We start from the raw sequence: 57,671 nt of genomic DNA, 5'->3' as shown, positions 1-57,671 counted from the left end.
TATGGATGGCGTCGCCAAAGAAAGATGAGGATCATCCGCAAGTATAGGCATTCCAGATGCGCTTTTTTCTCCACTTACAACCCAATTATTGCTCCCATTAGATTCTGGCGGAATAATCGCTTTCGCAAAGCTGCTGGCCACATTCACATTCAGATCTTGTAACTGCGCTAATAGCCTAGGCGCATCCTTTGGATAAGTTGGAAACAGCTCATATGCCTGCTCTTTTGAAAGATGTTGAAGTGCCCAAAAACGAAATGCTTGTCCATGCCAATGACCACCTAAATCAAAAGCCATATACTTGCCAATTGTTAAAGAATCAACCGGAGTCCATTCAGCAGGTTCATATCCGAGTAAATGAAACTCTACTGGCAATCTCCCTTCTTTTTTCGCTTCCTTTATAAATGCATTTACTCCATCGGCAAACGACTGCAATGCATCTTTTGCTTCGCCAGTATATTGATTCTCGGATGCTTTTGCTGCCCGTCTAAGCCCAAGTGTTCGAAATAATTTATCCTTATCTAGCGCTGCCTTCCCAACTACTTCGCTTAATGTTCCGGATGCTTGTCTTCTACTTAAGTCCATTTGAAACAACCGATCTTGCGCCTGAACATACCCTTGTGAAAAATATAAATCATGCGCATTTTCAGCTTTAATATGAGGTACCCCTCTTTCATCTCGTGTTACTTGAACCGATTTTTGCAACCCACCAACATGAACCGTCCCTTCTACCTTTGGCATGGACTTCATCACGAATACGTTTGCAAAAACTGCCGCGGCAACAAATATAAAAAGAATGATACTACCAGACCAAATGAAAATTCTTTTTCCCTTACCTCTTTTCTTCCGCTGCTTCACAACCACTTCTATACAAGCTTCCCTCCTTTTTCAATGTATTCGCTCATCTTAGGAGAGAACCCTTTCAGATTGTAGAGAACCTCTCATCTTTCATATGTAGCGCATTTTTTACTTTTTCACATCCTTATCTTGAGCTGTCATACATAAAAAAGTCCCAGTAACGTTCGATTTACTGAGATTCTTTTTTATATTTTTATCTTAAAAAGCATGTCCAACAAAGGAATTTTAAACGCACCAAAAAATCTCGGAATGACAAATGCAATAATAAGAAAAAGCACTTCCACAGCCACCTTTTTCCACTTAGAATTCGGTACGTACTTCTGATAGAAATAACAGCTGACAAAAGCTAAAAATATAAATATCCCTCCGATGAGAACTGGATATAAATATGGCATAACCATTGGAACATATTCCGTACTCATATCAGCATTCGGATCGTCCCAAAACAAAGCTACCGTAACTGCAATAAAGAAAAAAATACAAAATTCATCATATGGAAAACTGTTAGTAAAATAAACATGATTAATATAATTTTATCCTTAACAACATGAAATAAACTGTCTTTATAAGCCAAGAATGTTCCTCCCTAAGTAATTGCTCCATTATGTAATTAGGCTTATCCTACCTCAATTCGATTCTACGATATTACTGAAGTACTGACTTTAACAAATTACTAGCTCTTTTTCTCTACTAGATTATAAATCGTTGACTCTATCCAAAATGTTCACATTATTTTCATCTACCACTGCTGTCACTACATCTTTTTCAAAGATTACAAGATATCCAGAAGGCAATGTTAACACTTGAAGAAGAGAAGGCCTTAATTTTAGTAATTCATATGCATAAAACGCTTCATACTCTTCTATGTCATGCTCATCATGAATAGGACCAATATACCAACCAGAGTCACCATCTTCACAACCCTTTGTTCTTTCTAAGTAAATATCATCTAATTTCAATACATTTTTAGCAGCTACAATTTTGTCACAAAAGCGTAGTAATTCCCCTTCAATTGTTAATGACTTTACAAAGCTCACTTGATTTAATAATATCCATAAAGATATCGTCAAATCATCTGTCATATCTTGAAATGGATTCTTCGTATAATCATGTACGATAATATGATAGCCATCTTCTCTTTTATCAAGAAAGTAAATCGACCAACCAACTTGTATAGAAAAACCATCTATTAATCGATCATTTTCTACTTCAGTTAAAAAATGAAATAATCCTTCTACCTGCATCGCAAAGATTTTTTCTGCCTGAGCAATGAAAGTCTTATCCCCTATCTTCTTCATAAACTTTTCCACTAATTTCCCTCCACTTTTCCTAAGTACTTCGTTTTCACTCTAAATAACTCCATTTCCCCTCACTTCTCATCAAAATTTTATCAATAAGTAAATGATCTCCATCTTCCCAAACTTTTTCTATAATACTTTTCATTTTTTCAATTCCGTTACTAGCATTACAATCACAAAAGACAAGAATATCTCTCGCTGGTATCGCAACCGCATATCCATTTGATACGAATTCTTTTAGTGAGTAATCCCATAAATCGTCTAAAACAATTAAGCTAGCTTCGAAACTTCCGTCAAGAATTAAAGCAAAACACCCTTCCGATAGTGTGTGAACCCGTAGTTCTTTTTCATCTGCTAATTTATAAAGATTATCTACCCCAATCTCTAATAGCTGCTCCTCATCCAATCCTTCTTCTAATATATGCCTATTTTGAACATAATGAAAATAATTGTTCTGATGGTCATCAACTAAAAAAGTAATGATTAAATCTTTATTAAAAAATGTATGGACAAAACTATTTTCTTCGGATAGGGTAAAACACTCTTCATCTAGATCCTCTTTTATTACTGGTTTTAAGTATGCAACTGCTTCCTTACAAAACCGGATTGTCATATAAATACGCCCCTTTACTTGCTATAACACTACACACCAATTAACAGATATAAAGCCAACAAAACACTACCAAATTCATCGGAAGCTTAATCGAGAAATGAGTTTCTTTAAACTTGCACTAAGATGCCGATACTCTTCCGTTTCAAAATCTTCTATAACAATTTCTCCAGTACGATTGTTCATAAGGATTAACATCCCACCACTTTCAAATCCTATAGGAATATATATTTCATCTTTCTGTCTAAGAGATAAATAATCTTGGACACGCTCTATAAATAAATGCGGTTCAACACCTGGTGTTACAGAGAATAAGCTAATATTGTAATTATCAATCCAACCAATCATCTCGAGAAACCAATAGGAATTATAATATTCTTTCATATCAGAATGAAGGGTAGCATTTAGTTCTGTTTCAAATTCTTGAAAATCATCATATTTATCTTTCTCCTTTGGCTTCCAAAATATATAGCCTTCCTCATCCTTTTCACCAATATATAAGCGATGATCAATCTCTGCATCAAATGGAATCTGCGGGTGTGTTCCGTTCCAATCGCTCCATTTCAATAAGTAACTTTCAAAATAACGTTGCATAATCGCTTTCAACGCCGTTCACCTCTTCAAACGTAAATTTGAAATCAATTCTTGTATACTTTCTGAAATCGTTTCAAATGAATCTCTCTCAAAATCTTCTAATTTAACTTTCCCATTTTCATTGTCAATCACAACTAACATTCCGTTGCCTTCAATACCTATTGGGATATGTTTTAATCTCTCTTGGTGGTTCTCCTTATAACCCTTTAACTGTTCTTCGAATGAATTCAATTCAATATTCGGCAATACCGTTTCTAATTCAATATAATAATTTTTATAAAAACCATTTAATTCAGCGAACCAATAGGAATTAAAATACATAATAACTGTTTGATGAAATTGAACATCCATTTCTTGTTCTAAGTGAATAAAATCATGTACGATATTTTTTTCTATTGGTTTCCATAGAATATAACCTTCCTCATCTATTTCTCCTTCATAAAGAATAGGATTCACTTCTTCAAGAACTGGTGTTTTTAATAGAAAATCTAAGCCTTCGTGTGCTAATTTTATTCTTAACCTAAAGTATTGTTGCATTGCATTCTGAATAGACACACATATCTCCCTCTACTTCACTTAATTTTCCCCCTACAAATCTTTCATCAAAAATGGATTTGTATCTCTTCAATAAATGCCTCTGTAAATATGCCCCTAAATTAGAAGCACTCCATTCTTATTCACCTGTATCCATACCAACTCTCATCATTTCTACAGTTAGTTATTTACAACAAATCGGATTTCCTACACCATCTATTCCTATCACAATAAATTCCGCATCCTTTAACCTTAAAATAACTGCCTCACCAACTACTCCAAATCCATTACATTAAAAGAAATCTTTTATAACTACCTGGGAGCTTTATTTATAAAGCCTCTTCAGCTTGTGCAACTTCCTCAACCGTAATTGCCAAATGCTTCAGGACATTTTTTATATTCCCTATAAATCGCTTTAACAAGTTCTACACTCATTTATCTCGAATTCACGGAAAATTTTTATACTAGTCCTTCTTTACTAAAGCCCAAATACCATACTGATTATAAAACAATTCATCTTCTAAAAAATGTTTACACTCCGTATGTTGCAATATGAAATGAGGATTTTCTTCATCTAAGCTGAACGTAGAATAGTCCGTTAAGCTAGGATTTTCAATGAGATTATACAGACAAAAAACGTTCATTAATTCTTGAGCATATTGCGGAGTTACTTGATCTTTAAAAGTAATTACATCCGGGAGTCCAAAGCAATGCATACCACACGTATAGTAAAAATCATCTTCTTCTGCCACTGTAACAAAAGCTTGAAATAATTCTACTGCATCATCTGTATGATACATATCATTCCAGCTTTCAATTGTATTTGCAGTACCTGAAGATTCAACTTTCACGCCAAGTCCTCCAGCTTTTACAAGTGCATTTGCAGTATTAACTAATTTCCTTATCTTTTCAATGGAACCTCCGTCCCCAATTAAATACAAAGTTAAGGAATGCCCTCTAATAAGATCAAGTTCTTCCTCAGTAAATGAATTGTATCCAGCAATTTCAAAAGCTTCCGCTACTCGCTCGTCATGTTCATATATATCAACTTCAAAAAAAATACTCGAATCCCCTAGTTTACTAATATAATTCCCAGCAAATATATATCCCTCACTTTTTCTTACAATTGCTTCAATAAGTTCACTTCTATTCTTCCATAAACCAGGTATACATAATACAACTTTTGAGCTTTCCATCTAACCCTCTCCTTATCTACAACATTTCTCTATGTAAATACAAATACAATCCCCTTCTAAACCCTCTCAGCTACTTATTTAAATTATTCCTTCTCTTTCTTATAGCTTAATGCAATCTCAACTACTTCTTCGATTGTTAATTCTATATCATTCCAAAATATTAGGTCACTAGGTGCTGGATGGGGAACATTTGCTTCTAAAATATTAATATATTTACTACCTAACTCATCCAGCAATTTAGGGTCACATATCATTTTCACAAGTTCAATAAGTTCCTCTCTACTCATTTGGCTTTTCACATCACTCAATCCCTTAAAGCTATTCATAATAAGGTACAGCACCAACAAATATAAATTCTAAACCTTCATATGCATCTTTCACTTTCTCTCCATCGTATTGAAAATCATAAAGCACGATAACAGAATTTATATTGTCTTCTACATCTACTCTTTTCATTAAATCTTTAAATCTCGGAATGATAATTTCACTATAAGAGAAATCCTGCAAAACCTCTTCTATATGTATTTTAGCTTCCTCATAAAACATAATTTCGATTTGATATTCATCATAATAACCAAAACCGAAATTCACTCCAAATTTCGAATCTATACTATCTCCATCTTCTGTATATTCCATATCCACATATTTTTGAAGCTGATTAAGTGATTGACTCGTTCCAAGCCACAACGAAGCCATCCCTTTATATTCCATATTGTCTCTCCTTATTATACTATCGTATAAAGGTCCATACCCGCACAGCAAACACCCTTATCTTGCAAAACTTTATTAATATGTATGTTTTCTCGTTCTATAGTTTAAATATCTTGATAATCAACTTCTACAATTCGTTAAAAATTACGCCAAAATACATGATCTACTGTTTGTTGGAAAACAGGTGCTTTCATAAAGTTTAATAGAATATCTTTCTCATTTGTCCCAACATATTCATCGTTATCTACATTATAAAATTGAAGGACTTCCACTTTATATACTCCATTTTCAATGTTAATTTTATAATTAGAGCAGTTTTCATCAGGTACTTTCTCATCTTCAAATTGTGCAGCCATTGTAAGGTAGTCATAATCAACTAAATATAATTGGTTCTCAGTTACTCTTATATAACCCTCTGCTTTTCTGAAGCACTCTTGCTTTATTGGTTCTTCTCCAACTTTCACTTCTGCATTCCACGAATGCTCAATACCTTCTTCAGTCATCTGGAATACTAAAGCATTACCGTTTTTCATTTCATCAGTAAAATGCTGTAGCAACATTTCTAATTCCCAATCCTCATCCACAAATGACTTGTATTGCTCCGCATTTACAACCCCAATAAAATTCGTATCGCCAAATCCCATACAAAACTTCATCTTTGACCTCCTGGATATAAAAATCCACTCTGTTATTCAGTTAGATTTTCAATTTCCTCAAACCAAAACGTATTCTTTTCCACAGCCTTTGGATCGATACGCCTTAATTCATTTTCAAACCATATACATACTGATTCCGGAATTTCATTATCTAAAAAAGCAAATTCACCATTTAAGTGAATCGCTTCATCAATTAACTTAGAAAACAATAGAAGGCTGTCTGCAAATTGATGAATGGAAGAATTCATGAAGATTTCTTCATAGTTGTTTCCATGATGTAAATAGACTACCTTATTTGTTCTTTCATCAATACAAAGAGGATCTCCAGAACCGGTCGTACCTATCAACCAATAAAACTCAAAATCTTTTGGCATGCCAAATTTTTGAGTTACATTCTGCATTGGTTCAGTTGCATGATTAAACTCTATAAACGGAGCAGCTGATGCTGGAAGACCCGCTTCACTTAAAAACCTTCTCGTATCGATAGATAAATTTGTACGCTGCAACATATCTCGATCTAATTTGTTTAATGGCCCGTCTCTTTTTTCATTCCATTGATCATAAAATTCTCTAGGTGAAATCATCTATATACCTCTTTCCTTTTTCATTCCCATAATTTTCTCCTACATATTCCTCTTCATCTTTATAAGTTCTAATCTTTATGAAAAAGATTTATTTCTTCATTCCAAAAGGTATTATGATTCAGACAATCCTTATCAATTCCAATGAATGTTTCAATAATAACTTCTAACTCTTCTTTCTTACATTCTCTATTCAAATATGCATGTCTACCATTCGCTTCTTTGATTCTTTTTATAAACTCACTATATTCCAAAATACATGCAGCTAATTGTGGTATAGATTGATTTACATATACTTCTTCCATTGTTTCATGGTCTACACATACGACTATTCCTGAAGGTTCTTTCATAGATAAAATATTTCCTACACCTGTAAATCCTAAATATATATTCTTTTCATAACTTGCATCTAAATTATATTTTTCCTTTAGGCTTAATAAGCTGCCATTTTTTGTTGATTCAAAATTCAAAAATGGTGCCGCAGATTCAGGTAATCCAGCTTTTAATAAAAAATGTTTGCATACTACAGGGATAGCTAAATTTTTGAGTTTATCTTCTTCGTAATGAACGAATGGATATACTTTTGGGTTCCATCTTTTTCGAAATTCATTGGGATTCATCAATTTTAACATTTCCTTCCATGCAAATATAGCTTTTCTACTACTCATTTACCTTCAAATACTTCCTCTTTAGCATGAAAGAGAATACATCGCGTTATTCTGCTGAAGGATTATAATCAATCTCTACTTTTCCAAGACCTTCCAATACTTTATGTATTCTACTAGTTAAATCTCTTATTTCTTCTTGTGTTAATTCCCCCACTGCGTCTAGTGGATGAAACTTGCTTAATCTCTTTGTTATACCTTTTATATACCCAATAAAAACTTTGTCATGAGTTAGCAATATTTCACCTATAGCTGTATCAGCAATAACGTCTTCTATTTCTCCTAGATTTATATACTCATCAGAAGCTCTTGCTATTGCATATCTATATCCCCTATTTAATATTAAAAAATCATTATAGGCCTCTTTGATGTCTTCAAACAATTCATTGTATTCCCAGTTTTCCATTTCAGATCCCTCCATTAGACATTCATTATCATGGTAAATTTGAAGTAATTATTTAGACATAGATATTCACTAGTTACTAAAATACAAAACACCATTTAAACAATTATGATGTAAAAAAACAGCAGAGTTTTTAAAATCTCTGCTGTTTCCTATTATTTAATTTCTAACGTGAACCAATTATTGATTGAATAAACAAGCGTTACTAAGCAGCCGATTACACCAAACAAAATAACATTAGGACCAATCATGGAACCAAATAACACCGCTATTAACGATGCCATAAACAATAGCATTGCTAGACCATTAATCTTAATTTCGACTATATCGCCACTTTTTACTTGCTTTTCTTTACTTCCGAAAAACAATTGATTTACTTTTATCTTTGCTTCTTTTACATCAGAAGGAAGCATGTACTCTTCATTATTTTCTAATTTCATTACAACTTCATTATCCACTTTTAAAGCTACTCTTGTAGCTCCGCCCATCATTCCTGTTGCCCTTATTACTTTTATACTCATTTTAAACTCCCCTTAAACTTTTGTTCATCTAATAAAAAGATTCCCACTTTTTCGTTTAATATATTTTCTACAATTTTCCATCTTTTTTCCACAATATACATATTATCATATTTGAGATTCATTTATTAATAGGAAGATGAGTATTTTTACCTTTTACTTTACAGTCTATAACAAAGAACCTTTTGCAATCCCGATGTAGATACTGTTTATTTCAAACAAAATTTTCTTTTACATCTTCTATTCTTATTTAATCGGTTTCTCTGTTTTCAAAACAAATGAACTTAATGCAGGAACCTTCATCTTATTATCATGAGAAACATACAGTACTTTACTTCCTGCACGTTCACCATCTACTAGTACTTTCCAAGGGCCTTTTGATGGAAGAGTTATTTCTACCGCTTCTCTATTCGCATTGTGAGCTACAACGAAATATTCGTTTTTATTACCATTTGTTTTGCCATCTATTGTATACGCTACAACATTTTTTGGCGCATCCATGAACGTTACATGTTTTTTAATTTGTTCAGCAGTTGTCATACGAAAAGCTGAATACTTGTTACGCAGCTCTATTAAGCCTTTCATATACTCTACTTCTTTATCAAATGCCACGCGGCGCACCCAATCCATCTGGTTAATCGAATCAGGAGATTTGTAGCTATTATGGTCACCATATTTTGTACGCATGAACTCTTGCCCTGCATGCAAGAATGAAACCCCTTGCGATGTCAATATGATAGAAGAAGACAACTTGTGCATTTGTTTACGTACTTCTTCACTGTCGCCAGGATTCGTCAAAGCAAGTTTATCCCATAATGTATGGTTATCATGTGCTTCAACATACGTTAGAACTTGCTCAGGATCCTGATAAGTAGCCACCTTTTTATCATAGTCGATACCAGCCGTAATTCCTTTTTTCATGCGCTCTTCCATGTTTTGCATTCCGTTCACAAAACCATTATCCTGATCCCCAAATACGCTTCCTTTCAATCCATCACGTATATCATCATTAAAATGAGCGATTCCGTTCATTTTCTCCGCATTTTTTTGATTTGCTTTTAAATCAGATGCTAGAGGAGTATTTAAATCCCATCCTTCTCCATGAAGAATAATAGAAGGATCAATTTGATGAACCGCTTTACGGATCGCATTCATTGTTTCGACATCATGAATACCCATCAAATCAAAACGGAATCCATCTAAATTATACTCTTTCGTCCAATACACGACGGAATCTATCATAAATTTCCTCATCATCTTTCGTTCAGAGGCCGTATCATTCCCTACACCTGTTCCATTTGCGAGTGAGCCATCCTCATTGTAACGATAATAATACCCTGGAACTAACTTGTGAAAATTAGATTCAGCCGCATTATACATATGATTATATACAACGTCCATTACAACGCGAAGTTTATTATCATGTAGTGTTTGAATCATCTGCTTTAATTCAGTAATTCGAACAGTCGGCTCATAAGGATTTGTAGAATAGGAGCCTTCTGGTACATTGTAATTTTCCGGATCATATCCCCAGTTATATTGTGGTTCATTTAATTTTTCTTCATTTACTGAAGCATAATCAAATATCGGTAAAAACTGGACATGAGTAACACCGAGATCTTTAATATGATCAAGACCTGTTTTTACGCCACCTGGTCCTCTCGTTCCTTTTTCCGTAACACCAAGATATTTTCCTTTTTGTTTAATACCACTTTCAGATTGAATGGAAAGATCACGGACTTGCAACTCATAAATAATAGCATCTTCCGGATTTTTAAATTTCGGCTTTTTATTCCCCTTCCAATTTTTCGGATTCGTTTCTTTTAAATCAACGACTGCACCTTTATCACCGTTAACAGAAGCAGCACGCACATATGGATCAACGGCCTCAGTCCATTTGTTTCCAACCTTCACCTTATATGTATAAAATAGGCCTTTTTGATCACCTGTAAGTTTTGCAGTCCAAGTTCCTTTTTCAGCTTGATCCATGCTTATTTCAGTACCTTTTTCATCATTCCATTTTTTGTAAGCGACCAACTTTGCCTCGCTCGCAGTGGGAGCCCATAAACGAAACTTGGTTTCCCTCGGTGTATATATATTCCCTAGATCATTACCATCATAATAAAATAAATGATCAAATTCCTCGCTACGAATCACTTTACCAATTTCAGTATGAGCTTCAACCGAATTTCCCATTTTAATTTTGTATGTTTGTTTTACATCAAGATTCTTTTCTGTACTGATTTTGACCTTATTGGTAATATCTCCATTCTTCGTATCATATGGACTAACTTTCTCAATGTTAACGCCCTCAACTTCAATTTTTTGCTCCTTAATATTGAACGGAGCATTGGTAGTTACAGTAATCTCATTGAAGCTATCAACAGTGGCCTTCTGAATAGAAAGTTCAGAAGAAGGCTTTGAATCATATACTTTATCATCGCCAGAAAGAACCCATACTTCAGCACGGCCATCCTTAATATTTTCGATCCAACGATCCTCACCGTCTTTTTCCCAGTCATTCGTACGCACGATAAATCCAACGCGATTATAATCACCATCTATTTTCACCTTAGCATACTTACCAAACTCATCTTCCCCAGTAAATTCATAGGACCTACCACTCGCATTTTCAGTCCACATCCAAAGATTCCAGTCTTTTGTATTTCCAGCCTTCTCCTTATAATGAACGATAATTTCAGTTGTTTTCATATTTGATTCTGCTTGTGCACTCTGAAAAGAAAAACCAGATAATAGCAAAGCAATTACAGTAAGTAATAAAAACGTCTTGTTTATTATATTTTTTGTCATATACACTCCATCCACCCTTTCTAAAAATATTACGAACCATTCATTTTGAATAACTCTGCATAGATTAATCTAGAAATTGCTTTTATAACACCTCCATATGGAATTTTACTTATTTATTTCAATGATCTTTTAATAGAAAAATCAAAGATAGAAAGGAATAAGAAAATAACGAAAACGTTTGCATTAAACATCAAAAAAAAGACTTACTTATTCCTTGTTATATCTCTAAACATCAAAAGATCACGGAAAACATTTTTAAGAAAACGTTTGTTATCGCTTTCAATTTTATAGTATGAACTATAAAAAGGTCAATATATTATTAATTTTCTGTTTTTATACCGTACACATATTTCAAGAAATAAATCTATTGTACTAAATATACCTATAAGCGCTACAGTATTTTCACCTGTCCGTCCAATATAAATCCCTACCCTATAATATCATTCCGAAATTATAATAAATCCTACAATATTTCAAAGCAACAATTTGATCAGACGTTGAGATATGGTGACTTTGTTTCTTAGTTAATTTCTGCATTTAACATCATTCACCAATCATATAAAGTAAAGAGGATTACCGATTATAGTTAATAACGATGAAAATGGAATCTCTTATTCATTTTTTGATAGATAAGAGAAAGGAGAGAGTTTACAAATGACTATAGTGAAGAATGGAACATTGCAAGTGCCTGGAGCGAGCATCTACTACGACGTTCGCGGAAAAGGACCTGTACTTCTAATGATTCATGGCGGTGGTGGTGACGCTGATAAATTTCTTAAAGTCGCTGACCATCTTGCTGATTGGTATACAGTTGTTACCTACGACCGTCGGGGTCATTCCCGCAGTCATCTTACCAATCAAACTGAGGATTACCGCGTAGAAACACATAGTGACGACGCACACCGTCTGCTAGCTAAACTGACCGATGAACCGGCATACGTATTTGGAAGTAGCTCCGGTGCTGTTATCGGACTCGACCTATGTATACGCCATCCGGCGCAGGTAAAGCTACTAATCCCTCACGAACCCGTCTTATTGCAACTTTTATTCGGTGATGAGCAGATGCAGGCTAGAAAATTCATGGAAGACCTTAAGAAAAATCATCAAAATGAAGTCATAAAGTTATTATCAAATGTAGGAGCGGACACTAGCAATCAAAAACAACCGAAAGATGGGCAAACAGAGCGGATGCTTAGTAATTCAACGTATTTCGTTCAGTATGAAATCCCAGGAATTCTTGGTTATTCACTAGATATCGATGCTTTGAAAACCACATTAAAATCTTCATCAATGCAGGTGCTTCCAGCCGGGGGAATTGATTCACGGGATTTTTTCGCTTACCGCTGCGCAGTCGCATTATCCGAACAACTATGAACAGAAATCGTGGAGTTTTCAGGGCATCATGGAGGCTATAACACAAGTCATTATAAAGAGTTTACTGAAAAGTTGCACGAGATTTGTTGTTCACATTCATAAAGACAAATAAAAACTAGCAAAATGAAATTTGCTAGTTTTTATTTGTTTTGGGACTACTATTCATCGAAATCATCCCCAAATATTACATTATCAATTGCTTCCCTGTCTTTTGCAACTCCTTCTATTGTCCCAATTAAGTTTCTTACCATCTCAAGTGTAATCCATTCTCCATCTTCATAAACTTTTATACTTGCTCCCATTGAAAGTAATTCCTCAGCAAATTTCACTAACGATTTCAATTAATCTGCATCACTATAGTTACATTCCATTACAGGTCGTTCTGTTTTCATATTTTGTTTGATTTCACTTATCGATTTAGATGTTTTCTTTCTAATCAAAGGAAGATATTTATTAGAATTCGAATCATGAAGCACTACTAGATTTACAGTAACCAAATCTACTTCCCTCCTTCAATTAAGATTCTATTATTCCATCATTTCAACCACTATGCTAACGTAAACCCATAAAAATATTTTTGCCCTCTTTCCCAATCTCTTTTCGAGATAGCATCTATATAAGCTACAAAATCTTTATAGTTATCATTACGAATTATCGTATGATAATCAGCAGGTACTTTCTCTCCTGTCCAAATTGATAATAAGGATGGTATCAACTCCATTTTTAATGGTTCTTCATGATTTGCTGCTCTTATTACTCTTTCAAACAGTTTTTTTGTTAAATCTCCAGGAAACACCGGACTCTGATAGAAATAATATTTTTCCATATCACAGTTTTTCGTGTAATTAAGATAAAATTCCCCAATCTCTTCTACACTTGCTTCTTCTCCAATCACCTCTTGATAGTTTATAAAAAAGTCAATAGAATCTCTTATGATCATCGACGTATCTGTTATTTCATCCTACTTTTCAAGTAACACTAATAAATACGGAATAATCTCCATTAATTATTTAACATAAAACAATCATATATTATGATGTTCATAATTTTAATACTTCTTAATTTTTTTATATTACAAATACTCTAGAATATTGGTTTAGCATAGAGTTTAATTATTAAATAGCTACAAATACTGATTGTACAATAAAAAGAAACGCTCAACTTGAAAAAAGGTTGATCAAAATGAGCGCTTTATATTTCAGTTACATATAAGTTTTTATAACGTTACTTTGATACACTATACAGTTCCTTTTTTAGATAGCCTTCACCATATTTATATTTGTAATTTCATAACCTAACTGTTCATATAACCTACGTGCAACTTTGTTATGTCCAAAAACATGAAGACCAATTTTATTCATTCCTAATTCTTTAGCAATAATTTCAATTTCTTTCATTGCTTGCTTACCATACCCTTGTCCTTGGTGTGGCTTATAGATTATAAAATCAAAAATATAGCCTTGATCTGGATTTGTAGTTGATGTTTTTGCAATCCAAATCATTCCGACTAGTTGTTGGTCTTGAAAAATAGAGTATAGGTAATTCAGCTCAGATTTCTCATCTTTAGGTAAAAGTCTAGAAAATTCTTTTTTAGATAGATTCATTGCTTCATCTTCACTCCAGTTTCCTGAAGTCACTTTGTTTTTCGCATAGTTCTCAATTGCACTAGAAATGTATAGTTGAAATTCTTCTCTATTCATCGGTCTTAATGTAATCACTTAATCCCCTCCTACTTTAACGTGATTGAGCTAGTTTATATAAACAACAAGTCCTCTTTCAATAAAAAATCATTTTTCTCTATTCTGTGATACCCTAAATCTGTTAATGAAACTTTATTATCTGCTACTCTCTTAAAACAAATACTTCTTCCCGGTTATAATCAATCATCTTTAAAAAGTACTCTTCGAAATTTTCAAATCGATCTATTTCCTCTCCAGCAAACCAAACGACCGCTCCAGGCGTAGAAGAATTTGGCAAACATAATGTAAATAAATCTCTGTCAAATTCAGTGACTGCGATTGGCAGTAATTGATTTCTAAAAACACCACTTTCCTTTAAGATATCTTCCTCAATTGCATTTAATAATTTCTCTGCATAATGCATTGTTGTTTTAAGTTGTTCTGTCCCAAATAAATCAACTGTTTGATAAAACCCTTTCCAGCCATTCGCATATTTCAGAAAATTTCTATACTTTTGATTAAGTTTGTATCCTATTTTTTTCTCAACAAGGCAGATCTCTGCCTCATTTGCTCCAACCTCCGGAAAGTGATGTGGCCATATTTGCTCCACATCCTGTTTCACCGCTACCATTGCCGATATATGAACCTTCCAGTTTATCATCGTTTAAATCCCCTTTTATAACCAAAAATATTGTATAGCATAATGAATATCAATTGTAAAATCCGTATTCTAGATAGACTCTATATGTATACTACTTATCATTCACTAGACAACTTTGCCGATTATTGTTTTGGTGAATAGCAACCTAAGATTTATTAATGAAGCATGTCCAGAAACTGTTGAAAAGTATCTGTAACATGATAAACTACTGGCTCAAGCTCAGCAGAATTTTCATGATCCCACACACAAACTGTAGGACTATTTCTTGATTCGCGAAAATCTAAACATAAAACATCACCAGCAAACAAAACAGCAATTGGCAATAAAGCTACTCCTAGTAAATCCCCATCATCTGTAAGCCTTTCATCAAATCGAGACCATATTACATCAATATCAAACATGCCACTTTCAATATGTTCTGGAGCTTCAAGGATACATAAGAACCGAATAACTGCGTAACTATGATTATTACAAATAAAAGAGTTCTCTTCTGGAAGCCCACCATTATGCAGTTTTATAAAATTCTTATAATCTAGCGGTAATTCAACTCTCCAAGCCTTTTCTTTCTTAAATATTAAGTCTTCAGAAGGTAACGGAAAAATCACTGAATCTTTTTTTATTCTCATTAAAAATACGCCTTTATCTTCTGAGTTTTAATCCCACCACTTTTCCTCATCAGAAACCCATATATTTTTCTGTAAGTCAAATGATTGATTAGCATCATGAAAACCACAATAGGCGGGGAATTTTATACTTCCTCCATCTGCTTTATTCCAGCAATCAACAAACCATTCCACGATGATTTTTTCCTCATCTGCCGATATGATCTCATCGTTTTCTTCATAAAACTCCCAGAACTCGTCTGATTGATCATCAGAAAGGTTATAGTATGATATACGTTCGAGTAATTCATGACTTCCTGCAAAAACACTACTATCATTTCCTTCATAAAAAACTTCACCTGCTTCTCTATTCATAGAAAACATCATGATAGAAAGATCAAATGATCCAATAAAAATCATAAAATCTAGCAACTCTATTTTAATGTAATAATTAAAACTACGAATTTTTCTTATATTTTTAATCAACCTTTCTGAATTTTTTTCAAGATTTTCTTTTACCGAGCTAATATATGTATCTTTTGTAAACAATTCATTCACCTCATGCTTTATTCAAATTTCAATATAAATTAAAACTCTTTATACATAATATAATTGAGTGCCTTCTTTTCTTCATCAATTTCATATTTTAAAAGAAAACGCTAAGCTATCTTTATATCACTCCACCCTATTCAAATCGCAACATCTTGATAGTCTACTTCGTTTACTTTTTCATTGATAAGAAGTTTTGTTTGTAATACTCTAAAATCGGTTACCAAAGGCTTTGTTGCACTTGTTCCGCCTAGACTCACGGCTTCCACCCTTCTTCCTGCAAGAACTTCTGTAATTCTTCCTCAGATGGTACATTCTTCTCCCACTCTTCACATTCCTTCAAAAACTCCTCCGTTTCATTAAGAAGAGACGGCTCTTTCTTTCGAAATTTCACTACTGCTTCCTCTACTTCACTGAGCTTCGTATATCCTTTCCCATGCCAATCTCGTAAAATCCCCTTCACATAAGCAAGCATTCGCTTATTATTTTCATATGCAATCTGGAGTGCTTTTAATACGAGCTCTTCTGATAATTTCCCCATCCATTCACTTAATATTTCCACTGCATAAGATGACAAACTACCGAAGTTTTGTTCATAAAATGCGAATACATTGCTACCGGAATTTACTTCTTCCTTAACCTCTACTTCTTCTACTTTCTCCTCCCGCCCACAATCTTGAACAACTTCTTGCGTAATCACATCAGATGCTCCAATCGGCATTCCGAAATACTCTAGCAATAGCGGAATATTCAATTCTTCCTCTAGGCATCTTTGAATAAACATATGTACAAACTCTATATTTTTCACAGTCTTTAATTCACGTAACACACACTTTTCTATATTCGTATTCGTAATAGGATTATAACGCAACCAATTTAGAACATATAATTCCTTCGTTTTCGCGTCATATAATATCTTTCCATACGTAACAAACCGCTGCAACAACTTCTCAACTGTTTCACGATTATACCCCGTTTCCATCTCTACCAAACGTAGTGGCAGTGGGTAAATTCCGCATTGTCTCGTCTTCGAACATGTTAACAAGTATATATAAAAGTAACGTTCCTCTGGCGTTAAATCTAGTACAAACTCATCTTGCCAAAAATTTATCTGTACACTCCGATATACTCCCATGTTTCTTCCTCCCGCCCTTTTAGTGATAAATATAGAGTTGGTGACTCCTTACTATATATAGGATTACAAGAAGGAATTTGGTGAATTTATTTTATATTTTTTTACTAATACGAGAATGTTACTTTTTTATTTTCTTGTAGTTGTTTTTTTGTAATTCTTTTTGTTCTTGTAGTTGTTTTTCTTTTATTTATTTAATTGATTTATTACTTGGTAGTGGTTTATAAGAGGCTTGGAATGGGCTTATATGGGGCTTCTTTTATTACATGCATGGGTTTGTCATCTGCTGAAGAACTTATAATATGATCACTTCTTTATGAGCGACTAAATCATAAAGAAGTGACTAAAAATACGTCTTGTCCGAAGCTAAATCATATATGTAGCATTTCAGCTTTTACAACTTGAATATATTCCTGCAACTTACAAAATGCTTCTGTCAATTTGCTTGTTTCTTCTTTATGAAGAAAGCGGGCCTTGTTTCTCTCTTCTTCTATAATAAGCAACTGCGCGGCAGCATAGGAAAGACCGTACTTTTCGCATTCTCGTTTTATATCATGGAACAAAGAAAGTGGTATACTCCCCGCTCCTGAAATAAGCATCTCATCTAGAAGTTGTTCTAATTCATCGATTATTTGTACTAACTTTATCATAGAACGTTTCTCCTTCATTGAGTGTAATATTTATAATTTCACCTGCTTCTGTATACAAGATGACAGGTGTAACAACGAGCTTTGTTCCTTCTTGATAAGAATGGACTAGCATTTTCTTTACATGTAACGAGTCCAAATATATTTTTACAATTCGAATCATCCGCTCATTTTCTGGTCGTTTCATCATTTGCATTTGCAATACTTTACCATTCTTATCGATAAGAGGTAGGATCCATTTTTGTTCTTGCTTCTGAAATTCCCATTCTCCTATTTCAGCAACTTCGATACAAAAGACTCCTTGTTTATTTGCCTCTAACCTGTTCTCTTTTACTTTTTTTAGTAGTTCTTCCCATGAGGTTAAAAAGAGAGATTTCCACTCTGCCACATTTGTTTTTCCTTCCACTTCTCCTACTGTCTGTGAGCTAGATGACAATTGAAAATCAGCGTTAAGTTTTGCCTGCTTCAACCCGAAAGATGAACGAGATAGTTCGTATCCTTTCCCTGCAATCGCCCATGGTGCTTGCCTTTCATGGAGTTCTTCAGGAGTTGTGCTACTCCCTTCATAAAACATAGGGCGCGACTGCGTGTATGTGATCCACTTTTCCTGTTCTCGGTTATAGAAATAATACGTCACACCAACATAACGGGACTTCGTTTGCCAGCCGGATGCACCAAAAGCATGCAAAGTAAGTGGTGGAACTTCATAATATTCCGAACGAAACGGACTCTCTTGCAGATGGTGGCGCCCTAGCAACAAAATGTATTCATAAATCGCGGACAGCGTTTGCCGATAGGATGCCATTTGAAAAGATGCATGTTTCATCCGGTATAGCCTAATATCGGCCCCAAGCTTACGAAATAAATTTTCTAGCTTTGCTAGTTTCAAAGAACGGGCTTTTACAGAAAGTTGTTCTATTTCATAGATTGTATTTTCAGTAAGCCGCGTTAATCCAAAGTGAACAACTTGCTCAATCATCTCTTTGAAAATAGATAGCTTATCCGTCGCAATGATAAGAGGTTGCATCTGTTTCGTTTCATGCGAAATTCCTTTCTCTTTTTGATACCAGTATACCGCTTCTGCCTTATGCCGTCATATTCCCTCTGCTTTACACGTACAGATCGCATCCGCTACCGATTCAGCTGTCAGAAAGCGAACCGTTATATTCTCTTCTGGGAAGGACGCAATTAAAGCACCCTCTTCTTCTAAAACAAACTTTTGCTGAAATGTTTCGCGGAACATTATTTCAGCCCACATTTTTTCGGAGACAATATTGCGAACGTCCACATTCAAAAGAGCAGAGAAATCAACTTTTATATTCTCTTCACCTTGGTACATCTTCTTTGCTTCTAATAGAGCCATAATGACATGCTTACAAATCGAACGGGCTTCACACGTGCAAGAGTAACTGCGTATATCACCCGTAAACGTTACAGTAATTCCATCACCAAGATGTATTTGCGCTGCCCCCTCTTCTACGTCCATTTTGACATTTGTTGCGGCAGCCAAATCCTTCATTGCTCTCTTATATGTTCCTTTGTTGAACATGGCGATTAAGTATGTTTCATCAATAGAGGAAAGAACATTTAAGAAATGATTGTTGCGATCCATTGTGCCAACCTCCCTGGTGTTAATGCTGCTACATGAGCACCGAGCGCCGCCATTTTTTTAGCTGCCTGTTTATCATAAAAAGGCTGTGCAGTCGGATCAAGAGAAGTAAGCACAATCAATTTTGCTCCTGATTCTACAATCTTCATCGCTTCTCTGTACATTTCATTGTAACTGCCACCTTCATATAAATCCGTTACAAGCACGACAATTGTTTTATGAGGCATCTCGATTTTATTCGTTGCGTAGCGCAGTGCCTGAGCAATATATGTTCCTCCCCCAAGCTGTACACTCATAAGTGTTTCCACCGGGTCATCAATACGATCCGTTAAATCAACAACAGCTGTATCAAAGATGAACAAATCTGTCTTAATCGTCGGTAAGCTTGCAAAAATGCCAGCCATAACTGCACTATGAATAACAGAATCAATCATACTTCCACTCTCGTCTACTGCGAGAATCACACGCCATGGGCTAACATACTTCGTCGCAGCATAGAAGTACGGTTTTTCAATATGTATGGTGTTTGTTTCCTTGTCAAAATGCTTCAAGTTCTTTCGAATCGTTTTCTTAAAATCAAAGTTGCGCATCGTGCGCACGCGACTAGAGCGATTTCGATCCGGTCTACCGCTTAAAGCATGCTTCACTTCTTGCTCTAAATTACGACGTAACTCCTCGGCAACTTTCGCTACAATACGCTTAGCTGTATCCAATACATCCGGTTTTACATAATCTTTAAATTGTAAAATGCATTTTAATAAATTCATATTCGGCTCCATTTTTTCAAGCGTTTGTTTCTCTTGTAATAGAGCCGTTAATTCATACTTCTCTAGCGCATGATTTTCCATAATTTCAATTGTTTCTTGCGGAAATAACTCCCGCACTTTCGAAACCCAAGTAGGCATTGTTAACTGAGAGGGATCCAGCGACCCGCCACGTTCCTCTCCGCGTTCCCGTTCGTATAAAAATTCCAGCACCTCATCCATTTCTCTGTATGCACGGTTTTCTTCCTGAAATGTAATTTGGTCATCCGCATATTTTCCAAGGACAAGACGCCAGCGATTTAAAGAAATGTTATTCTCCATCTTCTAGCCCCCGTCTCATTAAAATCTCACGTGCCTTCCGATCTAACTGCATTGCATACGCCAGCACATCTTCTGAAATCGCTTCTTCTTTTATCACTTCTTCTGTGGCACCATATAACCCGGCAACCTGTCTAGCAATCGTACCAACCTCAAGCGGCGTGAATTGGCTGAACAAGAGGCGTAAATGCGGCAACACTTGTAAAAATGTCTCTTCATCAAGTACTTCTAGAACATGGGACATTCCATCAAGCAGTGACTCGTTATATAAAAAGATATCTTTTGCGCCAGCAAACAAACCACTCAAAAATATCGGGGCTTGTTTTTGCATATCGCCACTTCCATAAAAATATCCTTCTGCCACTTGCATGACCTCATCGATTTTCCGCTTCCCTAAAGAAGTTAACAGCCCAAATACCGCTCCCTCTACTTGGCTTTCTCGTTTTTCCTTTTGCAAATAAAGCTCCAGCGCTTCAATAAATTGCTGGTCTGCAGGCTGCATTGTGTACAAATCGATAAGCTTTTCCGCAATAATTGCTGGTTCGCCTCCATCTAAAACAGAAAATAACGAAAGTGCTTTATGTCTAGCATGATTCGCTTGCTGATTTGCTTTTTCTATTTGTGATAAATAGTAAGCACAATCTGCCATTGAAGCAAAATCTCCATCCGCCTGTATTGCTTCATCTATAAACGGGTTGTACAAGGTGAAATCAGAAAATAAACCACTTAAGTAGGCTTCTAGCAATAAAAGGGCCACCTCTCCAGCCCGTCCCTTTGCCTTGTGCAGCTTTGCTCTTAGCATTTCCTGTGCGGCTTCCCTCACAGTTCCACCATACACAGATAAATCAATCAGAGCACTTTCCACTTGTGCTGAAAAACGATATTTCCAAGTTTCACGCATAAGATTGATGTTCTGCTTTCTCGCAAGATTAGGACCGCGCAACTTCTCACAAAACGGAACTCCTAAAAAAGTGAGGCAATGAAAGAATTGACTTAAACGCTGGTGTCGTTCTTTCTTATATATGTCAAGAATCGTCTCATGTGGTACAGTAGAACGCGCTGGAAGGCGAAATGAACGAACAGAAGCACGAAAATCATGTACGAGCGGCGGTACATCCGCTTCTTTTGACAATTTTCCGCGCTTTGTCCCTTGCAAACTCTTCTGAAGCACCGTTAAAGGCTTATCTACCGAGAATATCTCACCTTTCACGAATGTACTGCTCACTGCATCCATCAGTTCATACAATCCAGGTTGCATCTTTCCCCGAAGCAGTGCAAGTTCACGTATCATTCGCGCAGCCTCAATCTCATCTGCCATTGATATTCCTTCTGCCTTTAGCTGCCGAGCAATTCGTATCATAAATTGCTCAGCTACCGCTTCATCCCTGTTCTCCCAAATATGTTGGTAGAAAGCAGGTGCAGGCATACCACTCTCATAACCATGCGTCTGATCACTTTCCAAAAAGGAATACGGCATAAGATAGTTTTTTGCATATGTTTTAGACAATGGACTTTTGGGCAGTTTTTTCTGTTTTCCTTCCAATTCGAGAAGCCCTTTCACATGAAAGCCTCCAGTAATAACGAGCACCTTGTCATATACTTTACGTGCTTTTTCAATTTCCTTTGCCATATGTATCTCTCTGGCTGCGCATCCGTCTTCTATCAACATCTCCTGCGTGTAATCCACGCGCGTATAATAACAATAATGAAAGAGCTGACGGACAAACTCCTCGCTTGTCATATGAAAGCCTTGCAACTCAAAATATTTCTCCCAAAATTCATGAAAGTTTCGGCACCCCGTTTTTTCCGAAAGCATGCGAACGTATTGACTATGCTGAAAATATTGTTCGTCATACTTCCCATGCTCTTCCTCATTTTTCTCTAAAAATAAATATTCTTTATAAGGAAGATCAATAAATGAAACAGGAATGCTTTTTGCAGCTCCTTCCCGCAGCGCAACAAGTTCCGGTGAATAGTTGAGAAAGGGATAGTACGCACGGTACTTTCCACTCTCTCCTCTTTCAAGCACATCCGTTTTATCATCATAACTGCAATATATACAAATCGGAGCCTCACTTTCTGCACTCACAATATGCGGAATAAGAGGGTTGCAATCTATCGGTCCTTCTATAAGAATCGCATCCGGTTTATATAATGCAACGATTTTTTGTACATGAAAAGAGCACGCAGGACTATGATGGCGAATCGGCACATATACGACGTTGTGATCTAAATTGTAAGCTCTTTGAAACCATGCATTTACTTCAGCTGATTGCGAGCTTCGAAAAACGACTTCCATACCTCTCCTCCTACTTGCCCTCGCGCCCTAACGATGCTTGTAAAGTAACTGCGCAGCTTTTCTAAATCATCCTTGTTTTCTTTCGCAATTGTGCCCGACAAATACCGAACAAGTGCATCCATTTTCACTTGTCCGCTTCCATAATAGTACGCATCCATTGCACTTTGATAATATACAGATACGGCTTCTGCAGTACTCATTACAGAAGATGGCTGATCAATTCGTTTCCCTTCAGCAGTTACGCCTTCACGTAGTTCATGAAAAACAGTCGCTAACAGCTGAACAACCGCCCTATCCACTTCTGGCGTGATGCCCGACGCTCCTAATAACCGTGTTACTTGTGACTCTATTATTTTTGCTTCAAGCTTTACATCCTTAATTGGATGCACCGTTTCAAAATTAAAACGACGCTTCAATGCACTACTCATTTCATTCACACCGCGATCGCGCGTGTTGGCCGTGGCAATAATATTGAACCCAGGCTTTGCCGTAAGAATTCCTTGTTCTCCAAACTCCGGAATATTCAGCACCTTATCGCTCAGAACACTGATTAATGAATCCTGCACTTCCTGCGGGCAGCGCGTCAATTCTTCAAATCTAGTTAATATCCCTTGTTCCATCCCAACGAAGAGAGGCCCTGGCACAAGTGCCTCTCTTACAGGTCCTTTCGCAAGTAGAAGTGCATAGTTCCACGAATACTTAATCGTATCTTCCATCGTAGCAGCTGTTCCTTGAACAGTGTTGCGACTATTTCTGCATATTGCGGCAGAAAGTAGCTCACTCAGCATCGTCTTTGCTGTTCCTGGCTCTCCAATTAACATAAGCCCGCGATTCCCTGCTAATGTAACAATCGCACGTTCCACAAGCGCATCATTCCCATAAAACTTACGACTAATCTCCGCTTCTTTTCCTTCCCAAAGAAGCGGTTCCTCTTGTCCGATAATAAACGTACGAACGGCACGCGGTGACAATCGCCAGTTAGGTGGTTTGGGAAACGAATCATTCGCTTCTAACGCATTCAATTCTATTTCATATAATTCTTCCATTAATGGTTTAATAGACTGCATATGTCATTTCCTTTCTTATCGCTTACTGCGCCAGTTTTCATCACGGCCAAGGTTCGATTCTGTTGCCCGTTTTATATCATATAAAATTTCACTGAAAAAGCGTTCCGATACTTGTTTTGGTAAAACGCGTCTCTCATGATCAATTTCGTCGTAATCATATGAACCGCGGCTCACCGTTCCTGCTTTGTAAAATTGAATTTCAAATACGCACACATCCTCCTCGCCTTCATATCCAACCGGTGTCCCTTCAAACGCAAGCTCCGCTCCTAATCCAGCGCGAGTATCTTCTTTATAGAATGTATAATATACACCGGCATCTTGAACTGATCCACGACTCCATCCGTACTTCGTCATCTTACCAAACAGTGAACGGCCATTGATCTGAGTACCAGCAAACCTCTCCACAGTAACTTCCTCATTTTCCTCAACCTGAAATACTTCACGGTCAATTTGCGGAAATGGCTGAGTCACCTCATAATCATCTAGCTGTTCCTTCCATAATTCCCGTTCCTCTTCGGACAATTCTAGTGGATGAATTAAACCAATAACGGTATCTGGTGTAAGCTCATGCTCTTCTTCATCAATTGTATTAAACGTGCCATCCTCCATATAACGGAACATCGCAAGCAACTTTCCTTTCTTATATTCACCCCAAATAAGCGAGATAGCAAATTGCTGCATAATTGGATTTTCCACAAACAGAGACTGCCATGTATGTTGTGACCAATAGCGATTAAGAGAAAGCGCTGTTTCAAGACGCTGCGTTTGCATCGTAATCATAGTCCGGAGCTGTTTCTTTATAGAGGATAACTCCGCCTTAGCCTCCTCTGCTTTTTCCGCATCATCTTTTGCATTTGGTTTCGAAAGCGACTTCAGTCGTTTTCCTTCTTCCGTCTTTAACTCAATCTTCAAATTTGGAGTTAAATAAGCAATAAACGTTCTATTGCCATAATCAATTGTTTTTTCACCGCGTTTATTAAAACCAAGGTCTGGAACAAGCTGATCTTCTAATTCTTCTTCTGTTATACCACGCGTTTTAGCAGCGAGACTCAGCGCTTCTTTCGCAGCATTACGCACTTGCTTATGTTTATACTTAAATGCCATCGCATGAATAGACATAAGCCCAATGTGCGACTTAGACAATGCTAGCGCCTGAACGGCCGCAGCAGCAATAGCTCCGCGCATACCAAGTGCCCACTCATCAATCTGCTTTTTAAGCTGCATCACCATCTCATCATCACTGTAAATGCCATACAGCGAAAGAATGCCGCGTTTCTTCGATTCCGCACCTTGAGAAATCCAAAGTTGGTAAATTGCTTGTATATTTTCTTTCAAGTCTTGTTCGTTAAGAGCGGCGCTTATCACTTCTGCCACTTCCTTCTTCTCAATAACAGAATCTGATACGTACTGCTGGAAATATGCAAGAGGAATCATTGCATCTGCAATTGCTTCAGAATCACGAAGGCGAATTTGTGGTTCAAACCCGAGCCACTGCACAAGTGCATTCCTTTTTTGCGGCGTTAAAATACGCGCGCAAAGCGCTTCAATATTACCTGATGCTCCTTCTAAGTCCCCCTCATCAAGCAATGGAGCAAATTTCTCCATCAAAGAAGCATTTTTCTTTTCTTGTAATGCTTCCTGTACAAGTTTTGTATATTTGTCAGTTTTATAATATAAAAGTGTTTGCATTACATGTTCGCGTACAACTTTCTTTCTATGATTTAATTCCTTTGCTACATCCTCTGCAGCTTCTATATCTTTTGTAAGAAGTTCAACTGCAGCGGTACGTACTTTTTTAGAAGAATCCCCAAGGCTTTGAATGAGAAGATCACGCGTCTGAACGGCGTTATCCTTTGCCAACTCATCCAAAATAAAAATTCGTTCATCTGCAGAATACTCCGCGAATTTCTCCGTTACATATGTCCGTTCTTTTACAAACAAACGAACGAGTGCCTCCGTCGCCTTATCTCGCTTCTCACTATGCCCGAAAGCTTGTTCAATAGAATAAGAAACGAGTTTCTCCATCGATAAACCGTAGGAAAGCAGATCTTCTAGCACCTGTTCTGGTGAGTTCTCCATCGCAGCATACCGCTGCAGAAGTTCGTATAAACTATAGTGATAGCTGTAATTTCTCCCAAGTTGAAGCGTAAGAGCTGCTTCTCTCTTTGCCGCTTCCTCTATATCCCAAAGTAATGCAATTTCTAAAACCGGCATTCTCCAGTAATTATTTCTAAACTTCGAACTTTCGAACCATCGCTTCATATCCTCAAATGATACATTTCCTAATAAATAGTTACGATATGTACCACGTATGTCAGATGATTTCGTTTGAAGGACAACCGTTAAAAACTCTTCACGTACTCTATTTTTATGTAGCTCGTACCCTTTTTCCGCTAAAAGCATTGATACAAAAAGGTAATGACTTTGCCTTAAATATTGCAGTGTACGTTGTACAAATTCTGATTGTTCTTCCACCATTTGAAGCAACAATTGGTATTCATATACGCGATCAAAATCAACAACACCTAACTGATGCTGCGCAAGGCGATATGCGAAAAATCTTTCCTCTAGAATACCGAATTGCTCACACAAATCTCGGGTTGTTTCATATAATTGTGCATAAAAACTTTTTGTTTTTTTGTAATTTCCAGACTGTTCAAGAGTATGGCTGACATGCGAAATTGCATAATTCATAAAATTTTTAACAGAGCATTTCACTAACAATTCCATATATCTTCTTGCAACATCCGAATGCGTATACAAACGAAAAATTTGCTGCCAAGTAAAATCAGGTAAAGACCCACCAGCAAACACCTTACTAACAGATTCACCTCGAACGTACCTTTTGGCTGCTTCAACCTTCTCTTCTGCTCCGCTTAACCTCAATATATACTCCGCTTGCTCTTGCAATTCATCTTCCAGTAAAGAACGATAAGGTAGAAATCTCTCATAATCTGCATCTAACATAACTAGAAGTAAAAGTAATTTTTGTTGTCCTGTTATAACTTGTAACTGCTCTTCTATATACCTCGGATTCTCCCTTATTAATTCTCTAAGAAAAACATCCGCTTCATTTACAGAACGCGAAAGATTCGTTAAATATTTACAAGCAAATGCTACAAGTCTATCAAATGAAAGATCGCTTTTTTCGAAATAAACCTTTATATCTGGAAAACTCATATATGAAAAGCGCACGAGAAGAACATTCAACAGTTGATCCTCAAGCAAATGATAGAATAACCGAAAATAACCTGAATCTTGCTTATACGTTTTCCTAAAATCATTCATAAACTGCCAAGCAAAATCACTACGCTTATTTTCGCGAATCGTCGTTTGTTCTATATGTTTTAAAACTTCTTCATCCCTCGTCTGCAAGTAACGTAACGCTAATTCTTCTTGTTCCCCTGTCATATTAAGGTGTTGAAACAACTGAAATGTACTGACTGCCATCCTCTCTGCCTCCCTGTTCATCACTACAACTTGTAGGTAGTTACATCATATAATTATGATAACACTCATTTTTGCATATATCTGAAATTTCCGTTTTGAAAATACGGAATATATTTACATTATTAGTATATCATACCACTCCAAAAAACGAACATACGTTTCTTTTAAAACTTTATATTTACTTAAAACAATTATTGAAGATTTGGTTTAGAGATAAAGTGAAACTTTAATCAGCAGGGATTTTCTTCATCCCTCACTAATTACTAGCTCTCACCAATCGGGCTTTTACGGACAATTTATCTCCCGCCTAACTTCTTTGCTTTCGTCGAATTTCGAGGTGGGTATATTACTACTTCCCCGTTAATACGGGGTAAACAAAGTAAGTAATGAATGTTTTCATGATATGATATATAAATACCAATTTTTGAGAAAGTCAATTGAAGCCTCAATTGACAAGTACCAACTAATATATTTGAAAGAAAAGTTATTGGTGGTGTTTGCAAATGTATTAGTTGTGCCAAGACATGAAAAAGCATTACCGGTAGATTGTTAGAAAATGGAGGAATCGTATGAGAAGATATGATATTTATGAATCAAAGAGAAAAGTAGTTGGATTATTTTTTTTGACTTTGGTAATTGAAGTGATGTTTCTCTTTTTTGTTATGTATGCATTTTCATCTGAGGAGCCTAATTTCATAGTTGGATTTTTATTTGGAGCTCTTGCATTCGTTGTACTAATTGCGCTTTGGAAATTTATCCAAAAAATGATTACGAAAAAACCAGCTATCATTTTAGAGCAAGAATACATTACAATTATTAACAACCCAAAATATCCTGTAAAAATTGCTTTGGAGGATGTATACGGTGTTTTACCTTATGCAATCCAAGGGCAAAAGTATTTAGGAATTGTGATGGAAGATGATGTTGAAGATCGATATATCGCCTCTATACCTTCAAAAGGACAACGGCTGTATCGAGTTAATAAACGTGCTGGATTTATACCATTTAATATTCATATGAATTTATTGAAAATCGATGGAGAAGCATTACTTGAGAAGTTAGATGAGTATGATATAAGCTTTTTAATTCCTGAAGATGAAGCGCAATAATATAACGAAAGAATTAATTTAGGTATAAGGAAGAAAGAACATCTCGATAAAAAAGATGTTCTTCTATATTTATTTTGTTCTGCTGCTTCCATTAAATAGTTATAATTTTAGTCAACAACCCGCCACTTAACACCCTTACGGGTCGTTTGAAGTGGGGGCTTGCGTCTGTCGGAGTTCGACAGTGCTTCTCCCCTCATAGAGAGCAACTACGCTTATTCCTACCCAGTAGTACGAACGAGCAATGCTCTCCTACCTTAGTATGGTGGAGCATAAGGACGGTTGACTTCGCCCCTACCACAAGAGCTATACTCCTGTGGTAACTACACCGATATGCTCAATTCCCTTACGGTGTAGATTCATCGCACCAATACGGTCATCATTTGATTGGTATTGGCAATTTTTACACTTAAAAGTGTGTAGCTTTTTATTACGATTCGCTTTTTCAATGTTTCCGCACTTAGGGCAAGTTTGGGAAATATATTTGGGGTCTACCACAATTACCTTTTGTCCATTCAATTCAGCTTTATACTCAAGCATTTGACGGAACTGATAGAAAGCCCAAGACACAGAAACATAGCGGTTTTTCACTCGCACTTTTTCTGTCGCAGAACGAACACCTGTTAAGTCTTCTAAAACAAACATAGTACCTCTAGGGTATTCATCAACGAGTGCCTTTGTAATTTGATGGTTTACATCAGTTACATAACGGTTTTCTCTTGAGCCAATTTGTTTTAATTTCTTACGAGAAGATGGTGTTTGTCGTGTTTGTAATTGCTTACGAGTAGCTTTAAATTTACCACGCTTATGTTTAACAATATTTCCGTTGTAGAAAGTTGTTTTGCCTTGACTATCATAAGTGGTTGCAAGGAAGTTGATTCTTAAATCAACACCAACGATGTTGTTTACATCTGCGAAATCTAATGTTTGGTACTCTTTTGTCATCGGAATATGTAAGAACCACTTTTTGTACTTATGCACTAATTTAGCAGTACCAAATTTCCAAGTGCTGTTGAAGTATTTCTTCATAGCCTTACGCTCATAATTTAGTTTTAGGCGACCTTCAAGCGTGTTTACACTAAATTGGTTTTTGGTTAGTGAGTAATCTCGATTCCAGACTAAATCATATTCTGCAAGTTTGAAGCCAATCAAAGACCATTCATGTCCATTTGATTTAGCCGACTTGTAACGAGCAATTACAGTTTTCATCACAGATTGAGCCATTTGACTTTTTAACCTAAATTGATTTCGCAAATCAGAATAATATAAGTTATTGAGATTTACTTGATTAAGGTTCTTTGTTTCAAATATGTGTTTTGATAACCAATTACAAGCCTTGCGGTAAGCGTTCGTTGTTATCTTTAGACTTTCAGCTTGATTATCGGAAACATGGATTTTTATTTTTGCAGTAATTGTAGGCATTATTTTCACCGCCTTTTACTAATTAAATTGTAACAGATTTTTAGTGAAAGCAAACAACTTAAATAGAGAAAGGAGGAAGCAAGGTGGAAGTTTCAGATACTTGTTATGGTACAGAATCTTACGATTTTCAACGTATCATACCGTATCTGCCGGCAATTCTTCCCCCACTTATCGTTGGGCTATCGCCCTTCACACGATTGAAGTAGGGGTATCCTTGCCGATTTTAGATGAATGAGTATATTTATAACCCCCATTCTTTATCGATTTGCAATTATACTATGAAAGAATGGGGGGTACATTATGGTTTTAATTGCTTTAAATCTATTATCTTTTCTTTCTAGAATAGAAAACTAGTATTGGTCAACTCATTTATTTTGCCGTTAAACTTCGCTAATAAGAAGCATTAATTATGAATAACAAAATTTAATTAGGTAGGTGTGAATGTTGTTATACAAAGTAGACAATTTTAAGTTTTCCGAAGAACACGACTGTTGGGATGGATCTATAAACGTAAATTGTTCTGTTTCGTTTTTTAAACAAAAAAACATTGAGATAGATGGGTATTTAGAAAGTAATCAACCTTTAACAAAAGAAGCTTACAATACGCTATGTTATTTAAAGGAACACTTTGATATTATTTATGAAAATATACTAAATGCTCTATTTGAATTGCAATTTAAAGATTTAATGAGATACGAAATATACAATGAAAATGACCATTCCTTTAGCCCTATTACTTTTAATAGTATGGAAGAAATCCATTCTTATTTAGGAACCCCTACATTTGAGATTTTACCTGACTATACGAAGGACAACTATGCTTACTTTGCAATTTCATTTCATAAAAATTGCTTGCTATCTATTGAACATGGTCTTACAGCTTTATTTTTTAAAAATGATATGATTCATATTCAGCCATCTGATTCATACTGTATGCTTCAGATGCTTACGGATTACGAGGAAGACTGTTCAAAGTGGCAAAAGAATTTTTGGTTAGTGTGTTTTGAACTAGCTAAGAACAACTTATTAGAAGATAAGGAATTGCTTAGGGATAAGTGGTTGAAAAGTAAATAACCCTTTCTACTAAAATTAACGTTTGTAGCATCTTTTTAATTAATTTTTTCAAGTACTTGTCTTGTGCACTTTTGTATTTTTAATTAAAGTTTAAGAAAGACTCTGGTAATTCTAGCCTCCAAAACTATACTTTCTTACTATTTCTTCCGCGCTTATCCTATTATTCTATCCCTAATTTACAAAAGAAAGCACCTAAACAACTTAAAGTGTTTAGGTGTTCTATTCAACCTTATTTACATGTATTTTCTCGATTTAAGTCAAATGTTACTTCAACGTCATTTTTTATTAACTTTTGTAATAATACATCGTATGGTGCGTATTAACCCAATCAAGTTCTATGGTTTAATCAAACCATTTATCACCATCAGTAATCCATTTATTGTTATGTAAATCAAAGCATTGATCATAATCATGAAAACTAAAATAAGAGGGTAATTTCACGCTTGTACCACCTGCTTTATTCCAGCAGGCAGCAAACCATTCCACTATAGCTTTTGTTTCAATTTCAGATATTACTTCATCGTTTTGTTCATAAAACTCCCAAAATTCATCTGATTTACCATCAGGGAATTTGTAGTATTCTACATCATCTATCAAATCGTAACTGCCTGAAAAGATACCGCTATCATTTCCTTCATAAAAGACTTCACTTGCTCCTCCATCCATAGAATACATTACAATGGACATTTCAAATGACTGAACAAAAGCTGTGAAATCTAATAAATCTATCCCCTTATAATAATTAAAATGAAGTGTCTCTTTTATATTTTGAATAAGATCATCAGAATTTTTTTGAAGACCCTTTTTTAAAGAACTTGTGTAATCTTGGTTGACCATCAAAAATTTGCTCTAGTTGTAACGGGCTGAATATTTCTTTTGATATTTTCCCATCCTCTATTTCCTTTTTCAAAGCATTGGTGCAAGATTTAAATTGATCGATATCCCTTGCAATTAACAAGTCCTCTCTTCACTTATTTGTAAATTTACCATTATATCTAATATTTTCAGTAAAAATCACGAATACTTTGAATAGGATATCTAGCAGAGTGCATTGCCCTTAATTTATTGAAACGATAACCTTGTAATGCTATATACCGATTTCTTTAAACCTTTATCCGCTTTGCCTATCTATCTCTTTCCTTAATAATCTTTTTCACCAATAATAAAAACTTTTCTATCCATCTATTCTCTTAACAATTTTTTTATCCAATGCTTATACACGATTATCACCAATTTTAGTATAAGTTTCACTTTCCATATTAATCCAAACTAGTTTGCAATTTCTTTTATTAGCGCTATACACAAAGGGCATTAACTAAGATTAAATTTCCTCAGTCAATACCCTAAATTTTAATGATTCTTTACTACTTCAATTACATTCTCAATATTATCTTTCAACTCATTATGTTTAGCCTCTTCATATTGATAATACCCTTGAATTCCTCTATGGATGATAGAATGCATAGTTGGATGAAATAATTTATCTGTGCACTCAATTAAAAAATTACAGAATTCCGCACTAGATGCTGGAGAATAGAAGAACATTTCTATCAATATATCAATTGTAGCTCCCTGTATTTGTATGGCATTCTTTTTATTTTTTAAAGAATAACCATTTATCACACCAAAACAAAATGTTGCTACTATTTGTTTTTCTTGTTCGTTTAATATTTCTGGAACCAATTGTGAAGTATTTAAAAACTGCTGAATTATTTTTTTCACTTCACTGTAATATTCTACATCATTAGTCATTTTTGTCCCCCTAGTATATAGATATATTTCCTTCTGGGTACTTTCCATTCCACCCACAAGGAATATGTCCGCTTAAATAGATTTCTAGTATTTCGTTATAAAATACTGACTTATAATATTCTTCATAAGATAGTACCATTATTATACTTACTATATCGAACTTAACAGCATTTAATATATCTTTTGATAACCCCAATCTTATTATTTGTTTTTCAATATCATCAGTAATTTTTGGTAATATCTCTGCTTTAATTTTTTTAACCAAAGTATTCCAATTCCCATTATATATTTCAGGTTCATTCTTTGCTAAATAGCCTGTTAAATTATTTCTTTCTTCAAGACAAATATTTTCCCATTCTATCCCATTCACACTCTTAACCATTTTCTTTTTATTTGATAAATAGGTATATTCAATTCCTTGAGGAAAATTGCTCTCTGTTCCACAATATTTTAACCAATTATTAGACAATACAGCTTCCACTACAGAAGTATTTAATTTCATGTAATTGCTCCTTTATTTACGTTTTGGTAAATTAATTCTACCAGGAATCCTTGGAACAAATGAATCTCCAGTTAATTTATAAAACACTTGTTGTTCCATGGCTCTTTGAACAGCCTTCTGTGCTTGTGTATCACTCAAACCAGCTGACTTCAAAGATACGTATAATACCTCGTTATATTCTGAAACGGTAGGCATTTCGCTAAAACGTTCTCCGTTTTTTCTAAAAGTATTCCAAAATTCTTCTAGACTTTGATGAGCTAAAAAATGTGGACTATCAACATCCTTAAATATATTTCCTTCTAGTTCTACAGATAAACCTTCTTTTTTAGGAATAACATCCCTAAAAGCTGCATCTTGGCTTAGATGATGTGCTTGGCCTGTAATTTCTTTGTTTTTTCTCATATTATCAAGATGTTCCCCAGTCTCACTAACTCCTGAACCACCATTCCCTATTCTCGTAGCAAGCGAAGCCTCACCCCCCTGAATCTTACCATCCACAAACTTAGTACTCTCTGCATGGCGTGTATTAACCCACTCAGTACCCTTCCCTGGACCAATTTGCTTCCCTATCAATGTACCGTCTCCAGCTGCCTCAACGCCTTTGAAGGAAGCTGTTACATAATCTACACCCCCGGCTATTGTTTGGCCGAGCTGATACATTTTTTCATTTCCGTATTTTTCTACTTTTAGGCTTGCTAGTCTCATGCAGTCAAGCGCAATATTTTTGCTGGCTTGGAATGATTGTACTATATTTAGATTAAAACTGGTTTCTCCAATTCGCAGCTTCGCTAATAACCCAAGGTTTGTTGTTATTTCGATCCTTTTTACAATTGTTTCTCTACTATCCTATAGCCGTTACAATCTATTAAAACAGTAATAAAAATTCAACACTGAGTCCACTTATAAAACTATAATGCACCTTTTCTATACTAAAACGCCAAAAAGCACTCGTTACGCATCATAGACGACCGAGTGCTCTGAATTCATATATTTTCTAAATTTACAAGTTTAATCTCATTATAACGAAAGTATATCACTTTTTAACGCCATTGTATTTAATACTTATTCAATCGGCCCCATAAATTGAGTAATTAAATAAATGTGTTCAATCAATTTAACTTTTTGCAGATTCTCTACTTTTTCTGATCCACCTAATCCAAGAAGCGGCGTGTAACCAAAACATTCATCAAATGCAAGTTCTCCATATCTATCTTTCGCTTCTTGATAAGGGTTCCAATCCAATACTCTTTCCAAAAAATAATCATCTGCTGCATTATTGAAGAAGAACTTAAATTTCCCAGCAGCTACATCTACTACACCTTTTCGATAATTAAGTAATAATAAATAATTATTTTCCCACACGAGAATATCTCCCATACCGGTTGTAAAAACTGGTATAGCTTCCTGATAACGAATATAACTGTCCTTTAATATTTCTAAATATTTTTCAGGATTCACAACTCTTAAATAGCCATTTAGCATACTTCCAAATCCATATTTTTTCCAAATATCTATTATCTGCTCTGGGATTTTTCCAACATACTTTTCGATAACTTCTGTTGGCGCTTTTTCAATCGATATAAAACTTTTTATATTTTCCATAATATTCCTCACTTTGATTTCAATTTAACATTAAGATATGTCGATTTCTTTTCTTCGCCTGAAATATTCTCAGCAACTTCCCTAATTTTCTTATCTACATCAACTATTCTACTTTTCCATTGCGAACCTAGTGATGAATTAATTCTAGAATCTCCCATACCAGTTATAGTTAACGGATGACCACCTGCTATTTGATCTGGGTCATGTAATGCGGCTTTACCTTTTATCCACTTCGAAGCCTGTTCTTCTGCCTCTCTAAATGAAAGTCCTTCTTCCATTAACTCATCTATTTTATCTTGAATAGCTTGTTTTCTAGCTAATCTTTGTGCTGCATTTCCTTGCTTCGATCTTCCTTCTAGCAGATACTGATCGCGATTCCGAATAAATTCATCAACTGTCAATCTACCCATTCCATCTTCTTGGTTTTGTAATTGACGTAGAAACTCCTCCTCATCATGTTTTGGATTACGTTTAAATTGAACTTCAATTTCATCAATGCGTGCTCTATTATTAGCCGCATCACTAACTTCTTTATTAACTTCCGAACCACCATTCCCCTTCGCAAGTTGATAAGCATCATCTTTAGCGGCTGCACGCGCCCTTGCAAAGTTTTCCGCTATTTCTCCAACAGTTGAATGTTCTATATAAGGAATTTTTATTCCCATTCCAGTGTCTGCTGACCTGATTGCTACTGGGACTTTCGTTTTTTTCAATGTATGTAATGCATTCTTTAACGTCTCATTATCCTTTAACGATTGTACCACATTTTTCCCCACATTTGGATTGAAATCAGCGATTCCTTCTTTCAATTTTGTTAGTTTTGCAAGGGATCCGAGGTCGAGTGTTCCTTTGAATGCTTTTGCTGCTGAACCTAGCCCTGGGATGAGGTCGAGTGCTCCGAAGAAGCCAGCTTCTAATCGTTCTTCTTTGCTTAGTTTTCGGTGCGTACCCCAGTCTTCCCCTTCGATGGCACTTTTTACTTGTAGACCACCGTATGCAACTGAAGCGGCGATTCCGAGCGGCGGACAGAGGATTGTAGTGACGATTAGTGCTCCTCCTATTGCTAAATCACGCCATGTTTCTAATTTTTTTTGCTCGTCTTCTCTTGATGTATACTCGAATCCTCGCATAGACGGGACTAGTTTTCGATATTCCCCGTAGCTTAGTTTCGCATCTGGATTTTGCTTTTTGACTTCTTTATACTGCGTGCGAAGCACATGATCAAAGGCAAGTGATTCTTTAAAAATGTCATCTACTGTTATTTTATCTTTTTTTGTCGTAATTGTTTGCGGGGCCCCATACGCATGCTCACTTGGTAATGTTGTTGTCGTTGTGGCACCAATTCGATTTTCTGTTTTAAAGTCCCGAATAGATAAGTCTCTCATTTTTTGAGCAAATTCATCCATATCTTTATAGAACGGCTCATCTATATGTTCATAAACGACACGTCCTGCATCATCGCAGTATGTATGTAAAGTTGTATAATCCTCAAGTAATGTATTTATTTTCCTTTCTTGGTTTCTATGATGGAAATAAATGCATCTATCTGAATCTAAGTCTTGTATTCTATCTTGTATATCACCTAGAAGTTCATTTACTTCCCGTAATTTCATAATTGCATCTTTTGTAATCTCATTTATCCCATCTTTCATTTGTTGCCAAGGTTCTGGCCTATATTGCACATCCATCTCTTTTCCATCCCCCCACTACCGCACCTTGATTACTCAAGAGTTTGTAATATTTTTTGTAATTCCTCGTCTTTTTTTATCATTTCTTCAAGTGTATAGTTCACAACCATTGCAGCTTGTTTATAGTTATCTGCCAATTCCATTGTTTTTTCTAATATGTCTTTATAATGATCGGTAACTTTTGTTGCCTCACCTTTTTGATAGAAATGTGAATTTGCTAGATTATTAATATTTTGCTGCACACCATTCGCATACAGGTTATAAATCATTTCAAGGCGCATCGCGATTGTAACCATTTCAGAAAAATTTACTAATACTTCTGAATTACCACCTGCTCCTCCTGTACTTCCATCGCTCATAGATACTTGCATTAACGTATTCCTCCTAATGAGAATTGTCTTGGATCAATTAACTTTTTATATGGCATTTTCAAGCCGTCGTATAACTTCTTATTCACGGCATATAGACTAGCCCACTCGTACTGCTTACGTTCGATATCAACTTGAATGAAGTTTTCCCCCTCCGTAAAGTACAAGAAGCATTCCCATTTCCCCTTGTTGCCTACCCGCCGATCCCGCGGACGAGAAAATGTTTCAACGGCCAATAAATCTTTTTTTGACAAATCCATTTCCTCAAAGAACCGCTGCTTTTCTTCTGTCATTTTATTCGTTAAAAAAGTATGCTCTATTTCTCTCGGTTCTCTCATTAAAAATGGAACACGTTGTAATAACGAGAAATAGACATCGCGCTTCGCTATGTAATCAATTTCGTATTCCTCATTTTGTTTTCGTTCCGTGAATACGGCTACTCTATCTTTATCTTGTGGCAAAAATCCGATTAAAAGATTATTAAACCGTGTGTACTCGTTACTTTCCTGATACGCTTTTAATAATTCAATTAGTTGAAAGGCTGCTGGTGTGAGACCATTCTCCTCTGTAATTAATCTCTTCGCTTTCAACTTTTCTGTCGCTTTTGTTACACAGTCTGGATCCGCTAAAGTAAGTTTTTCTCGCTCTGGTAAACCAAATAAATATGTAATGCCAGCGGCACCAGCTAATACATAAAGCTCACCAGGGGTAAAACTCTCAATTGTATGTACCATTTCCTCATTCCCCCAGTCCTATTTCACAGTTTCTTTACGCCTTCAACTTCAGGACGATTTGTAAAGGATTGAATATGTTTATCAAGCTCTTTAAGTGCTTTCGTATGCCCTTCAAGTGCTTCTGCCATTTTTGTATTAAATTGAATTAATAATTCTAAATAGCTTAAAAAAGCATCACGTGTTTTCCCATTCCAATGTGAACTTATGACGTATGCTTGTAATTCCTTTGCTTGCTGGAGTGAATCTTTTACCCCTTTTTCAATTTGCTCAGCATAAGAAATAGCATTTAACGCTTCGCTTCCAGAAATTTCGATTTCTTTACCGTGCATTTCTATTCCCCCATCGTATTCCATACTTCTTTATCTTCGCTTATTTTCCGAATAAATTCTTTAACGCATTAGCCGCCGCTTCAGCTTCAGCTTTATTTTCCGCATCTGCTTTTGATTTATATTCCTCCCACTTGTAATACGCTTTATTTTTAGCAGACGTAACGTCTCCTAGCATTTGGCGAAAATAATTTATCGTCTCGGTTAATTCCGAATCTTTCTTGTGCCGAGCTGCTTCAAATTCACGGGCAGGAATTTTATCTTGTGGCAATCCATGACTGCTTCCTTCGTAACTACGCTTTGCTGATTCCGCTTGCTCGATTAAAGTTCTCAGTTTACCTTCTTTCGCCTGTAAATATCCATGTAGTTTATCGTAATTATCCCGCTTTCTTTCACTATCTGTATATGAAATATGAAGAAAGTTACCAATGGAATCTATCAAATGCTCCCCCATGTTTGTCCTCCTTTATTTCCTCTAATAAAACAATCGATTTCTCAATACTTTACATACAATCTACCTTGTAATTATTTTCAAAATTTTTCTTGTATAAGTAATTTCATGTGAATATTTTACCAAAAAGTGAAAGCCATTTCACTATTTATTAAGATGAAACGCTCTCTATATAATTTACAGAAAATAATATAGCACTGATTACTACCCCATAAAAAAGAGAGGTCATTTTCACGACCTCTCCTCACTTCAATTTCCCTTCAAAAACAATTCTTCTCCCGCACGGCTCTACAACTGTTTTTCCATCTTTCTTCACTTCATGAAAGATCGGCTCTTCCATGCGGCGTGATGGTGCATATCCTTCACGTTCCATACGTGCTAAACAATCTGTAATTGTTTCATTCTCTTGTACTTCAAATTTTTTCTTATTAGGTTGTTTTGTCATGCCCTAACCTACTTTCTATTTGTCTTGATGCGGATTGACTTTTCATATATGCGATATATAGAAGTGCAATAATTGCCATTATCATCATAACCGCTATAAAAAAGCTTGTATACTGTATTTTTTCTATAAATATGCCTCCTAATACAGGCCCTATAATACTTCCAATACTAAAGGCGATTCCGGATAATATATTTCCAGCTGGCAGTAAATGTCTTGGTAATAAATCCGTCATAAAGCCAAGCCCTAAAGAGAAACAGGAACCAATTACCATTCCAGCTAATAGCATACACCCAAATACAATCCAATAATACCCGTCAAATACTGCCGCAAGTAAGAAGATGATTGTACTGATGCTGAATGTCCATGTTAAAATGCGGTCTCTTCCGTATTTATCACTTAATATACCAAGCGGAATTTGCGTAATGATTCCTCCTATTGCAAATGCTGGTAGTAAGAAAGATACATCAGAGACAGACCATCCTTTTCGAAGTGCATATACTGGCAGATTACTATTTAACATTGCTTCTAACACGCCGTACGCTAAAGGTCCCATCAGCGCAATCCAAGCTAGAACAAATACTTGTTTGTAACGAGAAAGTGATGATTCATTTTTCTCTCCTTTATGATCTTGCTCTGGAAAGGCATTTTTAGTTGGTAATAGCAATAGCCATCCAATTAAACAAAGAATTGTCGATACAATAAATGGCGTTGCAAGTCCGTATTGGACAGTGCTAGCTAAATATGGACCTACCGCAAAACCAATACCAAAAAAGACTCCATATATAGAGACTTGTCTTCCGATTTTACTAGGGTCAGCTGTCGTTGTAATCCACGTTTGTGTTCCGACATGTAACATATGATCTCCTACTCCAACTAAAAAGCGAAGGATAAACCATGCCCAAAATGAAAATGTTTGTGTAAAAAAGAATAATGAAATAATAACAAGAAAACCACCGATTACAATAATCGGTTTCATTCCAAACCGTTGCATCGGTTTTTCAAGCCATGGCGAAATAAATAAAATTCCAATGTATAACGCCGTTGCATGAAGACCGTTAAAACTAGAGCGAATCCCCTCTTGCTCAAAAATCATTGCGATTGCTGGCAGAAGCATCCCTTGCGACAATCCAGAAATCGCAACAATTCCAACCATAATCCAAAATGTAAATCGTATTGACATCCGCTTCCCTCTTCCCTTTATATGTTCACCGACCTCCATTATAAACGTTTTGAACAACAATGTGTAAGAATATAAAAAGAAGTTAGAAAACCCGCCTCTAACTTCCTTTTATATGTTCGGCTTATTTATGTTCCAACCAATTTGTAACATGCTGAATAAATTCATCTAAGCAATCGATAAACGGTGAATGTCCACAATCTTTTAATATAGTTAACTTTGCATTGGGGAGATGCTTCGCTAATTCTTCTCCGACTACTTGCGGAACAACGTAATCACGATCTCCTTGTAAAACGAGTGTCGGCACTTGCAATTGATGAATATGTCCATTTCCAGGCACAACGCCATTATGTTCATCTGAAATATTAAATGTAATTAAAGCGTAGTTCACATCTACAAAATTACGCTGCGTTAACATATCATCTAAGTACTTTTCATAACGCTCTGGTTCTGGTTTGTTATGTGTGTAAATGAGTAAGTCCCAAACCGTTCGATAATAGAGCTTGTTCATATTTTTAATTGCATCTAGTACAGGAGCAATTTGAACAGGATCTTGTGCAATTTCTTCTTTTGTTTTTAATAGAGAAGAACCAATTGGTTGACCATTTATATCTTTTTTAAAGATCGGGTAGCCTTTCATTCCAACTGATTCAACCAAAATCAACTTTTCTACGTACTCTGGATAACAAGCTGCAAACTCCATCGCAACACCACCACCCATTGACCAGCCCATCAGTGAAAACTTCTTCAATTGTAGTTCATCTATAAATAGCTTGAAATCATCTGCAAAATCTTGTAATGAGTTTATTGGTTTATGGTATGTTGATTTCCCGAATCCTCTTAAATCAATCGCATAAATATGATATTCGTCCTGTAGTTTCTCAATAACTAAATCCCAATGCTGTGAGGATGTCATATTCCCATGAATCAGTACAAGTATTTCTTTACTTTGCCTTCCAACTTTTTGATATGCAATCGTTTCTCCATTTGACAGCGAAACAAACTCCATTGTTGCAGGCTTAATCATCACAAGCTCCCCCATTCACTTTTAATAGAAAGAAAATTCTAAACTTACCTTTAGCATACCATGCAGAATGTATGTTCTCAACACAAAAACGATACAAAATTTTTACATAAAACAACATGTCCATCACTAGACAATTTTGGCAAAAGGGTATATAGTTAGCTAGGTAACTAATTTGAAAGGATCAAACAAATGGACGAAAAACAGCATTTTTTTCACATTGTCAGTCAAACTTCTCGTAAGTTTACGAAAAAATTTAATGAACGTGTGTCACCAACAGGTTTATTTAGTGCACAGTGGGCTGTCATTTTCCGCATCAACCAAACAGGACCTTGTACACAAACTGAGTTATGTCAATACTTAAACGTTGAATCTCCAACGATGACTCGTACATTAACGCGTATGGAAACAATGGGCTGGATTATTCGAACGGAAGGAAAAGATCGCCGTGAAAAGCTTATTTCCTTATCAGAAACAGCACTGAAAATGATTCCAGTATGGCAAGAAGAAGTTGATACTTTCGAAGAAAAAACGTTGCAAAATATTGATGAAGAAGATTTGCAACGAGCATTTCAAGTACTACAAAAAATTATTAAAAATTTAGATGATTAATAGGAGGGATGACGATGCAAAGTGAGAGACTTTGGACGAAGGACTTCCTTGGAACTTGTTTTAGTAGTCTGTTTCTCTTTTTAACGTTTTACATGCTTATGACCACCCTGCCCGTCTATGTAATAGACGGATTGAAAGGAAAACCTGAAGAAATTGGTTTAGTCGCAACTGTATTCCTTATTTCTTCTGTCCTATGCCGTCCGTTTACCGGGAAGTGGCTTGACGATTTAGGGAGAAAGAAGATCTTATTTATTTCTCTTTCCTTATTTTTAGCTGCTACCGTCATGTATTTCGGTGCACAAAGTTTATTCTTATTACTTGCCCTTCGCTTCCTTCACGGGATTGGGTTTGGAATGGCGACTACAGCAACAGGTACAATTGTGACAGATGTCGCACCACCTCATCGCCGCGGTGAAGCACTTGCCTATTTTGGTGTATTTATGAGTCTGCCGATGGTAATCGGTCCTTTTTTAGGTTTAACGATTATTTCACATTTTTCATTTACCGTTCTGTTTATCGTTTGTTCTGTATTTTCATTACTAGCATTTCTATTAGGTTTACTTGTAAATATCCCACATGAAAAACCAGTAAATAAACAAAAGCGTGAACGCATGAAATGGAAAGATTTAATTGAACCTACTTCCGTTCCAATTGCTCTTACAGGATTTGTTTTAGCATTTTCTTATAGTGGCATATTATCTTTTATTCCTATTTATGCAAAAGAAATTGGTGTAGGGGAAGTTGCAAGTTACTTCTTTATCGTTTACGCACTCGTTGTTGTTCTTTCTCGTCCATTTACAGGAAAGATATTTGACCGTTTCGGTGAAAATATACTTGTTTATCCTTCGATTATTATTTTTACAATTGGAATGTTCATCTTAAGCCAAGCACAAACCTCATTTTGGTTCCTTGGTGCAGGTGTATTAATCGGTTTAGGCTATGGAACATTAATTCCAAGTTTCCAAACGATTGCTATTTCCGCAGCTCCAAACCATCGCCGCGGTTCAGCAACAGCTACTTATTTTTCATTCTTTGATAGCGGTATTGGTTTTGGTTCCTTTGTACTTGGTATCGTAGCTGCACAATCAAGCTATCATAATATGTATTTCATTGCTGCCATTATCGTTGCATTTACATTACTTATCTATTACTTCCTACATGGCAGAAAACAAAAGTTCAAAAAGCAACATACAGACGGAAAATTATCAGCTTAATGTTAATAAGGAAAGTAAACTCCTCTGTTTACTTTCCTTATTTTGTATTTCTAAGACAACGAGCGTATACTTACTGTAAAAATAGCAAGGAGGTACATAGATGAACTTAAAAAAATCTCCCCTTTTATTAATTATACTTACACTATTGTTTATCGTAACTGGGCTTGGATTTGCATTTTTCAAACAAAATAAAGTCTCCCCTTCTAAAGAAAACGTGACAAAGGAAAATTGGTTACAAGATCCTTATTTACGCTGGTCATACACACATATGAAAGAACTAGCGTTAACAAGCGAAGTGAAAAACAATCCTAAGCAAGTAGCAACATTCCCTACCGCATTACAAAACTTAGATGATTTCTCTGTTAAAAAAGAATACGGAAGCAATATTCCGTTAAAGAAACTATTAGATGAGAATAAAACAGATGCCTTTGTCGTCGTGCATAACGGAAAACTTGTTTATGAACAGTATTTCAATGGATATAAACAAAATGAACCGCATGGAATGGCTTCTTTAGCGAAAGTATTTACCGGAGCACTTATACAATCATTAACGGAAGAAAAACTTATTGATGTAAATAACACTGCTGAAACATACGTGAAAGAATTACGAAATACTCCATTTGGAAAAGCAACAATTCAGCAACTAATGGACATGCAAGTTTCTGCTGAATACCCTACACATGGATATATGCAGCAAGGATTAGAAAATCAAGATGCTCAGTTGTATTTAGCCAGCAATATTCTTCCTCGTGGTAAAAACTATAACGGTCCAATGAAAATTTATGATATGTTACAAGAAGCAAAGGAAACTGCACCACCTGGAACACAGTTTTCTTATAATAACGGTTCCTCTGAATCACTCGGCTGGATTATACGAACTATCACCGGTAAATCGTTAGCGGAAAATGTGAGCGAACGAATTTGGTCCAAAATCGGTATGGAAGAAAATGCGTATTATGTTACAGATGAAACGGGAGTTGAACAAGCAAGCGCTGGTTTAAATGCGACTGCACGAGATATGGCGAAGTTTGGGCAATTGATTTTATATAACGGTCGTTACAATGGAGTTCAAGTTCTCCCCTCCTCCATTTCCGAAAATGTAAAGAACGTGCAAGAAGGCGAATTAGCAATCGGACAAGGTGCATCCATTTCTTATCATAATCAATGGTGGATTCCTCATAATGAGCAAGGCGCATTTGAAGTATTAGGAAGCTATGGGCAATACCTCTATATAGATCCTAAAGCAAATATGGTCATTGTACATTTTTCATCAAATGCTGAGCCAAGTAGTGATGTTCATGCTACTTATTCAAATATGTATGTACAAATTGGAAAACATTTAGAAAAGGAACTATTATAGGGGAACTTTATGAAATATCGCAGAAGAAAGTGTTCATGTAACATAGTAAATGAAATTTTATCGGCGATTCGACAAAGAATATCGACCACTCGGCAAATAGCGACACAAAAATAAGAATCTATTGTCTTTCGTTTCCCAACACCCTGAGGAAAGCTTTCACAAAAGTGAAAGCTTTCCTTCATTTATCTGAATCTTCAGTTTAATAAAGGTTATCTCTTTGCCCATAGCGAATATGTAAAAGAAAAAACTTAAGGAGGTTGATTAATTTGTTTCGCTCTTTTACAAACGGTTGTGTTGCTCTTGTGCAGCGTTTTTTACCAGAGCCCTTTATTTTATCTTGTCTATTAACAATTTTTGTTATCTTCTTTGGCATGTTTGCGACGCACCAATCACCTGTAGAAATGATTGCTCATTGGGGAAATGGAATTTGGGGACTTTTAGCCTTCGCCATGCAAATGGCACTTGTACTTGTTACAGGTTCTGTATTAGCTAACGCTCCACTCATTCGCAAAGGCTTAGCAAAAGCTGCACAACTGCCAAAAACAAGCGGACAAGGTATTATCGCTATTTCTATTGTTAGTTTACTTGGTGCATACATAAACTGGGGATTCGGCATTGTAGTGTCTGTTTTATATGCAAAGGAAGTTGCAAAACACATACAAAATTTAGATTATCGACTTGCCATCGCTTCTTCTTATTCCGGATTTCTTATTTGGCACGCGGGACTTTCCGCCTCTATACCGCTTACTTTAGCATCTGGCGGCGAAACATTAATTAAAACAACTGCTGGAAGTATAAAGGAAGCAATCCCTATAACAGAAACGTTATTTTCACCATATGCGCTCGTTCCTGTACTTATATTTTTAGTAACGATGCCACTTATAAATAAGGCGATGCATCCGGATGAAAATCATACGATTACAGTGGATCCTAGCGTATTTCAAGAAGAAGCTGCTGCTCAAGAAGTAGAGACCCAGACATTTGCTGAGAAAATGGAAAATAGCATTTGGATAACGGTATGTGTTGGACTATTAGGTCTTATTTATATTGTTCATTATTTTAGTACGAAAGGTTTTAACCTGACACTTGATATCGTTATTTTTATACTGTTAATTGCTGGCCTTATTTTTCACCGTACTCCGATTCAATATATTCGCGCCTTCTCAGATTCGACGAAAAGCGCTTCTGGCATTCTACTCCAATTTCCATTTTACGCAGGAATTATGGGAATGATGATTGGAGCAAACAGCGAAGGTCTTTCACTTGGAGGAGCAATTTCTAATTTCTTTATTAGCATTTCGAATCAAACCACTTTCCCTCTATTCACGTTTTTAAGTGCAGGAATTGTAAACATTTTCGTACCATCTGGAGGCGGTCAATGGGCTGTACAAGCTCCTATCATGATCCCAGCTGGCGCAGAACTTGGTGTACCTGCTGCGAAAACCGCGATGGCAATTGCTTGGGGAGATGCTTGGACGAACTTAATACAGCCTTTCTGGGCATTACCTGCATTAGCAATCGCCGGTTTAGGTGCACGCGACATTATGGGATTTTGTGTTATTAATCTCCTTTATGCTGGCGTAGTAATTGGTTTATGTTTCCTTATCATTTAAATCGAAGCAATGTAAAAAAGCTAGTTTTATACTAGCTTTTTTACATAATAACTATAGTGATAATCATTCGTTTTCTATGCATCTAATTACATTTCCCCATTCTTCACATGAAAGATTTAACCTTTTATATGTAAATAACGTCGTACAAATGTTTTCAATCATTGATGGATTATTTCGTAAAAAATCCCATCTTAATACTCTCGGTATATCATACATTTTATACTCCTTACTTTCCTGGATAATCCCATCAACTTCTCTTTCACAAATTCCCCTTACTAAATAATCTGCTCTTAATTCTTCGCATACCTTTTTAAACGCTTCATTATGATGTTTCAATTGAAGTAAACAAACGATATACGTACGAAACAAATCATCATTCCGATTACAACATCTCATTATATTTTCTACTTCACCCATAATTTTTTAGCCTTTTCCTGTATTTCTAAAAGCCACTTTTCACGTTTTGTTTCCTTACTTGTTTTTACAGACTGAAAAGCAGAACGTTTTATTTGACGTATACCGCAAAATCGTAAAATCCCCTTTTTCATAATCACCCAATCAGCAGAGCGATATAAGAGTGCCACGTACCATAACGGTGAATCTAAAGTATTAATAACCCACGCTGTTTTCCCTATAAGCAATCCTTTCGGCATTACCCCTTCATATTTATATGCAAACCCAGCAACAAAAACGCGATCAATAAATCCTTTTAAAATAGCAGGCATGCCCCACCACCATGTTGGATAAATAAAAATAAAAGAGTCTGCTTCTTTGACCAAATTTCTATATCTCTCAGTTTCTTCTTCATATACTAAATCCCGTCTTCTCTTATCTTCATTAAAAATAAGCACTGGATTAAATTGTTCCTTATAAAGGTCAAGCAATGTAACAGAATGATGCGTCTCTTGAAGTCCTTTTTGCACATGTTCTAAAATGGATGCATTGAAACTAGATGGATTGGGATGTGCATATATGATGAGTATATTCATCTCCAAACAACACCTTTCCTTATATTCCCTTTTGACTCCCAACGGTTTGCATGATATTCTAATACATGTCAAGTGGCAAGCCCATTTGACAAACCAACTGACACCTACTCGGCGGAGGTGTCTCTTTTCGTTTCTAGCCGAATGAAATGCCTCTTTCAGGGCATATTCAACTTTTGACACTACACACTCAACACCATTCCCTTGTATCAGGCTGCTTCTGCAGTCTTTTACTCTACATACAATTTGAATTTTTAGATAAATTATAACATAAAAAAAGAGAGCTTAGCTCCCTTTTCTCGCCTTATAGTATACCCCTCTTTCAGCATAGTGGTATTCATCATTAGCTAAAGTAATTTTCCCATCCAGTTTCAATTCGTCTAATAACCTTGATAAATAAAATTGGTGTAACATTTTTTTCGTGAATTTTCCTTCATGATGCGAAACGATATGTTCTTGAATATCTAATAGTGATATGGGTTTATCTTGTTCCATCATATATTCATATACTGCATTACGCAGCTTTACGTATTTTTCAAGTGTCACAGTACAATTGCAACCCCTTTCTTCTTATGTTGTTGTTTTTGGAAGAGGTTTTTTTACAATAAAAAAACCTCTTCGATAAGAAGAAGTTACGTATATATCTTCGTCTTATCTCCCAGAACAAATATGTTCTGCTGGAATTAGCACCTGCATCGCGGTTGCTGGGTTTCATCGGGCCAGTCCCTCCACCTCTCTGGATAAGAAAATATTCACTTTATATCTTACTATAGCTATTTTTATTATAATTGTCAAACAACATACAATAAGTTATATTTTCTTTCCTAACGCCCATACTAAAATTGTATGTAAAAAAGGAGGAATTTATGATGGATAAAAATGCCCGCGGATACGTTCAAGATTCATTCCATTCATTGCAAGAAGCAAAGAATTGTTTAGAACATGCATTACAAACAGTCGAAAAGAGCGATAATCGGGAGCGAATCGAACAATCCCTACAAGCTGTGGAAGATGCGTTACAAAAATGTAATCAAACGGTTAATATTTTAGAACAAAAATAAATATTGCCCACCTCTTTAAGAGATGAGCAATATCTCAAATGGCATACGACAACAGTATTGCCGTCACAATTAAAAAATATACAGAATTAACGATTTCTAAAACTCCAACTTTTAATATAGATATTTTTTTACCATACAATACGATTGCACGAACTAGGCTCGGTATAAATACAAGAGACAGCCATGGATTTACTACGAAAGAAGCGATGATTAAGAAAATATGATATCCCCATGAAACATAACGATAAGTAGGATTATTCTTTTCACGTATCATTGTTTTCACATAAAATGTACTACCTAAGAAATAAAGGAAAGAAACAGCCGCAATCCACCATGCCGTCCCATCAATTGTCTTCATCGAAAAATAATAACTAATCAAACCACCAATGCAAAAAACAAGTATGGCACAAATATCATTTGTTAATGCTCGTTCCTTTTTTTGACGGGCAAAGTATATATTTACGATAAAGAGTGGAATCATCGTAACCGCGAACAAAAGAATTCTCCATTCATATAGTAAAGATACAATCCCGAAAACACATGCAATAACAAAATAAATAATTGCTGCATGTAAAAATTCTTTTTTTCGTGTTTGCTTCATGTACATTAAAAATGGATACGTTGCTAAATAGATAAATAACCAAGCGATAAAGAGTGGAATATGGTAAACTGTATGTTTACCAAGTAGAACACTAAGTAGAAATGGAATCAGCAGCATTCCCCATGCGCCATGCTGCTTTGGAACAACTAGCTTCATGAATATTACATCTCCTCTTTGAAAACCTTTCTCATTTCCTATTATATAAAAAGTTCCATCCGAAAGTTGAATATATTAAAACAATTTTTTGACATTTTCCAAACCAAAGTATCATTATAAAAAAATGCTTCTCACCAATGGTAAGAAGCATGAAAGAGGCAAACGAATATGTAAGTCGCGATCCTACGTTATATTCTTATGCTTTATGATATATGCTTATGCTTTGTTTCCTTGATATACTAGCTCGTTATCATCTAAAATCCCATATTTCTTTTTAAATCTCATAAGAATTCGGATCCATGATGAGCTAAACAAAACAAGAAAAATTACATTTGAAAGTGCATGAGCGAAATCAAAGTAAAAACTTGCAGCGTAGTATGCCATAAAGTCTTTCCATGTTAATCCTTCTAAAAAGCCAAGTATCCCCCACAAATTCATAATCCAGCCAAAAACAAAACCGGCTATGAACCCATAGATGACTCTTCCCCATAACTTTCTCATAATAAATGTATTTCGTAGCAAACCAGCTGTAAAACCTATCATTCCCCAAGAAAACATTTGCCAAGGTGTCCAAGGCCCTTGTCCTAAAAATATATTAGATACAAGTGCTGCCGTTGCGCCAATAATAAAACCTGTCTCACTTCCAAAAACAATTGCAGATACAATAATAATAAAAGAAGTTGGTTGTACACTCGGCATAAGAGAAAATGGTACACGACTCACTGCTGCTATGGCTGCTAAAACAGCTACAATAACGATTTCACGTGAAACAAATGCTTTCCTTTCAAATCGTATATAAAAAGGTAACATAATAATGAACAATAAAAATAAACTACACCAAATAAAATATTCATCTGTTACAAAGGAAGTAAACAGAAGTGTACTTATTATAAGAAGAAAAATAAGCGTTATGAGAGCAACATATCGTTTGGACACACTTGATACACATCCTCCCATGTTAATGCATAAGGTAATTGCTTGCGAATAAAACGATTAATAGATGTTGTATAAAAGAAATTATCACTAAAGAATTTCTTTGGCGCATCATCCATAATAACTTTCCCATCAAATAACATCATGCAATGATCCACATATTTCGCTGCAAATTCAATGTCATGTGTGGCCATCACAATTGTTGTTCCTTCCTTTTGTAACGCTTGAAACAGTTCGCCTAATCTTTCCTTTTTCTCTGGATCCAGCCCTTTTGTTGGTTCATCTAATAATAATAATTGGGGCTTAGATAACAAGGCTGTGCATAGTGCGATTAACTGTTGTTCTCCCCCGCTACAATCATGTGGATGACGATTGCGAATGGAATACAGCCAAAATCGGTTTAACATCTCTTCCGCAATTTCTTTCCCTCTATCACCATATAATTCATTTGCTCTTTCAAACACTTCATCCCACACCGTCTCAAATGTAAAATGATAATAGGGATGTTGTGATACAAATCCGATTTTTTCAAATCGTTCCTTGGACTTCATTTTATGAATTTCCGTTCCGTTCCACCGCACCTTTCCTCTTCTAGCTTTGTTTAATCCTGCTAATATAGTTAAAAGTGTTGATTTTCCTGTACCATTTTTTCCAACAAGCGCAGTCCACTTTCCTTGTTCAATCGATAGCGTTAAATCTTGCAAAATAAACGGACTATTTTTTTCATATTGAAAAGATATATGTTTTGCTTGTAGCATCACTTCTTTTGTTTCTGCCTGTGATATAGCCGGTACTTCATATTCGATTGGTAACTCGGAATGAATTTGTGTTTGCGCCTCCCTTACCGTAAATGGAATTTTCTCTATACCCCATTCTAAAAACAACCTTGGAATTTGAGGGATAAACGATCGAGATTCTTCTAGTGCCCACATTTTCGATATAACATGTTGCGGGATTCCATCATACATAATTCTCCCTGCATCCATAAACACAACTCGAGTTGCTAATGGAATGACTTCATCTAAACGATGTTCGCTCATGATAATTGTAATTCCAAGTTCTTCGTTAATCCGTTTTAATAATCCTAAAAAATCTTTTGCGGCAATTGGATCAAGTTGCGCTGTCGGTTCATCAAGAAGTAACAATTTAGGCTGCAGCACAAGAACCGCCGCTAAATTAACGAGTTGTTTTTGTCCCCCTGATAATGTGTGAACAGACTGGTGTAATAAATCTTGAAATCCTAAAAAGCTAATTAACTCAGCAATTCTCTTTTGGATGACTTTTGTTTCTAGACCAACATTCTCAAGAGAAAATGCCAATTCTTGAATAACCGTATCCATTACAAGTTGATTTTCAGGGTTTTGAAATACCATTCCGACTTCTTGCGCTGATAATAAATCAGGCATCTCGAGTAAAGAAGCTCCATTATAATACATACTACCTGTGCGCTTTCCAATCGGAAGTAACTCTTTCTTAAAATGTTTCAAAAGCGTTGTCTTACCACATCCTGAACGTCCAGCTAGCACAATAAATTCACCTTGAAAAACCGTTAACGAAACATCTGTTAATGCTTGTACATTTTCATCTGCATACGTAAAAGCTAAGTCTTTTATTTCTGCATGCGCCACCATAACCATTCCCTCCCTTCCATTTGGATTGGTAAACTAATAAATAGTAAAAATAACACGAATAGTATCCCATCATATTGCTGAAATGCAAGTGATTCCACTCTTGGATAGATTGATAATTTGCCAGCGCCGTAATAATTGAGCACAAAACTGCTTAGTAATAAAACCACTAAAGACGCAAGTATATACCAATCTTGGCTCCCCATGCGATACCGTATATACGTACTACGCTTTGTCACTCCAAACCCACGCGCTTGCATGGAATCTGCAGTTTGTAATGCATCTTCTAAAGAACAAACAAGTAACACCTGCAAAAGTTTCATTCCATTTTTGATTCTCCCGATGAATGAGCCTGAATCTAATTGAACACCTTTTGTTTTTTGAACTAGTGTAATTTGTCTTAAGCGCCGGATAAATAAAGGAACAAAACGCACCGTGATCATTGTCAATAGCGCAACTTTCGGTGAAACTCGTGAAAACAAGTACAAAAATTTATGACTTGAAATAATATCATTGTAAGAAGTAAATGTGAACATAATAGCAAGTAACGATAACCCCATGATGAGTCCATACATGCATGCTTCTAATGTAATTCGATTATCTCCTAAGCGAAATAATGTAGTGGCTCCCCTATGTGTTAGCAAAGGATTTAGCACGATAACCATCAAAAAGAAAATGAACGTACTTGGCAACATCCTTCTTATTCTCTCGCCATTTCCTTGCATAACGTTCAATAACACCATCATAATAATAGCACCCATTAAAAAAAGAGGGTGAAGACACACCATACATAGTATCATCACCCCAATATAATAGAAAAAATTCACAAAAGGATGTAAAGAAGAAAAGATAATTTTCATAACCTTTACCTAAAACCCTTCCCTAATTTGATACATACACCCATTCGATTTTATCTCCTGGTTTCACTTTATATGCACCTGCACTTCGGTTTGGAAAAGTACCATTTACACGATACTTCCATCCACTTTTTGGCCCTCTGTCAAATTCATATAAATCATTGATTCCTTTTACATATTTACTATTTCCTGATCCAGTTGAATCAATCTCCAATCCCGTACCTTTTAGTACATCAAAAACTGTAGGCTCTCCTTGAATATCTACTTTCTTTGCACCTAATACATAACCTTGATCACCACGAACAGAAATCGTAACTTGCTGGGCCTGTGGTGTTGGTGTTGGCTTTGGTTCTGGTTTTGGCACTACTGGTTTCGGTTCTGGTTGTGGTGCTGGCTGTGGCTCTAACTTAGGTTCTGGATCTTTCGGATATTCTTGCTTTGGCGTTTCTTTCGGCTGGTTAACGACTTTAGCCTCTTCTTTTACTTCTGTTTTTTCTTCTGTCTTTGTTTCTGGCGCTTTCTTTACCTCAGCGTTTTCTTGCTGTGTTTTTGGTTGTTCTGGCGCTTTTTGCTGAGCAGGTGGTTCTTGGTCTTTTTTCTCTTCTTGTTTTACTTCAGGTTGTTCTTGCTGTTTTTGTTCTTGATTATCTTTTGGCTGCTCTTGCTCTTCTGGTTGCTTTTGCTTAGCAACTGGTTCTTGCGATTCTTCCTGTTTACTTTCTTCTTTTATTTCTTCTTGTTTTTCCTTATCTTTTTGTTCTATTTGCTTTGATACCACTTGTTGCTCAGATTTTGATTCATTTTGACTACATCCAACAAGCAATCCAAATGAGAGAGCAAATGAGAGTAACCACTTCATCAGACTCATGTTTTCCTCACCTTTCCTAATAAAATTAGGAGCAAATCATTGCTCCTAATTTTCGTTAAGCTGCTTTTCGTCTCCATAAAACATATGCTGAAGCGATGCATAATACGCCCATTCCTACTGGCATAGCATTATCCCAGGCAGACGCTCCTGTTTTTGGTAATTGACGGTTTATTGCAGTTTTTTCATTATTTATTGTTTTGTCTTTTATAACAACACGAGAGTTCTCATCATGTATTTGTTCCTGCGGTTTTTGAATCACTTCTTGCTTTTCAATTACCTTTGGTTCATCTACTACAGGTTTTTTCGGCTCTTCAACTGAAGTTTTATCATTTCCAGTCAATGGATTTGTCCAATCATATATAGAGCCTTTTCCATCTACAAATGCCTTATATTGAACAAGTGCTAAAAATGCTTGTTCAGTAGCCATACCATTACCTTCTTCATCGTTTGGTAACCATTTAAATTCACCATTTGCAAGTTGATATGACAGTAAATTGTGAACTGCATTTACATGATTTTTAGTGAACGCTTCACCAGTTGGATCGATTCCTGTAATAGCAAGTCCAATAATCGCTTGCGAAACACTGTTAGAATTTTCTTGACCATCAGCTTCAAATCCACCAGTGCTTAATTGTTTATTTGCTACATACTGCACTGCTTTGTCTAAAGCTTGTTTTACCTCTGGTTGTTTTTGATATGGTGCCAACGCTGATAAAACCATACCTGTTACATCAATATTACTAGCTTCTTCCTTACTACTTTCAACATTATATGTCCATCCACCATCTGTATGCTGCGCATTTAAAATCTCTTTTACTAAAGCAGCGCGATTCCATTTCGCTCCAGCTGGCACTTCGTATTTTTTCGTATCAAGTGCAAGTAAAGCAAATGTATAACCAGTAACAGAATTTAGTTTTTCAGATTGGTACACTTCTTGTACTAAATTTTCCCCTGCAACATTCGTTGGATTTCCATTCACTGCTGACACTGCTAAAATTGTTCTTGCTATATCTGTCGCAGTAAATCGATTCATACGCTTTTCCACTGTTTGTGTTAAAGATTGTAAATAACTAATCTTTGTTTCCGTTGGAATATTATATCCTGAACGAGCAAGTGCAATAGCTACCCAATCACTATCAATTCCATCTTCCATCATCTTTTGTGATGTTTTAGCAATCGCTTGATCTAATTGTTTCATTAATAATTCATTTTTAATTGGTTCTTTCAACTCATTAGGCTTTTGCTCTTCTGGTTTTTGTTCCTCAGGCTTTTGACCATCTGGCTTTTGCTCTTCTGGTTTTTGTTCCTCGGGTTTTTGACCATCTGGCTTTTGCTCTTCTGGTTTTTGCTCCTCAGGTTTTTGGCCATCCGGCTTTTGCTCTTCTGGTTTTTGCTCCTCAGGCTTTTGACCATCTGGCTTTTGCTCTTCTGGTTTTTGTTCCTCAGGCTTTTGGCCATCTGGTTTTTGTTCCTCAGGCTTTTGCTCTTCTGGTTTTTGTTCTTCTGGGTTAGTTGTATCTGGATCTTTTTTACAAGTTCCAATCTTATCGAGCACCTGTTGCAATGTTTCTGTACTCATGTTGTTCCAATCTACAACAAAACGAAATGCAACAACATCTCCAGATTCTAATGTATAACTATCTGCCCCTACCATGGCAGCTTTATCATTTACATCATATGTCCATCCACTTGTATCACCAGCCATTAAACCATCAATACCTTTAACATAGATACCATATTTCGTATTTTCAGCTGTTACTTTCGTCCCCATAACTTTTTGTAACAAACTATAGGCTGTTTCCCCATCTTCAATTGACACTTCTTTCGGACATAAAATAACTCCTTTTTGCGATTCCCCAATGATCGCAAGTGTTGCTGTTTTACCTTCAGCAAACGTAATATGTACAGTATTTGTGAATGAAACAAATACTAATGCAACTGCCATTATCGACGTAAGCAGCCATTTTTTTATCATTGCCATTTCCGCTTATTCCTCCCCTTGCTTACTTATACAGAAAAAAGACCCTTTAAGGGCATGTAATAGCAGCACTGCTTATTAGGCGTACTACACAAAAGAACGCAACACCTCCCTTTGTCTAAATAAGTAGCGATTGGATTTGTATAGGAAAGATTATTCGGCTTATGAATGCAATATTGTGATAACATTCACTTACAATGACACTTCAAATTCCATTTCCACTCATTTTCTTTTAAAAGTTGTCAAAAAAACAATACACCTATACATTTATCACATTACAAATTTCTGTATTATTTTACTATTGACACAAGAATTTGTCTATGCTTTATCGGATTTATTTTCTAAGAATAATAGATTATTATATGCTATATATGTATGTTAATCATGAATACGCTTTTCACATACAATAATGCCATCTTCATCCGCGTACACATAGTGATTGGGAACCCATTCAATCCCTCCAAATTGTAAAGGAATTGCTGTTTCTCCTTTTCCTTCTTTTATACTTCTCTTCGGCATTGTACCTAATGCACAAATACCAATATCTATGTTTCGTAGTTCCTTAGAATCGCGAACATACCCATATACGATAATACCTGCTAAATTCCGCTCTTTTGCTATATTTGCCAAGTTGTCTCCAAGTAATGCACAGTTTGTCGAAGCCCCTCCATCAACTACTAAAACGGTTCCCTCTGGTACAGTTTGCAGTGCTTCCTTTACTAATACATTATCATCTTTCACTTTAACAGTCGCAATCTTCCCTTGAAATTGTTCTTTCATACCGTACGACTGAAACATGGGCTGACATACTTGTACTTCTTTTTCAAAGGCATCACAAAGATCAGTTGTTTTCCACATCTTTTTCCCTCTTTTCTTTTTAGTATATGTTACATATTCTTGTCGTTTCACATTTCACCTGTCTTATATTGCAAAATTTTGTATACTATAGTTTTCCCTCCTGCATAATATTTCAAATTCTGTACATACTATATAAAGGCTGGTGAACAGCTTTAATCCAATTTGTAGTACCTATAATCTTTTCTCCCTTTCCCTGGGGCAGAGCAGTTAGCTTTTGCTAGCTGCTCTTTTGTTTTAATTTCAACCGAGAAGACCCCTTCTCTAAACCAAGTGTAGGTGGGGGTAGTTCAATAAAAAGCTAGTTAACCTCTTTGTACTTTCTAATCATCAATGCTGAGAGTAGTCATGAATGAATATGACAACCTTTCCTTGTAATATTCTTTTATAAAAGAATAAGGGTGTGACAATGTTGAATAGAAAAAACGATCAAATTGTTATTTATATAATAAAAGGCTCAACAATAAAAAAATTTTTAATCTTAGATTTAGTTACTGGAACAGGAATTTATTATGTAGTTAAATTTATTTCTTCAAGTGTATTAATTGCACTTATTGGCAGCATTATGGGAACCGAAGGCATTAAGAAGATACCGAAATTCCAAAATAATACGAATTAAACTCGAGTACCTATCTCCACTACCTTCAATCCGTTAAAAGATTGGATTCTCTCAATTTAAATAATAAAAAGAGCCAAATGGCTCTTTTTATTCATTCCAGTTCATAGGTCTATCCTATCTCCAACTCGATCATCGAAATTAGCAATATGCTACTCAACTACAATATCGTGTAGTTCAAAACGAATGATTTTTTTCAAGTCTTCTAATCCCAACTCAACTTGATATCCTATCTTCCCTGCACTAAAAATGATAGTTTCAAATTCAGTAGCACTTTTATCAATGACAGTTTGAAAAGATTTTTTCATTCCAATCGGTGAGCATCCCCCATGAATATAACCAGTAAGCGAGAGTAAATCTTTTGATTTCAGCATACTGATTGATTTTTCCCGAACGCTAGCAGCTGCTTTTTTCAAATCTAATTCTTTGTTTACGGGTACAACAAAAACATAGTGCTGTCCTGATTTCCCCATGGTTACTAGTGTTTTAAATACTTGATTGGGAGATTGTCCTAATACTAACGCAACATCAATTCCACTAATCGCATCAGTATCTGCATAACTATAATGCTTATAATCGATTTTCTTCTTATCTAACAACCGCATGACATTGGTTTTGTATTCCATCGTGATAAATCCTCCTGCAATAAATTTATATGTACGATTTCATATAGGAATTGAGACGAAGATGTTAAAAATATAATTTCAAATACATTAATATTGTATCTTACTTTGGTATTTTTTCACAAGGAATGACAAACATATCCTATAACTCACACTGTTTATATACGTTATAATTCATTCATTGGTTAATCTTATTTTTATTTTCAAAAAACATTGATATTTCAAAAATCATTGATATTTCAAAAATCATTTGTTATACTTTTGAAAAAACTTAAGGAGAGACTTGATATGTGTAATTTTAATACTTCTTTCCAACTTCATCATCATACATAACGCCGTGTATCCGAAGAATTTTTTTCTTCGTGGGTACAGGGCTTTTCCTGTTACCCACGAAGCGTTCATAAAGCTATGTGGGTATTTTTATACCTGCATAGCTTTTTTTAATTTAAAAAGGAG

57 protein-coding genes, 4 pseudogenes and 1 riboswitch (1 of these 62 cut by a window edge) are annotated in these 57,671 nt (G+C 35.7%); of the genes and pseudogenes, 9 read left to right on the top strand and 52 right to left on the bottom strand.

What is annotated here, in order from left to right; genetic code table 11:
- The 14 genes and pseudogenes from KFD70_RS10780 to pulA all read right to left on the bottom strand — a co-directional run.
- Positions 1–867 (bottom strand): annotated as a pseudogene (locus KFD70_RS10780) (penicillin acylase family protein); it reaches 1,521 nt to the left of the window's first position.
- A 683-nt stretch (positions 868–1,550) separates the two neighbouring features.
- On the bottom strand, positions 1,551–2,165 hold the full coding sequence (locus tag KFD70_RS10775; protein ID WP_336452294.1) for an immunity protein Imm33 domain-containing protein: 615 nt from the start codon (positions 2,163–2,165) through the stop codon (positions 1,551–1,553).
- A gap of 34 nt (positions 2,166–2,199) precedes the next feature.
- Positions 2,200–2,766, bottom strand: coding sequence for a DUF1444 domain-containing protein (locus tag KFD70_RS10770; protein WP_431613187.1), 567 nt, complete (start codon positions 2,764–2,766; stop codon positions 2,200–2,202).
- Positions 2,767–2,841: 75 nt separating this feature from the next.
- On the bottom strand, positions 2,842–3,369 hold the full coding sequence (locus KFD70_RS10765) for a SecY-interacting protein Syd (protein WP_336452296.1): 528 nt from the start codon (positions 3,367–3,369) through the stop codon (positions 2,842–2,844).
- Between the two features lie 6 nt (positions 3,370–3,375).
- The gene (locus tag KFD70_RS10760) at positions 3,376–3,912 is read right to left on the bottom strand and encodes a SecY-interacting protein Syd (protein WP_336452297.1); all 537 of its coding nucleotides are present in this window, start codon (positions 3,910–3,912) and stop codon (positions 3,376–3,378) included.
- A gap of 443 nt (positions 3,913–4,355) precedes the next feature.
- Positions 4,356–5,087 carry a DUF4261 domain-containing protein gene (locus KFD70_RS10755; protein WP_431613186.1) on the bottom strand — a complete coding sequence of 244 codons (732 nt, stop codon included), beginning with the start codon at positions 5,085–5,087 and terminating at the stop codon, positions 4,356–4,358.
- An 83-nt stretch (positions 5,088–5,170) separates the two neighbouring features.
- Complete coding sequence (locus KFD70_RS10750) at positions 5,171–5,413, bottom strand: bacteriocin immunity protein (RefSeq protein ID WP_420792349.1); 243 nt, start codon at positions 5,411–5,413, stop codon at positions 5,171–5,173.
- Positions 5,406–5,798 carry an immunity 22 family protein gene (locus KFD70_RS10745; RefSeq protein WP_336452299.1) on the bottom strand — a complete coding sequence of 131 codons (393 nt, stop codon included), beginning with the start codon at positions 5,796–5,798 and terminating at the stop codon, positions 5,406–5,408. Before KFD70_RS10745 ends, KFD70_RS10750 begins: the two co-directional genes overlap by 8 nt.
- A 137-nt stretch (positions 5,799–5,935) precedes the next feature.
- Positions 5,936–6,442, bottom strand: coding sequence for a hypothetical protein (locus KFD70_RS10740; protein ID WP_336452453.1), 507 nt, complete (start codon positions 6,440–6,442; stop codon positions 5,936–5,938).
- A gap of 44 nt (positions 6,443–6,486) precedes the next feature.
- On the bottom strand, positions 6,487–7,038 hold the full coding sequence (locus KFD70_RS10735) for an SUKH-4 family immunity protein (protein ID WP_336452300.1): 552 nt from the start codon (positions 7,036–7,038) through the stop codon (positions 6,487–6,489).
- Positions 7,039–7,106: 68 nt separating this feature from the next.
- The gene (locus KFD70_RS10730) at positions 7,107–7,703 is read right to left on the bottom strand and encodes an SUKH-4 family immunity protein (RefSeq protein ID WP_336452301.1); all 597 of its coding nucleotides are present in this window, start codon (positions 7,701–7,703) and stop codon (positions 7,107–7,109) included.
- 46 nt (positions 7,704–7,749) lie between these two features.
- Positions 7,750–8,106, bottom strand: a complete 357-nt coding sequence (locus KFD70_RS10725) for an Imm3 family immunity protein (RefSeq protein WP_336452302.1) — start codon at positions 8,104–8,106, stop codon at positions 7,750–7,752.
- Positions 8,107–8,258: 152 nt separating this feature from the next.
- Complete coding sequence (locus KFD70_RS10720) at positions 8,259–8,624, bottom strand: hypothetical protein (protein WP_336452303.1); 366 nt, start codon at positions 8,622–8,624, stop codon at positions 8,259–8,261.
- Between the two features lie 243 nt (positions 8,625–8,867).
- Positions 8,868–11,432, bottom strand: coding sequence for a type I pullulanase (gene pulA, locus KFD70_RS10715; RefSeq protein WP_420792350.1), 2,565 nt, complete (start codon positions 11,430–11,432; stop codon positions 8,868–8,870).
- A gap of 654 nt (positions 11,433–12,086) precedes the next feature.
- Here pulA and KFD70_RS10710 point away from each other — a divergent pair.
- Positions 12,087–12,908 (top strand): annotated as a pseudogene (locus KFD70_RS10710) (alpha/beta fold hydrolase).
- Positions 12,909–12,964: 56 nt separating this feature from the next.
- Here the strand turns inward: KFD70_RS10710 and KFD70_RS10705 are convergent.
- The 13 genes and pseudogenes from KFD70_RS10705 to KFD70_RS10645 form a co-directional block, all read right to left on the bottom strand.
- Entirely contained in the window at positions 12,965–13,147 is a 183-nt protein-coding gene (locus tag KFD70_RS10705) for a hypothetical protein (protein WP_336452305.1), read from the bottom strand.
- Between the two features lie 206 nt (positions 13,148–13,353).
- Positions 13,354–13,809 (bottom strand): annotated as a pseudogene (gene imm47, locus KFD70_RS10700) (Imm47 family immunity protein); the annotation flags it as partial.
- A 250-nt stretch (positions 13,810–14,059) separates the two neighbouring features.
- Positions 14,060–14,524 (bottom strand): GNAT family N-acetyltransferase, encoded by a 465-nt coding sequence (locus KFD70_RS10695; protein WP_336452306.1) that lies wholly within the window; start codon positions 14,522–14,524, stop codon positions 14,060–14,062.
- Positions 14,525–14,648: 124 nt separating this feature from the next.
- Positions 14,649–15,146: an SMI1/KNR4 family protein gene (locus KFD70_RS10690; protein WP_336452307.1), complete on the bottom strand. Its 498-nt coding sequence runs from the start codon at positions 15,144–15,146 to the stop codon at positions 14,649–14,651.
- Between the two features lie 155 nt (positions 15,147–15,301).
- Positions 15,302–15,772: an SMI1/KNR4 family protein gene (locus tag KFD70_RS10685; protein WP_336452308.1), complete on the bottom strand. Its 471-nt coding sequence runs from the start codon at positions 15,770–15,772 to the stop codon at positions 15,302–15,304.
- 27 nt (positions 15,773–15,799) lie between these two features.
- Positions 15,800–16,306 (bottom strand): hypothetical protein, encoded by a 507-nt coding sequence (locus KFD70_RS10680; protein WP_336452309.1) that lies wholly within the window; start codon positions 16,304–16,306, stop codon positions 15,800–15,802.
- Positions 16,307–16,553: 247 nt separating this feature from the next.
- Positions 16,554–17,432: a DnaD domain-containing protein gene (locus KFD70_RS10675; protein ID WP_336452310.1), complete on the bottom strand. Its 879-nt coding sequence runs from the start codon at positions 17,430–17,432 to the stop codon at positions 16,554–16,556.
- Positions 17,433–17,800: 368 nt separating this feature from the next.
- Entirely contained in the window at positions 17,801–18,079 is a 279-nt protein-coding gene (locus KFD70_RS10670) for a hypothetical protein (protein ID WP_336452311.1), read from the bottom strand.
- Positions 18,051–19,688, bottom strand: a pseudogene (locus tag KFD70_RS10665) (hypothetical protein). Before KFD70_RS10665 ends, KFD70_RS10670 begins: the two are co-directional and overlap by 29 nt.
- The gene (locus tag KFD70_RS10660; RefSeq protein ID WP_336452312.1) at positions 19,664–20,770 is read right to left on the bottom strand and encodes a VWA domain-containing protein; all 1,107 of its coding nucleotides are present in this window, start codon (positions 20,768–20,770) and stop codon (positions 19,664–19,666) included. The pseudogene KFD70_RS10665 and the gene KFD70_RS10660 overlap by 25 nt, the downstream one beginning before the upstream one ends.
- A complete protein-coding gene (locus KFD70_RS10655) occupies positions 20,760–23,066 on the bottom strand; it encodes a DUF5682 family protein (RefSeq protein ID WP_336452313.1) in 2,307 nt (768 codons plus the stop codon). Before KFD70_RS10655 ends, KFD70_RS10660 begins: the two co-directional genes overlap by 11 nt.
- Positions 23,027–24,133, bottom strand: coding sequence for an ATP-binding protein (locus tag KFD70_RS10650; RefSeq protein ID WP_336452314.1), 1,107 nt, complete (start codon positions 24,131–24,133; stop codon positions 23,027–23,029). Before KFD70_RS10650 ends, KFD70_RS10655 begins: the two co-directional genes overlap by 40 nt.
- 15 nt (positions 24,134–24,148) lie before the next feature.
- Positions 24,149–27,583, bottom strand: coding sequence for a DUF4132 domain-containing protein (locus KFD70_RS10645; RefSeq protein WP_336452315.1), 3,435 nt, complete (start codon positions 27,581–27,583; stop codon positions 24,149–24,151).
- Positions 27,584–28,152: 569 nt separating this feature from the next.
- Here KFD70_RS10645 and KFD70_RS10640 point away from each other — a divergent pair.
- Positions 28,153–28,692 carry an STM3941 family protein gene (locus KFD70_RS10640; protein ID WP_336452316.1) on the top strand — a complete coding sequence of 180 codons (540 nt, stop codon included), beginning with the start codon at positions 28,153–28,155 and terminating at the stop codon, positions 28,690–28,692.
- Between the two features lie 303 nt (positions 28,693–28,995).
- Here KFD70_RS10640 and KFD70_RS10635 read toward each other — a convergent pair whose 3' ends face one another.
- Complete coding sequence (locus KFD70_RS10635; protein ID WP_336452317.1) at positions 28,996–30,111, bottom strand: RNA-guided endonuclease InsQ/TnpB family protein; 1,116 nt, start codon at positions 30,109–30,111, stop codon at positions 28,996–28,998.
- Positions 30,112–30,552: 441 nt separating this feature from the next.
- Between KFD70_RS10635 and KFD70_RS10630 the strand changes: the two genes are divergently transcribed.
- The gene (locus KFD70_RS10630; RefSeq protein WP_336452318.1) at positions 30,553–31,185 is read left to right on the top strand and encodes a DUF6985 domain-containing protein; all 633 of its coding nucleotides are present in this window, start codon (positions 30,553–30,555) and stop codon (positions 31,183–31,185) included.
- 342 nt (positions 31,186–31,527) lie between these two features.
- Here the strand turns inward: KFD70_RS10630 and KFD70_RS10625 are convergent, their stop codons facing one another.
- The 13 genes from KFD70_RS10625 to phaZ all read right to left on the bottom strand — a co-directional run bounded on the left by KFD70_RS10625 (position 31,528) and on the right by phaZ (position 41,272).
- The gene (locus KFD70_RS10625) at positions 31,528–32,022 is read right to left on the bottom strand and encodes a hypothetical protein (protein ID WP_420792351.1); all 495 of its coding nucleotides are present in this window, start codon (positions 32,020–32,022) and stop codon (positions 31,528–31,530) included.
- A gap of 513 nt (positions 32,023–32,535) precedes the next feature.
- Complete coding sequence (imm48, locus tag KFD70_RS10620; RefSeq protein WP_336452320.1) at positions 32,536–32,937, bottom strand: Imm48 family immunity protein; 402 nt, start codon at positions 32,935–32,937, stop codon at positions 32,536–32,538.
- A gap of 10 nt (positions 32,938–32,947) precedes the next feature.
- On the bottom strand, positions 32,948–33,439 hold the full coding sequence (locus tag KFD70_RS10615) for a hypothetical protein (protein WP_336452321.1): 492 nt from the start codon (positions 33,437–33,439) through the stop codon (positions 32,948–32,950).
- Positions 33,440–33,451: 12 nt separating this feature from the next.
- Entirely contained in the window at positions 33,452–34,144 is a 693-nt protein-coding gene (locus KFD70_RS10610) for a hypothetical protein (protein WP_336452322.1), read from the bottom strand.
- Between the two features lie 357 nt (positions 34,145–34,501).
- Positions 34,502–35,041: a T6SS immunity protein Tdi1 domain-containing protein gene (locus tag KFD70_RS10605; protein ID WP_336452323.1), complete on the bottom strand. Its 540-nt coding sequence runs from the start codon at positions 35,039–35,041 to the stop codon at positions 34,502–34,504.
- Between the two features lie 8 nt (positions 35,042–35,049).
- The gene (locus KFD70_RS10600) at positions 35,050–36,729 is read right to left on the bottom strand and encodes a polymorphic toxin type 15 domain-containing protein (RefSeq protein WP_336452324.1); all 1,680 of its coding nucleotides are present in this window, start codon (positions 36,727–36,729) and stop codon (positions 35,050–35,052) included.
- 32 nt (positions 36,730–36,761) lie between these two features.
- Positions 36,762–37,100, bottom strand: a complete 339-nt coding sequence (locus tag KFD70_RS10595; protein ID WP_336452325.1) for a hypothetical protein — start codon at positions 37,098–37,100, stop codon at positions 36,762–36,764.
- Positions 37,100–37,831 (bottom strand): DUF5081 family protein, encoded by a 732-nt coding sequence (locus KFD70_RS10590; RefSeq protein WP_336452326.1) that lies wholly within the window; start codon positions 37,829–37,831, stop codon positions 37,100–37,102. Before KFD70_RS10590 ends, KFD70_RS10595 begins: the two co-directional genes overlap by 1 nt.
- Positions 37,832–37,854: 23 nt before the next feature.
- Positions 37,855–38,160 carry a WXG100 family type VII secretion target gene (locus tag KFD70_RS10585; protein WP_174102493.1) on the bottom strand — a complete coding sequence of 102 codons (306 nt, stop codon included), beginning with the start codon at positions 38,158–38,160 and terminating at the stop codon, positions 37,855–37,857.
- Positions 38,161–38,200: 40 nt separating this feature from the next.
- Positions 38,201–38,611, bottom strand: coding sequence for a hypothetical protein (locus KFD70_RS10580; RefSeq protein ID WP_336452327.1), 411 nt, complete (start codon positions 38,609–38,611; stop codon positions 38,201–38,203).
- A 241-nt stretch (positions 38,612–38,852) separates the two neighbouring features.
- On the bottom strand, positions 38,853–39,053 hold the full coding sequence (locus KFD70_RS10575; protein ID WP_336452328.1) for an NETI motif-containing protein: 201 nt from the start codon (positions 39,051–39,053) through the stop codon (positions 38,853–38,855).
- Complete coding sequence (locus tag KFD70_RS10570) at positions 39,037–40,233, bottom strand: MFS transporter (protein ID WP_336452329.1); 1,197 nt, start codon at positions 40,231–40,233, stop codon at positions 39,037–39,039. The genes KFD70_RS10575 and KFD70_RS10570 overlap by 17 nt, the downstream gene beginning before the upstream one ends.
- A gap of 121 nt (positions 40,234–40,354) precedes the next feature.
- Positions 40,355–41,272, bottom strand: coding sequence for an intracellular short-chain-length polyhydroxyalkanoate depolymerase (gene phaZ / locus KFD70_RS10565; protein WP_336452330.1), 918 nt, complete (start codon positions 41,270–41,272; stop codon positions 40,355–40,357).
- A 174-nt stretch (positions 41,273–41,446) separates the two neighbouring features.
- On the opposite strand from phaZ, the gene KFD70_RS10560 reads away from it, so the two are divergent.
- The 4 genes from KFD70_RS10560 to KFD70_RS10545 all read left to right on the top strand — a co-directional run bounded on the left by KFD70_RS10560 (position 41,447) and on the right by KFD70_RS10545 (position 46,053).
- A complete protein-coding gene (locus tag KFD70_RS10560) occupies positions 41,447–41,866 on the top strand; it encodes a MarR family winged helix-turn-helix transcriptional regulator (RefSeq protein ID WP_241816628.1) in 420 nt (139 codons plus the stop codon).
- A 14-nt stretch (positions 41,867–41,880) separates the two neighbouring features.
- Positions 41,881–43,080 (top strand): MFS transporter, encoded by a 1,200-nt coding sequence (locus tag KFD70_RS10555; protein ID WP_336452331.1) that lies wholly within the window; start codon positions 41,881–41,883, stop codon positions 43,078–43,080.
- A 100-nt stretch (positions 43,081–43,180) separates the two neighbouring features.
- Positions 43,181–44,440, top strand: a complete 1,260-nt coding sequence (locus tag KFD70_RS10550; protein ID WP_431613185.1) for a serine hydrolase domain-containing protein — start codon at positions 43,181–43,183, stop codon at positions 44,438–44,440.
- A gap of 266 nt (positions 44,441–44,706) precedes the next feature.
- Positions 44,707–46,053, top strand: coding sequence for a short-chain fatty acid transporter (locus KFD70_RS10545; protein WP_431613184.1), 1,347 nt, complete (start codon positions 44,707–44,709; stop codon positions 46,051–46,053).
- A gap of 63 nt (positions 46,054–46,116) precedes the next feature.
- On the opposite strand, the gene KFD70_RS10540 is transcribed toward KFD70_RS10545, so the two are convergent.
- From KFD70_RS10540 to KFD70_RS10530, 3 genes are all read right to left on the bottom strand, one after another.
- Entirely contained in the window at positions 46,117–46,470 is a 354-nt protein-coding gene (locus KFD70_RS10540; RefSeq protein WP_336452333.1) for a group-specific protein, read from the bottom strand.
- Positions 46,458–47,042, bottom strand: a complete 585-nt coding sequence (locus KFD70_RS10535; RefSeq protein ID WP_336452334.1) for an NAD(P)H-dependent oxidoreductase — start codon at positions 47,040–47,042, stop codon at positions 46,458–46,460. The genes KFD70_RS10540 and KFD70_RS10535 overlap by 13 nt, the downstream gene beginning before the upstream one ends.
- Before the next feature lie 282 nt (positions 47,043–47,324).
- Positions 47,325–47,585, bottom strand: coding sequence for a hypothetical protein (locus tag KFD70_RS10530; protein WP_420792352.1), 261 nt, complete (start codon positions 47,583–47,585; stop codon positions 47,325–47,327).
- Positions 47,586–47,687: 102 nt separating this feature from the next.
- Positions 47,688–47,786, bottom strand: a riboswitch (SAM riboswitch).
- A 122-nt stretch (positions 47,787–47,908) separates the two neighbouring features.
- Here KFD70_RS10530 and KFD70_RS10525 point away from each other — a divergent pair.
- Positions 47,909–48,100, top strand: a complete 192-nt coding sequence (locus KFD70_RS10525; protein ID WP_336452335.1) for a hypothetical protein — start codon at positions 47,909–47,911, stop codon at positions 48,098–48,100.
- A 34-nt stretch (positions 48,101–48,134) separates the two neighbouring features.
- On the opposite strand, the gene KFD70_RS10520 is transcribed toward KFD70_RS10525, so the two are convergent.
- From KFD70_RS10520 to rraA, 7 genes are all read right to left on the bottom strand, one after another.
- Positions 48,135–48,857: a YwiC-like family protein gene (locus KFD70_RS10520; RefSeq protein ID WP_431613183.1), complete on the bottom strand. Its 723-nt coding sequence runs from the start codon at positions 48,855–48,857 to the stop codon at positions 48,135–48,137.
- A 216-nt stretch (positions 48,858–49,073) separates the two neighbouring features.
- Positions 49,074–49,793, bottom strand: coding sequence for an ECF transporter S component (locus tag KFD70_RS10515; RefSeq protein ID WP_336452337.1), 720 nt, complete (start codon positions 49,791–49,793; stop codon positions 49,074–49,076).
- Positions 49,766–51,427 carry an ABC transporter ATP-binding protein gene (locus KFD70_RS10510; RefSeq protein ID WP_336452338.1) on the bottom strand — a complete coding sequence of 554 codons (1,662 nt, stop codon included), beginning with the start codon at positions 51,425–51,427 and terminating at the stop codon, positions 49,766–49,768. The genes KFD70_RS10515 and KFD70_RS10510 overlap by 28 nt, the downstream gene beginning before the upstream one ends.
- Positions 51,400–52,278, bottom strand: coding sequence for an energy-coupling factor transporter transmembrane component T (locus KFD70_RS10505; RefSeq protein WP_336452339.1), 879 nt, complete (start codon positions 52,276–52,278; stop codon positions 51,400–51,402). Before KFD70_RS10505 ends, KFD70_RS10510 begins: the two co-directional genes overlap by 28 nt.
- Positions 52,279–52,300: 22 nt before the next feature.
- On the bottom strand, positions 52,301–53,143 hold the full coding sequence (locus KFD70_RS10500; protein WP_431613182.1) for a DUF4430 domain-containing protein: 843 nt from the start codon (positions 53,141–53,143) through the stop codon (positions 52,301–52,303).
- Between the two features lie 55 nt (positions 53,144–53,198).
- Positions 53,199–55,124 (bottom strand): DUF4430 domain-containing protein, encoded by a 1,926-nt coding sequence (locus tag KFD70_RS10495; protein ID WP_336452341.1) that lies wholly within the window; start codon positions 55,122–55,124, stop codon positions 53,199–53,201.
- Positions 55,125–55,499: 375 nt separating this feature from the next.
- Entirely contained in the window at positions 55,500–55,979 is a 480-nt protein-coding gene (rraA, locus tag KFD70_RS10490) for a ribonuclease E activity regulator RraA (protein ID WP_336452342.1), read from the bottom strand.
- 406 nt (positions 55,980–56,385) lie between these two features.
- Between rraA and KFD70_RS10485 the strand changes: the two genes are divergently transcribed.
- Positions 56,386–56,595 (top strand): hypothetical protein, encoded by a 210-nt coding sequence (locus tag KFD70_RS10485; protein ID WP_336452343.1) that lies wholly within the window; start codon positions 56,386–56,388, stop codon positions 56,593–56,595.
- Positions 56,596–56,744: 149 nt separating this feature from the next.
- Here KFD70_RS10485 and ybaK read toward each other — a convergent pair whose 3' ends face one another.
- Positions 56,745–57,218: a Cys-tRNA(Pro) deacylase gene (ybaK, locus tag KFD70_RS10480; RefSeq protein WP_336452344.1), complete on the bottom strand. Its 474-nt coding sequence runs from the start codon at positions 57,216–57,218 to the stop codon at positions 56,745–56,747.
- Positions 57,219–57,671 lie beyond the last annotated feature (453 nt).

The sequence above is a fragment of the Bacillus pfraonensis genome, assembly GCF_050768835.1.
GTDB lineage: Bacteria > Bacillota > Bacilli > Bacillales > Bacillaceae_G > Bacillus_A > Bacillus_A pfraonensis.
Note: the sequence above shows the minus strand (reverse complement) of the source record. Positions and strands in the feature narration are given on the sequence as shown.

Bases quoted from the DNA above. Each gene is read 5' to 3' on its own strand.
- KFD70_RS10770 (WP_431613187.1), bottom strand. From the start codon at position 2,766: ATGACAATCCGGTTTTGTAAGGAAGCAGTTGCATACTTAAAACCAGTA.
- KFD70_RS10755 (WP_431613186.1), bottom strand. From the start codon at position 5,087: ATGGAAAGCTCAAAAGTTGTATTATGTATACCTGGTTTATGGAAGAAT.
- KFD70_RS10750 (WP_420792349.1), bottom strand. From the start codon at position 5,413: ATGAATAGCTTTAAGGGATTGAGTGATGTGAAAAGCCAAATGAGTAGA.
- KFD70_RS10745 (WP_336452299.1), bottom strand. From the start codon at position 5,798: ATGGAATATAAAGGGATGGCTTCGTTGTGGCTTGGAACGAGTCAATCA.
- KFD70_RS10740 (WP_336452453.1), bottom strand. From the start codon at position 6,442: ATGGGATTTGGCGATACGAATTTTATTGGGGTTGTAAATGCGGAGCAA.
- KFD70_RS10735 (WP_336452300.1), bottom strand. From the start codon at position 7,038: ATGATTTCACCTAGAGAATTTTATGATCAATGGAATGAAAAAAGAGAC.
- KFD70_RS10730 (WP_336452301.1), bottom strand. From the start codon at position 7,703: ATGAGTAGTAGAAAAGCTATATTTGCATGGAAGGAAATGTTAAAATTG.
- KFD70_RS10725 (WP_336452302.1), bottom strand. From the start codon at position 8,106: ATGGAAAACTGGGAATACAATGAATTGTTTGAAGACATCAAAGAGGCC.
- KFD70_RS10720 (WP_336452303.1), bottom strand. From the start codon at position 8,624: ATGAGTATAAAAGTAATAAGGGCAACAGGAATGATGGGCGGAGCTACA.
- pulA (WP_420792350.1), bottom strand. From the start codon at position 11,432: ATGACAAAAAATATAATAAACAAGACGTTTTTATTACTTACTGTAATT.
- KFD70_RS10690 (WP_336452307.1), bottom strand. From the start codon at position 15,146: ATGATAAACTGGAAGGTTCATATATCGGCAATGGTAGCGGTGAAACAG.
- KFD70_RS10685 (WP_336452308.1), bottom strand. From the start codon at position 15,772: ATGAGAATAAAAAAAGATTCAGTGATTTTTCCGTTACCTTCTGAAGAC.
- KFD70_RS10675 (WP_336452310.1), bottom strand. From the start codon at position 17,432: ATGGGAGTATATCGGAGTGTACAGATAAATTTTTGGCAAGATGAGTTT.
- KFD70_RS10670 (WP_336452311.1), bottom strand. From the start codon at position 18,079: ATGATAAAGTTAGTACAAATAATCGATGAATTAGAACAACTTCTAGAT.
- KFD70_RS10660 (WP_336452312.1), bottom strand. From the start codon at position 20,770: ATGGAGAATAACATTTCTTTAAATCGCTGGCGTCTTGTCCTTGGAAAA.
- KFD70_RS10655 (WP_336452313.1), bottom strand. From the start codon at position 23,066: ATGGAAGTCGTTTTTCGAAGCTCGCAATCAGCTGAAGTAAATGCATGG.
- KFD70_RS10650 (WP_336452314.1), bottom strand. From the start codon at position 24,133: ATGCAGTCTATTAAACCATTAATGGAAGAATTATATGAAATAGAATTG.
- KFD70_RS10645 (WP_336452315.1), bottom strand. From the start codon at position 27,583: ATGGCAGTCAGTACATTTCAGTTGTTTCAACACCTTAATATGACAGGG.
- KFD70_RS10640 (WP_336452316.1), top strand. From the start codon at position 28,153: ATGAGAAGATATGATATTTATGAATCAAAGAGAAAAGTAGTTGGATTA.
- KFD70_RS10635 (WP_336452317.1), bottom strand. From the start codon at position 30,111: ATGCCTACAATTACTGCAAAAATAAAAATCCATGTTTCCGATAATCAA.
- KFD70_RS10630 (WP_336452318.1), top strand. From the start codon at position 30,553: ATGTTGTTATACAAAGTAGACAATTTTAAGTTTTCCGAAGAACACGAC.
- KFD70_RS10625 (WP_420792351.1), bottom strand. From the start codon at position 32,022: ATGGTCAACCAAGATTACACAAGTTCTTTAAAAAAGGGTCTTCAAAAA.
- imm48 (WP_336452320.1), bottom strand. From the start codon at position 32,937: ATGACTAATGATGTAGAATATTACAGTGAAGTGAAAAAAATAATTCAG.
- KFD70_RS10615 (WP_336452321.1), bottom strand. From the start codon at position 33,439: ATGAAATTAAATACTTCTGTAGTGGAAGCTGTATTGTCTAATAATTGG.
- KFD70_RS10610 (WP_336452322.1), bottom strand. From the start codon at position 34,144: ATGAGACTAGCAAGCCTAAAAGTAGAAAAATACGGAAATGAAAAAATG.
- KFD70_RS10605 (WP_336452323.1), bottom strand. From the start codon at position 35,041: ATGGAAAATATAAAAAGTTTTATATCGATTGAAAAAGCGCCAACAGAA.
- KFD70_RS10600 (WP_336452324.1), bottom strand. From the start codon at position 36,729: ATGGATGTGCAATATAGGCCAGAACCTTGGCAACAAATGAAAGATGGG.
- KFD70_RS10595 (WP_336452325.1), bottom strand. From the start codon at position 37,100: ATGCAAGTATCTATGAGCGATGGAAGTACAGGAGGAGCAGGTGGTAAT.
- KFD70_RS10590 (WP_336452326.1), bottom strand. From the start codon at position 37,831: ATGGTACATACAATTGAGAGTTTTACCCCTGGTGAGCTTTATGTATTA.
- KFD70_RS10585 (WP_174102493.1), bottom strand. From the start codon at position 38,160: ATGCACGGTAAAGAAATCGAAATTTCTGGAAGCGAAGCGTTAAATGCT.
- KFD70_RS10580 (WP_336452327.1), bottom strand. From the start codon at position 38,611: ATGGGGGAGCATTTGATAGATTCCATTGGTAACTTTCTTCATATTTCA.
- KFD70_RS10575 (WP_336452328.1), bottom strand. From the start codon at position 39,053: ATGACAAAACAACCTAATAAGAAAAAATTTGAAGTACAAGAGAATGAA.
- KFD70_RS10570 (WP_336452329.1), bottom strand. From the start codon at position 40,233: ATGTCAATACGATTTACATTTTGGATTATGGTTGGAATTGTTGCGATT.
- phaZ (WP_336452330.1), bottom strand. From the start codon at position 41,272: ATGGGGGAGCTTGTGATGATTAAGCCTGCAACAATGGAGTTTGTTTCG.
- KFD70_RS10560 (WP_241816628.1), top strand. From the start codon at position 41,447: ATGGACGAAAAACAGCATTTTTTTCACATTGTCAGTCAAACTTCTCGT.
- KFD70_RS10555 (WP_336452331.1), top strand. From the start codon at position 41,881: ATGCAAAGTGAGAGACTTTGGACGAAGGACTTCCTTGGAACTTGTTTT.
- KFD70_RS10550 (WP_431613185.1), top strand. From the start codon at position 43,181: ATGAACTTAAAAAAATCTCCCCTTTTATTAATTATACTTACACTATTG.
- KFD70_RS10540 (WP_336452333.1), bottom strand. From the start codon at position 46,470: ATGGGTGAAGTAGAAAATATAATGAGATGTTGTAATCGGAATGATGAT.
- KFD70_RS10535 (WP_336452334.1), bottom strand. From the start codon at position 47,042: ATGAATATACTCATCATATATGCACATCCCAATCCATCTAGTTTCAAT.
- KFD70_RS10525 (WP_336452335.1), top strand. From the start codon at position 47,909: ATGGATAAAAATGCCCGCGGATACGTTCAAGATTCATTCCATTCATTG.
- KFD70_RS10520 (WP_431613183.1), bottom strand. From the start codon at position 48,857: ATGAAGCTAGTTGTTCCAAAGCAGCATGGCGCATGGGGAATGCTGCTG.
- KFD70_RS10510 (WP_336452338.1), bottom strand. From the start codon at position 51,427: ATGGTTATGGTGGCGCATGCAGAAATAAAAGACTTAGCTTTTACGTAT.
- KFD70_RS10505 (WP_336452339.1), bottom strand. From the start codon at position 52,278: ATGAAAATTATCTTTTCTTCTTTACATCCTTTTGTGAATTTTTTCTAT.
- KFD70_RS10500 (WP_431613182.1), bottom strand. From the start codon at position 53,143: ATGAGTCTGATGAAGTGGTTACTCTCATTTGCTCTCTCATTTGGATTG.
- KFD70_RS10495 (WP_336452341.1), bottom strand. From the start codon at position 55,124: ATGGCAATGATAAAAAAATGGCTGCTTACGTCGATAATGGCAGTTGCA.
- rraA (WP_336452342.1), bottom strand. From the start codon at position 55,979: ATGTGGAAAACAACTGATCTTTGTGATGCCTTTGAAAAAGAAGTACAA.
- KFD70_RS10485 (WP_336452343.1), top strand. From the start codon at position 56,386: ATGTTGAATAGAAAAAACGATCAAATTGTTATTTATATAATAAAAGGC.
- ybaK (WP_336452344.1), bottom strand. From the start codon at position 57,218: ATGGAATACAAAACCAATGTCATGCGGTTGTTAGATAAGAAGAAAATC.